Origin of the sequence: Providencia sp. PROV040 (assembly GCF_032706145.1) — a bacterium.
In the GTDB taxonomy this organism is placed as follows: domain Bacteria; phylum Pseudomonadota; class Gammaproteobacteria; order Enterobacterales; family Enterobacteriaceae; genus Providencia; species Providencia hangzhouensis.
Genome location: NZ_CP120530.1, coordinates 4,325,361 through 4,383,031 on the forward strand (window position 1 = coordinate 4,325,361; position 57,671 = coordinate 4,383,031).

The 57,671-nt window shown below is 39.9% G+C and carries 54 protein-coding genes and 1 pseudogene (2 of these 55 cut by a window edge); 38 read left to right on the top strand and 17 right to left on the bottom strand.

From position 1 onward, the window contains the following. From P3L40_RS20130 to P3L40_RS20140, 3 genes are all read right to left on the bottom strand, one after another. A protein-coding gene (locus P3L40_RS20130) for a 3-oxoacyl-[acyl-carrier-protein] synthase III C-terminal domain-containing protein (RefSeq protein ID WP_112307530.1) crosses the window boundary here: on the bottom strand, positions 1-787 show its 5' portion. The gene continues 212 nt to the left of window position 1, outside the view; only the first 787 of its 999 coding nucleotides appear in the window; its start codon is at positions 785-787; its stop codon lies off the left edge, out of view. Between the two features lie 90 nt (positions 788-877). Further along, a complete protein-coding gene (locus tag P3L40_RS20135) occupies positions 878-1,783 on the bottom strand; it encodes a LysR family transcriptional regulator (RefSeq protein ID WP_112307529.1) in 906 nt (301 codons plus the stop codon). Positions 1,784-1,864: 81 nt separating this feature from the next. Beyond that, entirely contained in the window at positions 1,865-2,860 is a 996-nt protein-coding gene (locus tag P3L40_RS20140) for a nitrilase family protein (RefSeq protein WP_136134303.1), read from the bottom strand. A gap of 1,288 nt (positions 2,861-4,148) precedes the next feature. Between P3L40_RS20140 and P3L40_RS20145 the strand changes: the two genes are divergently transcribed. From P3L40_RS20145 to P3L40_RS20170, 6 genes are all read left to right on the top strand, one after another. Next, positions 4,149-4,385 carry a helix-turn-helix domain-containing protein gene (locus tag P3L40_RS20145; protein ID WP_004259130.1) on the top strand — a complete coding sequence of 79 codons (237 nt, stop codon included), beginning with the start codon at positions 4,149-4,151 and terminating at the stop codon, positions 4,383-4,385. 214 nt (positions 4,386-4,599) lie between these two features. Further along, positions 4,600-5,157 (top strand): fimbrial protein, encoded by a 558-nt coding sequence (locus P3L40_RS20150; RefSeq protein WP_004259129.1) that lies wholly within the window; start codon positions 4,600-4,602, stop codon positions 5,155-5,157. 78 nt (positions 5,158-5,235) lie between these two features. Continuing rightward, positions 5,236-7,731, top strand: coding sequence for a fimbria/pilus outer membrane usher protein (locus tag P3L40_RS20155; RefSeq protein WP_094961562.1), 2,496 nt, complete (start codon positions 5,236-5,238; stop codon positions 7,729-7,731). An 11-nt stretch (positions 7,732-7,742) separates the two neighbouring features. Further along, positions 7,743-8,471, top strand: a complete 729-nt coding sequence (locus P3L40_RS20160; RefSeq protein ID WP_004259120.1) for a molecular chaperone — start codon at positions 7,743-7,745, stop codon at positions 8,469-8,471. Between the two features lie 10 nt (positions 8,472-8,481). Further along, complete coding sequence (locus P3L40_RS20165; protein WP_036958054.1) at positions 8,482-9,033, top strand: fimbrial protein; 552 nt, start codon at positions 8,482-8,484, stop codon at positions 9,031-9,033. Positions 9,034-9,045: 12 nt separating this feature from the next. Continuing rightward, entirely contained in the window at positions 9,046-10,011 is a 966-nt protein-coding gene (locus tag P3L40_RS20170) for a fimbrial protein (protein WP_004259112.1), read from the top strand. Positions 10,012-10,223: 212 nt separating this feature from the next. On the opposite strand, the gene P3L40_RS20175 is transcribed toward P3L40_RS20170, so the two are convergent. After that, positions 10,224-11,870, bottom strand: a complete 1,647-nt coding sequence (locus P3L40_RS20175) for a fumarate hydratase (RefSeq protein ID WP_004259110.1) — start codon at positions 11,868-11,870, stop codon at positions 10,224-10,226. Between the two features lie 907 nt (positions 11,871-12,777). Between P3L40_RS20175 and potA the strand changes: the two genes are divergently transcribed. The 4 genes from potA (at position 12,778) to potD (ending at position 16,731) form a co-directional block, all read left to right on the top strand. Then, positions 12,778-13,887, top strand: a complete 1,110-nt coding sequence (gene potA / locus P3L40_RS20180; protein WP_004259102.1) for a spermidine/putrescine ABC transporter ATP-binding protein PotA — start codon at positions 12,778-12,780, stop codon at positions 13,885-13,887. Continuing rightward, complete coding sequence (potB, locus tag P3L40_RS20185; protein ID WP_210853074.1) at positions 13,874-14,737, top strand: spermidine/putrescine ABC transporter permease PotB; 864 nt, start codon at positions 13,874-13,876, stop codon at positions 14,735-14,737. The genes potA and potB overlap by 14 nt, the downstream gene beginning before the upstream one ends. Further along, entirely contained in the window at positions 14,734-15,522 is a 789-nt protein-coding gene (gene potC, locus P3L40_RS20190; RefSeq protein WP_004259098.1) for a spermidine/putrescine ABC transporter permease PotC, read from the top strand. Before potB ends, potC begins: the two co-directional genes overlap by 4 nt. 159 nt (positions 15,523-15,681) lie before the next feature. Next, positions 15,682-16,731, top strand: a complete 1,050-nt coding sequence (gene potD, locus P3L40_RS20195) for a spermidine/putrescine ABC transporter substrate-binding protein PotD (RefSeq protein WP_094961560.1) — start codon at positions 15,682-15,684, stop codon at positions 16,729-16,731. Between the two features lie 240 nt (positions 16,732-16,971). Here the strand turns inward: potD and P3L40_RS20200 are convergent, their stop codons facing one another. Beyond that, entirely contained in the window at positions 16,972-17,529 is a 558-nt protein-coding gene (locus P3L40_RS20200) for an NADPH-dependent FMN reductase (RefSeq protein ID WP_136135365.1), read from the bottom strand. A gap of 303 nt (positions 17,530-17,832) precedes the next feature. Between P3L40_RS20200 and P3L40_RS20205 the strand changes: the two genes are divergently transcribed. The 20 genes from P3L40_RS20205 to P3L40_RS20300 all read left to right on the top strand — a co-directional run bounded on the left by P3L40_RS20205 (position 17,833) and on the right by P3L40_RS20300 (position 33,571). Then, the gene (locus P3L40_RS20205; RefSeq protein WP_036958231.1) at positions 17,833-18,405 is read left to right on the top strand and encodes a TetR/AcrR family transcriptional regulator; all 573 of its coding nucleotides are present in this window, start codon (positions 17,833-17,835) and stop codon (positions 18,403-18,405) included. 79 nt (positions 18,406-18,484) lie between these two features. Then, entirely contained in the window at positions 18,485-19,327 is an 843-nt protein-coding gene (locus tag P3L40_RS20210; protein WP_165880772.1) for a transcriptional regulator, read from the top strand. Next, positions 19,324-19,842, top strand: coding sequence for a FidL-like protein (locus P3L40_RS20215; protein ID WP_004259073.1), 519 nt, complete (start codon positions 19,324-19,326; stop codon positions 19,840-19,842). The genes P3L40_RS20210 and P3L40_RS20215 overlap by 4 nt, the downstream gene beginning before the upstream one ends. Positions 19,843-20,477: 635 nt before the next feature. Further along, entirely contained in the window at positions 20,478-20,756 is a 279-nt protein-coding gene (locus P3L40_RS20220) for a BMC domain-containing protein (protein WP_004249182.1), read from the top strand. 20 nt (positions 20,757-20,776) lie between these two features. Beyond that, the gene (locus P3L40_RS20225) at positions 20,777-21,061 is read left to right on the top strand and encodes a BMC domain-containing protein (protein ID WP_004259066.1); all 285 of its coding nucleotides are present in this window, start codon (positions 20,777-20,779) and stop codon (positions 21,059-21,061) included. Between the two features lie 15 nt (positions 21,062-21,076). Next, positions 21,077-21,355 (top strand): BMC domain-containing protein, encoded by a 279-nt coding sequence (locus tag P3L40_RS20230; protein ID WP_004259063.1) that lies wholly within the window; start codon positions 21,077-21,079, stop codon positions 21,353-21,355. A gap of 70 nt (positions 21,356-21,425) precedes the next feature. Beyond that, the gene (locus tag P3L40_RS20235) at positions 21,426-23,057 is read left to right on the top strand and encodes an acetaldehyde dehydrogenase (acetylating) (protein ID WP_136135367.1); all 1,632 of its coding nucleotides are present in this window, start codon (positions 21,426-21,428) and stop codon (positions 23,055-23,057) included. Between the two features lie 26 nt (positions 23,058-23,083). Further along, the gene (locus P3L40_RS20240) at positions 23,084-23,341 is read left to right on the top strand and encodes a EutN/CcmL family microcompartment protein (RefSeq protein ID WP_004259057.1); all 258 of its coding nucleotides are present in this window, start codon (positions 23,084-23,086) and stop codon (positions 23,339-23,341) included. Between the two features lie 7 nt (positions 23,342-23,348). Further along, on the top strand, positions 23,349-24,479 hold the full coding sequence (locus tag P3L40_RS20245) for a 1-propanol dehydrogenase PduQ (protein WP_004259053.1): 1,131 nt from the start codon (positions 23,349-23,351) through the stop codon (positions 24,477-24,479). A gap of 58 nt (positions 24,480-24,537) precedes the next feature. After that, positions 24,538-27,969: a choline trimethylamine-lyase gene (cutC, locus tag P3L40_RS20250; protein ID WP_094961556.1), complete on the top strand. Its 3,432-nt coding sequence runs from the start codon at positions 24,538-24,540 to the stop codon at positions 27,967-27,969. Between the two features lie 87 nt (positions 27,970-28,056). Continuing rightward, the gene (cutD, locus tag P3L40_RS20255; protein ID WP_004259033.1) at positions 28,057-29,007 is read left to right on the top strand and encodes a choline TMA-lyase-activating enzyme; all 951 of its coding nucleotides are present in this window, start codon (positions 28,057-28,059) and stop codon (positions 29,005-29,007) included. 13 nt (positions 29,008-29,020) lie between these two features. Continuing rightward, the gene (locus P3L40_RS20260) at positions 29,021-29,458 is read left to right on the top strand and encodes a BMC domain-containing protein (protein ID WP_047757251.1); all 438 of its coding nucleotides are present in this window, start codon (positions 29,021-29,023) and stop codon (positions 29,456-29,458) included. Continuing rightward, positions 29,455-30,099, top strand: coding sequence for a phosphate propanoyltransferase (locus P3L40_RS20265; protein WP_004259030.1), 645 nt, complete (start codon positions 29,455-29,457; stop codon positions 30,097-30,099). The genes P3L40_RS20260 and P3L40_RS20265 overlap by 4 nt, the downstream gene beginning before the upstream one ends. Positions 30,100-30,140: 41 nt before the next feature. Continuing rightward, the gene (locus tag P3L40_RS20270) at positions 30,141-30,806 is read left to right on the top strand and encodes a hypothetical protein (protein ID WP_240704998.1); all 666 of its coding nucleotides are present in this window, start codon (positions 30,141-30,143) and stop codon (positions 30,804-30,806) included. A 55-nt stretch (positions 30,807-30,861) separates the two neighbouring features. After that, positions 30,862-31,290: a DMT family transporter gene (locus P3L40_RS20275; RefSeq protein ID WP_004259023.1), complete on the top strand. Its 429-nt coding sequence runs from the start codon at positions 30,862-30,864 to the stop codon at positions 31,288-31,290. A 21-nt stretch (positions 31,291-31,311) separates the two neighbouring features. Continuing rightward, positions 31,312-31,638 (top strand): DMT family transporter, encoded by a 327-nt coding sequence (locus P3L40_RS20280; RefSeq protein ID WP_004259019.1) that lies wholly within the window; start codon positions 31,312-31,314, stop codon positions 31,636-31,638. 196 nt (positions 31,639-31,834) lie between these two features. Then, positions 31,835-32,170 carry a tRNA-binding protein gene (locus P3L40_RS20285; RefSeq protein WP_110591171.1) on the top strand — a complete coding sequence of 112 codons (336 nt, stop codon included), beginning with the start codon at positions 31,835-31,837 and terminating at the stop codon, positions 32,168-32,170. 74 nt (positions 32,171-32,244) lie between these two features. Then, a complete protein-coding gene (locus P3L40_RS20290) occupies positions 32,245-32,487 on the top strand; it encodes a type II toxin-antitoxin system ParD family antitoxin (protein WP_094961552.1) in 243 nt (80 codons plus the stop codon). A 56-nt stretch (positions 32,488-32,543) separates the two neighbouring features. Then, a complete protein-coding gene (locus tag P3L40_RS20295; RefSeq protein WP_316928038.1) occupies positions 32,544-32,789 on the top strand; it encodes a type II toxin-antitoxin system RelE/ParE family toxin in 246 nt (81 codons plus the stop codon). 80 nt (positions 32,790-32,869) lie between these two features. Further along, entirely contained in the window at positions 32,870-33,571 is a 702-nt protein-coding gene (locus P3L40_RS20300) for a helix-turn-helix domain-containing protein (protein ID WP_036958053.1), read from the top strand. 73 nt (positions 33,572-33,644) lie between these two features. Here the strand turns inward: P3L40_RS20300 and P3L40_RS20305 are convergent, their stop codons facing one another. After that, a complete protein-coding gene (locus P3L40_RS20305; RefSeq protein ID WP_036958052.1) occupies positions 33,645-34,052 on the bottom strand; it encodes a DUF2628 domain-containing protein in 408 nt (135 codons plus the stop codon). Positions 34,053-34,252: 200 nt separating this feature from the next. Continuing rightward, positions 34,253-34,633: a DUF1992 domain-containing protein gene (locus P3L40_RS20310; protein ID WP_004259005.1), complete on the bottom strand. Its 381-nt coding sequence runs from the start codon at positions 34,631-34,633 to the stop codon at positions 34,253-34,255. 456 nt (positions 34,634-35,089) lie between these two features. Between P3L40_RS20310 and P3L40_RS20315 the strand changes: the two genes are divergently transcribed. Further along, entirely contained in the window at positions 35,090-36,661 is a 1,572-nt protein-coding gene (locus tag P3L40_RS20315; RefSeq protein WP_110591172.1) for an AbgT family transporter, read from the top strand. A 229-nt stretch (positions 36,662-36,890) separates the two neighbouring features. On the opposite strand, the gene P3L40_RS20320 is transcribed toward P3L40_RS20315, so the two are convergent. The 8 genes from P3L40_RS20320 to metC form a co-directional block, all read right to left on the bottom strand. Beyond that, positions 36,891-37,208: an MGMT family protein gene (locus tag P3L40_RS20320; protein ID WP_004258995.1), complete on the bottom strand. Its 318-nt coding sequence runs from the start codon at positions 37,206-37,208 to the stop codon at positions 36,891-36,893. A gap of 402 nt (positions 37,209-37,610) precedes the next feature. Continuing rightward, positions 37,611-38,585 carry a hypothetical protein gene (locus P3L40_RS20325; RefSeq protein WP_136135370.1) on the bottom strand — a complete coding sequence of 325 codons (975 nt, stop codon included), beginning with the start codon at positions 38,583-38,585 and terminating at the stop codon, positions 37,611-37,613. Beyond that, entirely contained in the window at positions 38,582-39,319 is a 738-nt protein-coding gene (locus tag P3L40_RS20330; protein ID WP_316927995.1) for a molecular chaperone, read from the bottom strand. Before P3L40_RS20330 ends, P3L40_RS20325 begins: the two co-directional genes overlap by 4 nt. A gap of 72 nt (positions 39,320-39,391) precedes the next feature. After that, positions 39,392-40,903, bottom strand: a complete 1,512-nt coding sequence (locus tag P3L40_RS20335) for a fimbria/pilus outer membrane usher protein (protein ID WP_316927996.1) — start codon at positions 40,901-40,903, stop codon at positions 39,392-39,394. Then, positions 40,896-41,825, bottom strand: a complete 930-nt coding sequence (locus P3L40_RS20340) for a fimbria/pilus outer membrane usher protein (protein ID WP_316927997.1) — start codon at positions 41,823-41,825, stop codon at positions 40,896-40,898. Before P3L40_RS20340 ends, P3L40_RS20335 begins: the two co-directional genes overlap by 8 nt. 86 nt (positions 41,826-41,911) lie before the next feature. Next, positions 41,912-42,442 (bottom strand): fimbrial protein, encoded by a 531-nt coding sequence (locus P3L40_RS20345; RefSeq protein ID WP_144396090.1) that lies wholly within the window; start codon positions 42,440-42,442, stop codon positions 41,912-41,914. Between the two features lie 681 nt (positions 42,443-43,123). Then, on the bottom strand, positions 43,124-44,494 hold the full coding sequence (gene dcuC / locus P3L40_RS20350) for a C4-dicarboxylate transporter DcuC (protein ID WP_047756434.1): 1,371 nt from the start codon (positions 44,492-44,494) through the stop codon (positions 43,124-43,126). A 34-nt stretch (positions 44,495-44,528) separates the two neighbouring features. Continuing rightward, positions 44,529-45,704: a cystathionine beta-lyase gene (gene metC / locus P3L40_RS20355; RefSeq protein ID WP_004264200.1), complete on the bottom strand. Its 1,176-nt coding sequence runs from the start codon at positions 45,702-45,704 to the stop codon at positions 44,529-44,531. A gap of 391 nt (positions 45,705-46,095) precedes the next feature. On the opposite strand from metC, the gene purB reads away from it, so the two are divergent. Continuing rightward, a complete protein-coding gene (gene purB / locus P3L40_RS20360) occupies positions 46,096-47,463 on the top strand; it encodes an adenylosuccinate lyase (protein ID WP_210853030.1) in 1,368 nt (455 codons plus the stop codon). Between the two features lie 77 nt (positions 47,464-47,540). Beyond that, complete coding sequence (locus P3L40_RS20365) at positions 47,541-48,920, top strand: MmgE/PrpD family protein (RefSeq protein ID WP_210853029.1); 1,380 nt, start codon at positions 47,541-47,543, stop codon at positions 48,918-48,920. Between the two features lie 60 nt (positions 48,921-48,980). On the opposite strand, the gene P3L40_RS20370 is transcribed toward P3L40_RS20365, so the two are convergent. After that, a complete protein-coding gene (locus P3L40_RS20370; RefSeq protein ID WP_094961543.1) occupies positions 48,981-49,865 on the bottom strand; it encodes a dihydrodipicolinate synthase family protein in 885 nt (294 codons plus the stop codon). A 14-nt stretch (positions 49,866-49,879) separates the two neighbouring features. Continuing rightward, a complete protein-coding gene (locus tag P3L40_RS20375) occupies positions 49,880-50,770 on the bottom strand; it encodes a LysR family transcriptional regulator (protein ID WP_036958742.1) in 891 nt (296 codons plus the stop codon). A 556-nt stretch (positions 50,771-51,326) separates the two neighbouring features. On the opposite strand from P3L40_RS20375, the gene hsdR reads away from it, so the two are divergent. The 5 genes and pseudogenes from hsdR to P3L40_RS20400 form a co-directional block, all read left to right on the top strand. Continuing rightward, on the top strand, positions 51,327-53,768 hold the full coding sequence (gene hsdR, locus P3L40_RS20380) for an EcoAI/FtnUII family type I restriction enzme subunit R (protein WP_210853028.1): 2,442 nt from the start codon (positions 51,327-51,329) through the stop codon (positions 53,766-53,768). 71 nt (positions 53,769-53,839) lie between these two features. Next, the gene (locus P3L40_RS20385; protein ID WP_094961541.1) at positions 53,840-55,312 is read left to right on the top strand and encodes an N-6 DNA methylase; all 1,473 of its coding nucleotides are present in this window, start codon (positions 53,840-53,842) and stop codon (positions 55,310-55,312) included. Then, complete coding sequence (locus tag P3L40_RS20390; protein ID WP_210853027.1) at positions 55,312-57,090, top strand: restriction endonuclease subunit S; 1,779 nt, start codon at positions 55,312-55,314, stop codon at positions 57,088-57,090. The genes P3L40_RS20385 and P3L40_RS20390 overlap by 1 nt, the downstream gene beginning before the upstream one ends. A 10-nt stretch (positions 57,091-57,100) precedes the next feature. Next, positions 57,101-57,235: pseudogene (locus P3L40_RS20395) on the top strand (nuclease); the annotation flags it as partial. 419 nt (positions 57,236-57,654) lie between these two features. Continuing rightward, positions 57,655-57,671, top strand: the beginning of a protein-coding gene (locus tag P3L40_RS20400; RefSeq protein WP_094961539.1) for a hypothetical protein. Its footprint extends 865 nt past the window's final position; 17 of the gene's 882 nt are visible here — the first part of the coding sequence; it begins with the start codon at positions 57,655-57,657; its stop codon lies beyond the right edge, outside the window.

The window sequence follows — 57,671 nt, forward strand, 5'->3', positions numbered from 1 at the left end:
GGCTTGCTTGGTGTGGGATCACGGTACCAATTTGTTTGAGTTGTATACCTGATTCACTGAAAACCTGCTGCATAAAATCTTCAATCAAAGAAGATGCGAGGCGAAACAGTTTTTTCCCCTGCATATGGAACAGAAAATCATCATCAATCATCCCTGCGCGTGGGTTGCGTCTTGTGCCACCTGCGCGAATTTCACAAAAATCAATGCCTGCGGTATAAGTGGTGTGTGTGTAAGAAATAATTCCACTATTCCCATCCCCTTTTTCCACAACAACACAAGCTGCACCATCACCAAAAATCAACGATGATTCTTTATCTTGCCAATCAATACCACGCGAGGCGATATCCGCAGAAACAATTGCAATGCGTTGATAAGCACTGGTGGCTAATAACCCCGCAGCAACCTGTAGCGCAGTGATAAAGCTTATGCAACTTGAATTAACATCAAAGCAGGCAATCCCTTGATTTAAATTTGATTGTTCAAGGATATGCGCTGCGGAGCAAGGCAAAGCTTGCACGGGAATTGCAGACGCATTAATTAGCATATCAATACTGCTTGGTACGATATGGTTCGCATGCAATGCATTTTGAATCGCCAGGGAAGCTAACACTGCTTGTGAATCGGTATGACTTGCATGGAAGCGATATTCGATACCTGAATGTTTTTCAACAAAACCTTTTGGTTTATTGAGCTTTTCATCAAGCATTGAGGAGTAAATTTTGTTTTCAGGTAGTGCCACACCAGAAGCAATGATTTTTAGTGGGGTGATTGACCTATTACCAGACATATAAGTAGTGCCTATCTCATCATAATATTGACAATAAATATCAAAGTTCAAATATTTAATATATAGGAATTACGGAGAGGAATTACGGAATTATTCTGATTCACTCTCTCTTGAAAATGTTCCATAAACTTCATCAATCAATTCATTGATGGTGTTTTGCCATAATTTAGGCAATGAAGCCTGCCATACCACATCAATCCCCCATTGGGCTTGTTCACAATGTTGAATTGGAATAAAGCGGATATCTTTTGAGCTAATATTTCTTGCACTATAGGGTAAAAGACTTATGCCAACCTCAGCGGCTACAAGGGCAATTAATGTTTGAATATCATTTGCTTCCTGAGAGGGTGTAATTGATAAGCTTTCATATTGTAGGTAGCTCTGAATTTGCTTATGAAGCTTTGAACCACGCTCTGCGCGTAATAACAATAAAGGAAAATGGGTTAGATATTCTTTCATTGATAATAAAGAGACCGATTTTTGTGCTACTGCTAAGGCAAGAACTTCAGATTTTAATGTTTTGCTCTCTAAGTTATCGGTTGCTTTAAAAGCAAATTGACGAGTAAAAGCAATATGCAATTCATGGGCTTGTAGCTGTTTCTCCATTTCGTGAGAAGGCATATCATCCAGTTGGATTGGAATATTTGGTAATTTTTCACGTAGCCGTGCCACAAAGAAAGAGGCTTCTTGAAATGTTGATATACCAAACCCGACGGTTAACTTTATAGGGGGCTGTTCTCGAAGCACTGCGGATTGGTGTAAAAATTCAGTGGTTTGAGTGAGTACTTGTTGTGCATAGGGAAAAAGTATTTTCCCATGAGGAGTCAATATTGCACCATGACGTCCCCGCTCAAATAGTACTATATCCAATTGTTTCTCAAGAAGTTGAATTTGTTTTGTTAAAGCTGGCTGACTAATATATAGGCGTGATGAAGCTTCGCGGTAATTTTTTGTCTCTGCGAGAGTGATAAATGCACGGAGTAGTCGAGTATCCATAGTTGTTAGCCAGTTCCTGATAATAGAAGACGCTATAACATTTCTATTATGAATGCTATAGCGAGCCATTGACTTTAACTATTATTGCTTTTCTTGATGATAAGGGGAATTCTTAGAAGCAAAACGGACATGGCGAATATCCGTTTCGTAACCCAGAGTTTCAGTGATGATTCGGTAGAGCTCAGGGCGTCTTCCGGTTAACCAGCGACGGCCATTCGAGGTAGGCAATAAATCTAATTCAAGATCCGCGATGACGATATCATCATCTATTGCGCAGCTTTCTTTAATTACTCGCCCGTAAGGGTCTATGATCATGGCGTTTCCGGTTCGAATTTCATCATCATCTAAGCCAACTCCATTACTAAATAAATAAAACACGCCATTATCGTGGGCTCTGGAGGGTAACCAGCGCATTAGCCATCCGCGCCCATGTTCCCCTTGACATGCATCTAATAATGCTTGAGGATTTTGTTTTCTATTTTCCCAGAGACGAAGGTCGAGCGGTTTCATGCCATGAGGGCTACTCGAATGAGTTCCACCTGTTTGATGGGGGGCAAGAATAATATCTGCACCAAGTAGCGCGTTGACGCGTGGATTTTCAATTAAGTTATTATCCCAGCAAATTAAAATACCAACTTTTACTTCCCATGGCGTATCGAAAACAGTGTAATTGTCTCCGCTATGAATGGCGGGGTGCTCAAAGGCATGTAATTTACGATGAGCGTGGTATTGGCCATCTGGCATACAAGCGACCCAAGTATTGTAGCATTTGCCATCTAACCCTTTTTCAATCAACCCAACCCCGATAATCATGTCTAATTCAATGGCCCGTTGGCGGATTAATGCTAATGACGGGCTATCATGTAAAGTTTCACTTAAAGCATAAACGGCATCATCTGGTAGCTTCGGCACGTGCCAATAACCAGTAATACACATTTCAGGTAAAACCAGTATTTTTACCTTCTGTTGGGCGGCTTGAGTAATAAACTCATGGATACGTTCTAAATTGTAGGTTTTGTCGCTAGGACGGTGTTGGAACTGGACTGTTGCAACCCGAAGCAGTGATTGTGCTGGCATCATTTTTATCTCCTTAGTTAGGGAAATAAAAACATGTTATTTGAGCTAAAAATAATGAGTTATTTTCTCATTCCATAACGATGGGTTATTGAATGAATCTGTTTGGTCATCAATATTAGCATTTTTATACATAAATTAACGTAAAAAGAGATGTTGAAATATATATAATACGGAAAAATAGCCTAGTTAAGTGTAATCTTCCTAGGTTGTCCATTTTGGTTTAAAGCGTATCAGGTCAATTATTCCTCAATGAAATGCTTTCATTTAGTGAATCAAGCATACAAATGCTCTTTATTCTCGGTATTAAAAGCACAAATTTAACCTAAGCTATATGTGAAACATACAATAATAGTAAGCACTTACCTTGTTGTTTTGACTGATTTCTTGTGAAAGTGCGAGGTAAAACTCTTGTTTTACTCGTTTTATAGCTCCCTGTAGTGCAATTATTATGTTTTCTTTTTGTTATATTTCATTTTTACCTTGTTGATCTGCAATAGACTTTTGTGTTTTGTTACAATTGGAAACAAGTATAACATATTGTTATTTATACGTTATTTTTGTTGGTGATTGTTGTTTTTTACTCGAAATGTGAGTTATCGATGGCTATCAATATTGTTATTACTCTTAATATGAATAACTTGATTTATTTATGAGTAGATAGCGACCAATAAAAAAAAATTGCAGTTTTTTATATCCTATAACTCTTATTGTGAGTAATTAAAAATACTATTAAATTAAATTAAATTAAATGATAAGAATAAAAAAACCATTGTTAGTTGTTTTTTTGAAGCAAACATTAAAAATGTAAAAAATAAATTAATTTATAAAAATAAGTATATAAAAATACTTAGGAATCAATGAATACCATATAAAATTAATTATAAATGCCTTCATTCCATTATAAATTAAGGCGTTGTTATATTTTTGGATGTTACCATTGATAGTGGTAATTTATTATTTTTCTTTAATATCAATTAGTTGTATATTATTTGTTTATTTCAAAAAGAATAATAGCTAATATGAATTATGTGTTTTTTATCTTATATGATAATGCAAACTAAAAAAATGAAATATTGATAGGTTTCAGTGGCTTTAATTTATTCTATCGATCGTTACAAACAGTTTTACTTTTATATATTGAAAACTATAATTAACTCAAATTTCGTGTTTTAATTGGTTTGTTCTTTTTTGATTTTTTATATAATCAGTGCAATTTATTATGTGAAATTTTTTGATTTGTAATATAATTTAGCCATTTAATATTTTAGGTTATTTTGGGCTATTGTTGATGATAAATGTAAATCGTATAGTAGGCAGAGAGATTAGAAAAAGAAGAAAGCATTTAGGGCTTTCAGGCATCGAATTAGCTAATCTTGTTGGTGTTAGCCAACAACAGATTTCACGTTATGAAAGGGGTGAGTGCAATATAAATATTGAAAACTTGCACACCCTTGCTAACGCTTTAGATACAGAAATGATTTGCTTTTTTATTGATGATGTTTTTATCAATAAAGAAAGTAATTAATTTAAAAAATTAAGAGTAATCTAATTATAAAAATATTCATATTTAAAGTTAACTAAATATCTAAAAAAATAAAAATGTAGTGTTTTTATTTTTTTAGTAAAAATCTAACTTTCTTATTTTTACCTTTACATTCTCAGCAAATAAATATCAACCTAGTAATTTATTGATTATTAGGTGATTGGTACATCTGTCGTCTTTTTATAGGAAAATATAAATGAAATTAACTAAGATTGCATTAGCTACAATTATCGCTTCTTCATTTGGTATTGCACAGGCAGCACCTGTAGATCAAGGTAGTGGTGTCATCAATTTTACTGGTAAAGTTATTAATGCACCTTGCTCAATCCCAGGTGACGGTACAATTAACGTTGACCTCGGCCAAGTTGCAAATAAAGTATTAGAAACGGGTAACAAATATAGCCAAAGCGTTCAATATAATATCCAGTTAGAAAACTGTGATTTAGGTGAAGTTAAAGATGCTAGCGATGTAGTTGTCTTCCCTGCAGTTAGCAAAGTTAAAGTAACTTTCACGGGTACTCCAGATACTACAGCAAAAGAATTACTGGCTAATACAGGTACTTCTAAAGGTGTTGGTGTTCGTTTAATCAACGCAGATGGCGCAACAATGAAAGTTGGTGATACCAGTGTTGAGCTGCCATTAGCGGATGGTCCAAATAAATTAGTATTCAGTGCACGTGTTGAAGCAAATGGTAGCAAAGTTGAAACTGGTAGCATCATTTCTCAAGCAACTTACGCTTTAAACTACCTGTAATTTTTTATTTAAAATAACAGGCATGTATTTGCCTGTTATTTTTCTTTCTTTATTTTTATTTTTCTTACAGGGAACATCATGTCTCTATTTCCTCAGTTTAAAATAAATAAAATATTATTTTCGATTGCTTTGGCATTTTCCTTTTCTGGAATGTCTAATGCAGTGGAATTTAATATGAATATTATTGATGCTAAGGATAGAGATAATATTGACTTAAGTCAGTTTTCTAACCCAGACTTTATTCCTGCAGGTGAATACCTAACGGATATTACATTAAATGGTCGAAAATTATCAGGGCAATATTTAATTAAATTTATTGAAGAGAGTAAAGATACCTCAACACTCTGTGTTACACCAGAGATGGTAAATATTTTTGCATTAAAAAAGAAAGTTAAGGAAGAACTTCTGCAAAATAATAATGGCCAGTGTATTGAGCTATCTAAAAATTTAGATATTAATTATCGCTTTGACAAAGCCAACCAGAATATCTTATTTTCTATTCCTCAAGCTTGGTTAGAATATGATGACCCGTACTGGGTTCCACCTTCCCAATGGGAAAATGGAATTATGGGTGCATTTCTTGATTATAACCTGTTTGCCAACTATTCCGCTCCTAAAAATAATAGTGAAACATTCAGTGGTAGTAGTAACGGTACCGCTGGCGTTAACTTAGGGGCTTGGCGTTTCCGCGCTGATTATCAATATCAATATAATCGCTCCCAAGGTAAAACGAATGAACGGTTTGATTGGACTCAGTTATATGCCTTTCGTGCTTTGCCTCAAATGGGTGCAAAAGTTTTACTTGGTGAGTCTTATTTGAAGACTGACTTATTTGATAGTTTTCGCTTTATAGGGGCATCTATTTTTAGTGATAATCGAATGCTTCCACCGTCACTACGTGGTTACGCGCCTCAAGTGACGGGTATCGCTAAAACGAATGCAATGGTGATTATTTCACAGAATGGGCGTGTGATTAAACAAGTTAAAGTTGCTCCAGGGCCATTTAATATTCAAGATATTACTGAAGCGGTGCAAGGCACTTTAGATGTCACCATTGAGGAAGAGGACGGTTCAAAAACCACTTATCAAGTGACGGCGGCATCGCTGCCATTTTTAACTCGTCAGGGCCAACTGCTTTATAAATTTACTATGGGTAAATCTGACCCATTTGGCCGCTCGCAGAAAGTTGACCCTAAGTTTATTGTAGGGGAAGCTTCCTATGGTTTATTTGGTGACACATCCATCTTTGGCGGGTTAATTGCTACGGTAGATAATAACAATTACCAAGCGATAAACTTAGGAATAGGGCAAAACATGAATATGTTTGGCGCTATTTCCTTTGATATTACTCGCACTCATGCAAATGTAGATAATTTTGGCTCTTATTCGGGTAACAGCTACCGTTTAAATTATTCTAAACGTTTTGAATCTACCAATTCGCAGGTCACATTTGCAGGTTATAAGTTTTCTGAAAAAGAATTCTTAACTATGCCTCAATACATTGATGCAGCGAATGGTGTGCTTGATTTTAGACGTGACAAAAACGTGTATACCGCATCTTTTAACCAATATATCAGCCCGTTGGACTTAACTGTCTATTTTAATGCTTCTCACCATCAATTTTGGAATAGTGAATCTACAACAAACTTTGGTATGAGTTTTAGTAAGCTATTTAGTATAGGGCAAATTAAAAACATTTCCGGCACCTTATCACTTAATAAAATTAAATATGAAGAGACGGATGATAATCAAATTTATCTTTCTTTCTCCGTGCCACTTGAAAATGGTGCTTCAGTCAGTTACGACGCTCAATATGCAGATAATGACCATAGCTTTGGCCAATCGGTAGGTTATTACAGCCCGAACGAGAATAATAACTACTGGAGTATGCGTGTTGGTGGTGACCAGCACAAACTTGGACGTGCTGAGCCAAATATCAGCGGTAGTTATCAATATTCATCGCCTTATGGCGTATTGAATGTTAATGCGACAGAAAATGTGAACTCATATCGTGCTTTTGGCGGTAGTTGGTATGGCTCCATGACAGCAACGAAATATGGCGCAGCTATGCACCGTAACGGGACTAACAACGAACCTCGAGTGATGATTGATAGCGACAATGTCGCTGGGATTTCTATTAATAATGGCGAATCTGTCACGAACCGATTTGGGATTGGTGTTGCGACAAGCTTAAATAGTTTTTCTAATTCAGATGTTTACATTGATATGAATACACTGCCTGACGATGTGGATGTCAATGACAACATTATTGGTAAAACATTAACTGAGGGTTCAATTGGTTTTCAGAGAATAAAAGCGAACCAAGGAAAACGTATTTTAGCCGTTATCCGTTTGAATAATGGGAATTATCCACCGCTTGGTACCAGTGTGACTGAGTTAAGTACAGGAAGAGAAGTCGGAATTATTGCAGATAGTGGTGTTGCTTATTTAACGGGTGTGGCTCCAGAAGAAAGCTACATAGTGAAATGGGCTGCTGGCGCAAACCAATGTAGTTTGAATTTACCTAATATTGCCGAAAAAAATCAGGGGAAAGTCCTGATCCCTTGCCAATAAAGGAATGATGTATGAGTAAAAAGTATGTAGTAGCTTTAGGATTTTCATTAGTTTTTGTCGGCATGCAAGTTGCGTCTGCTGCGATTAATATTGACCGTACACGGATCATTTTTCCAGGCAAAGATAAATCAATCAGTTTGGTTATTAATAACCAAAGCAAAACAATGCCCTACTTAGCTCAATCTTGGATGGAAGATGAAAAAGGGAATAAGGTTTCTGAACCTTTTACAGTTTTACCTCCAATGCAACGCGTTGAGCCGAATGCTAAAAACCAAATTAAAATTATTAAAACAGAGGGAATAGATGCTCTTCCACAAGATAGAGAATCTCTGTTCTATTTAAATGTGCGTGAAATTCCACCGGTGACAGATAAAGAAAATGTCGTACAGATTGCGATTCAAAGCCGTCTCAAAATGTTTTATCGACCACCTCAAATCGAAAATAACAGCGATAAAGTATGGGCTAAAGAGCTGAAATATACGCACACAGGTGGGCAATTACTTATTGAAAATCCAACTAAATATTATGTGACATTGGGTTATCTCAGTAATAATAACCAGAAAAATTTTCCTGGTTTTGAAAGTGTGATGATTGCCCCGCTTTCCAAGGAAAGTGTTCCCGTACCAGCAAGCAGTTTTAATCAGTTATATACCGGTTATATGGATGATTACGGTGGTATGAAAATGTTGACTTACCAATGCGCTGCGTCGACCTGCCAGCTGTCAAAAGAGAGCCAATAGGATTTTAGATATGAGAAATTGCTACTTTTCAATATGTCTTTTTATGCTATCTCTATGTGGAAGCCAAGCTTATGCAGATAGTAGCATGATGAGAGGTGATCTTAATTTTACGGGAAATGTGGTGGCATTGCCTTGTAAGATTTCATTTTACTCGATAGATCAAAATATTGAATTAGGACCAATATCTCTGAATTACTTTAATGAAATTGGAGACAGAAGCCCTAAGCATGAAATCAAACTAAAGTTTGATGATTGTATTTTTCCAAAACGCAATCGCGATGATAGGGTTCCGGTTGTTCGGATCATGTTTATTTCAGAACCAACTGAAAGTACAGACCGTAATTTATTTGGTGGTAAAACCATTCTAAATGGTTATGGGATTCGATTAATGGATAAAGATGGCAATATTGTCCCCAATGGTGAATACCGTAGTTATCCAATCTATTTTGATGATAACCAGCAAATTACGATTTATTCCATGCTAGAGAGTTATCTACCAAGAAATGAATTAACAGTGGGTAATATTAAAACGCAAATTACCTTAAATATTACTTACATATAAGGTGTATAAATCATGATACACAAGTTTATTCAAAAATATGGTTTTTATATTTTATTTCTATTCGTTTTTATTAGCCCAAAAACCTTTGCATTAGATTGTGTGGAAAAGGGGACTGGAGTCGTCGAAAAACCCGCAGTTCCTGTAGGTCAATTGGCCATTCCTGCTGATACAACGGCAGGTTCTATTATTTGGCAATCCGACCCTTTAACAGTAACCGTTTATTGTGACAATGTACTTGGTAATGCTGTTGACGTTGTTCATATGTATTTTAATCCGAAATCTCAAAAACTTGGGACAGGGTTATTACTAGGCGCGAATTACCAAGGCCAACAATTGGAACAAAATGAGCAGCGTGTCAACTTAGGGACTCCACCTATTCGCCGCGGAGAGAATGTCACGGTAACAGTGACTTTTACACTATATATCAAAGTGACGGGTATTGTTCCTCCTTCAGGTAACTACACAGGGGATAACCAATTTACGGTTTTCCAGTTTGATGGAAGTGGTGGGATAAACCATACCAATGGTGCAAAAAACTTGAAGTATTCTATTACTGGGTTACGAGGTATTCGCTTTCTCAAGTGTGGGGCTGATATTAAAGTTTACCCAGAGTCACAGCAAATTGACTATGGTCAGTTAATGATCACTGAGCTTAATCAAGGAAAAGAGTTTAAAAAAGATTTTCAGATACAAGCGGTGAAGCGGGGCTGCTTAGATAATTTTTCCATGAATATTAACTTCGAAACTACAGACCCGTTAAATGGAGAGTATGCCATTGATCTAAAAAATGGGACTAATTTAATTATTTCGGATGATAAAGCGGAAAAAATAAAATTTAATTACTTCCAGTTTTTCGGAACACTCCCCTTAGGGAGTACATCGATTACACGTGACTACAGTGCGACGGTTAAAAAGGTGGGAGCGGTAAAAACAGGACCATTTAGCGCCTCAACGATTGTCCGTATTAACTATTATTAACATTAATCCGAAGAGATGGCTAAAAATACATGATGAAAATCAATATATTGATTTTCGGCTGATAACGCAAAGCGGGAAAAATCACACTGTTATCCCACGTTGTCAACAACCAAAGAGCAGGCCAAAAGCCTGCTCTTTGTTATGTTACATCGTTATGTAGTGATATAGGCTAACGAAATTTAGCGCATTCCTTTGCGCTAGAGTGGCAAATCTTATTTAACGCATTTACTGCAAGTCTCATTTTGGACTTGTTCAAAGAAGTTATTGCCTTTGTCATCAACGAGAATGAATGCAGGCAGCCCCTCAACTTCCATTTTCCAAATTGCTTCCATTCCTAATTCTGGATACTCAAGGCAATTTAAACTTTTCACATATTCTTGAGCGAGAATCGCAGCTGAGCCACCGATACTACCTAAATAAAACCCTCCGTGTTTTTTACATGCATCAGTTACCGCCTGAGTTCGGTTGCCTTTCGCCAACATTAGCATGCTACCTCCGTGGGATTGGAACAGGTCAACATAAGGGTCCATGCGGTTACCGGTTGTCGGACCTAAAGAGCCGGAAACCATATCTTCTGGTTTTTTGGCTGGCCCTGCGTAATACACCATGTGGTCTTTAAAATATTGAGGCAATTCTTCGCCGTTATCTAAACGTTCTTTAAGCTTAGTATGCGCAATATCTCGAGCAATAATCAGAGGCCCGCTGAGAGAAACACGTGTTGATACCGGGTGTTTACTCAGCTCAGCCAAAATATCTTTCATTGGGCGGTTGAGATCGATATGTACCACTTTTCCTTCAGCTTGGTTACGCATAGATTCAGGAATGTATTGGGCTGGGTTATGCTCCATTTTTTCAAGCCATAAACCGCTTTTGGTAATTTTAGCTTTAATATTACGGTCGGCAGAGCAAGAAATGGCTAAACCGATTGGGCAAGAGGCACCATGACGAGGTAAACGAATAACTCGTACATCGTGAGCAAAATATTTACCACCAAATTGTGCGCCAAAACCAAGATGACGAGAAGCTTCTAATAACTCATTTTCTAGTTCAATATCACGGAAAGCACGGCCGTACTCATTACCTGTGGTTGGCAGGTTGTCGTAGTATTTTGCGGAGGCGAGTTTGGCTGTTTTCAGTGTTGTTTCCGCTGAAGTACCGCCGATAACGAAGGCAATATGGTAAGGCGGGCAAGCTGTTGTTCCTAAGTTACGCATTTTTTCAATTAAGAAATTTTTTAACTTAGCTGGGGTTAATGTTGCTTTTGTTTCTTGGTAAAGTGCTGATTTATTTGCTGAACCGCCGCCTTTGTTAACAAATAGGAAGTGATATTCATCGCCTGTGGTCGCAAAAATGTCAAACTGTGCTGGCAGGTTTGTGCCAGTATTGACTTCATTAAACATATCTAGCGGTGCATTTTGAGAAAAACGCAGGTTTTCGTGTTGGAAGACGTTATAAATCCCTCGAGAAAGGTACTCTTCGTCATTGCAGTCTGTCCAAACTTGCTGGCCTTTTTTCCCAACAACCGCAACTGTTCCTGTATCTTGGCAGTTTGGCAAAATACCTTTTGCAGAAATTTCAGCATTGCGAAGTAATTGTAACGCCACGTATTTGTCGTTTTCGCTGGCTTCTGGGTCTTGTAAGATAGCGGCGACTTGTTTCTGGTGCGCAGCTCTTAAAAAAAACTGGGATTCATAAATTGCGTGTTCTGCAAGGAGAGTTAATGCCTCAGGTTCTATCTTTAAAATTTGCTTACCAGCAAATTGTTCTACAGAAACATATTTATCAGAGACTTGGAAATACTCAGTTTTATCCTCAGATAATGGATAAGGTTCTTGGTAAAAAAACTCTTTATTAGCCATTTTGCTCACTCACATATTAATTTCAGTGGAATTTCCAAAGGTAATCACCCGAAGGCTTATGTTTATTCTTTAATTGATTTAACTCGAAAGATACAAAGTAAAATTTATAGATGTAATAATGAAACAAAAATCACAAAATAAGTCACTAAAAGTTACAGTTTAGATTGAAATTATATCAATTTGATTATTATATTCAAAGAGATGCAAAGAATAATATGATATTGGTTAAATTTATTGAGATAAAAAATAAGGATTAATGAAAATTAGATTTAAATCACATAATAATATTATCAACTACGACTTTAATTATTTGTTATAGATGTTACCAGTTATTGCCTTTGTTCTATATATAATCACGATATATATCTACTGGATATAACTACCATCAAAACTCGACGAGTTAGTTATGGTAAAGGCTTATTGTATTTTTATCTCGCATGAAGTTTTAAAATTTATATCATTAAATATATGAATTAAAAAATTAAAAATAATAAAAACTATTAATTCCATAATTATTATTATTTTTATTGTGAATTGTTTTAACTCTATGAATTTCATTGAATTTGACTTAAGTTTTATCTTCGAATGTATCATGTAAATCTATAGATATGGACAGACTGATTCTATATATCGCTATGTCGCTTATTTTTCTCAAAAATCTGTTTTATTTATTGAGAATTCATAATGAAAGGCAAACGAAGTTGTGAAAATGGCTTTCAATTTGCAAAAACAGTGTTTATCATGCATGCCTTATGAAGTTTAAATGGCGCTACTGGTTTTGGGCTTTGCTGGGGAAATTATTTACTTATGTTACTTAAGTTGACAGAGTAAACCTCCGACAAGCTTATACAGTCTTTAACGGTGGCGGTTCTATCTGCATTATTCCTAGGGATAGAGTGTATAATAAATGACTGAGACAACCTCTCTGACACCACTCATTGAATTAAAATCTTTAAGTAAAGGTTTTGATGGCAAACAAATTATTTCTGAGCTTGACTTAACCATTCAGAACGGTGAGTTTTTGACCATTCTGGGGCCTTCTGGTTGCGGTAAAACGACTGTTTTACGTCTTATTGCAGGGCTAGAAGATGCCGATGGCGGTCAAATTATTCTTGATGGTCAAGATATTACGGATATTCCAGCGGAAAACCGTTTTGTAAATACCGTCTTTCAAAGCTACGCTTTATTTCCTCATATGACAGTCTTCGACAACGTGGCATTTGGCCTGCGCATGCAAAAAACGCCTGCGGCTGAAATTCAAAAGCGTGTCGACCAAGCCTTGCGTATGGTGCAGCTAGAAGATTTTGCTGAGCGTAGACCCAACCAACTATCTGGTGGTCAACAACAACGCGTGGCGATAGCCCGTGCGGTAGTGAATCGCCCGAAAGTCTTACTACTGGATGAATCATTGTCTGCGCTTGATTATAAACTGCGCAAACAAATGCAAAATGAGCTAAAAGCGCTTCAACGAAAACTGGGGATCACGTTTATTTTTGTGACCCACGACCAAGAAGAAGCCTTGGCCATGTCGGATCGTATCATTGTGATGCGTGAAGGGAAAATTGAGCAAGACGGTACTCCTCGCGAAATCTATGAGGAACCGAAAAATCTGTTTGTAGCTCAATTTATTGGTGAAATTAATATTTTTGATGCGAAAGTATTGTATCGCATTGATGATAAACGTATTCGAGCCAATGTTGAAGGGCATGAATGTGATATTTTCACTGAGCTCTCTGTCAAAGAAGGGCAACACGTCAGTGTGTTATTACGTCCTGAAGACTTGCGCGTTGAAGAAGTGAATGATGCAGATAACCATCCGGGGCTGATTGGCTACGTTCGTGAGCGTAACTATAAAGGCATGACGTTAGACTCAGTGGTTGAAATGGAAGATGGCAAAATTGTCATGGTTAGCGAATTCTTTAATGAAGATGACCCCGATGTCGACCACTCCCTTAACCAAAAAGTTGCTGTGACTTGGGTTGAAAGTTGGGAGGTAGTTCTGGATGATCATTCGTAAACATAAAATTTTGCAGAACGTTATTATCACTGGGGTGGTCGCCTGGCTGCTGCTATTCGTCTTCTTGCCTAATATCATGATTATTGGCACTAGCTTTTTGACGCGTAGCGACACCAACTTAGTTGACTTAGTTTTTACGTGGGATAACTACGTTCGCTTGTCTGACCCGATGTATGCAGAGGTCATGCTGCACTCGCTCAATATGGCGGTGATCGCAACCTTTTTCTGTTTAGTTATTGGCTATCCATTTGCCTTTATATTGGCAAAGCTACCTAAACGGGTGCAACCTTTGATGTTGTTTCTGTTAATTGTGCCATTTTGGACCAATTCATTGATTCGTATCTATGGGTTAAAAGTTTTTCTCAGTACCAAAGGGTACTTAAATGACTTTTTACTGTGGGTTGGTGTTATCGATAAACCGTTGAAAATTATGTATACACCTGAAGCCGTCATACTAGGTCTCATTTATATATTGTTGCCGTTTATGGTGATGCCGCTGTATTCAAGTATTGAAAAGCTGGATAAGTCATATATAGAAGCTGCAAAAGATCTCGGTGCGAATAAATTTCAACGGTTTGTGAAAATCATCATTCCTTTAACGATGCCAGGTATTATTGCAGGCTGTTTGCTGGTTTTATTACCGGCAATGGGGCTGTTCTATGTCGCGGATTTAATGGGTGGTGCGAAAAATCTACTGATCGGTAACGTAATTAAGAGCCAGTTCTTAAATATTCGTGATTGGCCATTCGGGGCAGCAACCAGCATTTTCCTCACGGTGATGATGGGGTTATTGCTGTATGTGTATTACCGAGCAGCTAAGCTTCTGAATAAAAAGGCATATGAAGAATGATCGGACGTACTCTGCGTGGTGGCTTCATGGCCATCATCTACGCTTATCTTTATATTCCAATCATCATTTTGATTGTTAATTCCTTTAATGAGTCGCGTTTTGGTATTCAGTGGCAAGGTTTTTCAACCAAATGGTATGAATTACTAGCTAATAACGATAGCTTATTAGAAGCTGCGGGGCATTCATTAACCATGGCGGTTTTGTCAGCGACTTTCGCGACAGCCATTGGCACATTAACCGCTGTTGCATTATTTCGCTATCGCTTTAGAGGAAAACCTTTTGTTGGTGGCATGTTATTTGTGGTCATGATGTCCCCTGATATCGTCATGGCGATTTCGTTATTGGTTCTATTTATGATCCTTGGGGTCTCGCTAGGTTTTTGGTCATTGCTTTTTTCCCATATTACATTCTGTCTACCCTTTGTAGTGGTGACGGTGTATGCAAGGTTAAAGGACTTTGATGTGAAGATGCTAGAAGCTGCACGTGACCTCGGTGCGGGTGAGTTTACCATCTTAAGGAAAATCATTTTGCCATTAGCGCTCCCTGCGGTTGTGGCAGGGTGGCTACTGAGTTTTACATTGTCGATGGACGATGTGGTGGTTTCGTCATTTGTTACGGGGCCAAGTTATGAGATTTTACCATTGAAAATATATTCAATGGTAAAAGTCGGGGTCTCCCCAGAAGTAAACGCATTGGCGACAGTATTGTTGATTATGTCTTTACTGCTCGTTTGTTTAAGCCAATGGGTGATGCGGGATAAATACTCGAAAAAAGCGAAATCATAAATGAGTGATGGTGTTGGTTTTTTCTATAACAGCGCCTTTTTGATGCCATACGGCGAGAGGGTGGGCTTTATTTAGCCTATAAGATATATACCCTAAATAATTCAAGTGGTTACTTGATGCATTAAGGGATAAAAACACTTTGTTGAGGGAAACTCAGTAATGAAAAAATGGTCCTATCTACTGGCAGCAGGGTTAATGGCTGCAAGTATTGGCACGGCAACTGCCGCTGACGATAACAAAGACGTACTGTATTTCTATAACTGGACAGAATATGTTCCCCCTGGTTTATTAGAGCAATTTACCAAAGAAACGGGCATCAAGGTGATTTACTCCACCTATGAATCAAACGAAAGCATGTATACCAAGTTAAAGACCTATAAAGAAGGGGCTTATGACTTGGTGGTGCCTTCTACTTATTTTATTGCCAAAATGAGTAAAGAAGGAATGCTACAAAAGATTGATCAAAGCAAATTAACCAATTTTAAAAACCTTGACCCAAACTTAATCCATAAAGAATTTGACCCGAATAATGATTATTCAGTGCCTTATATTTGGGGTGCGACAGGGATAGGTATTAATGGTGAAGCTGTTGACCCACAGTCTGTCACCTCGTGGGCGGATTTTTGGAAACCTGAGTATAAAAATAGCTTGCTGATGATGGATGATGCACGGGAAGTTTTCCAAGTTGCGCTCACTAAATTAGGTTATTCAGGTAATACGACTGATCCGAAACAAATTGAAGAGGCGTATAAAGAGCTGCAAAAATTACGCCCAAATATTTTAGCCTTTAACTCTGACAACCCAGCAACACCATTTATTGAAGGTGAGGTTGATGTGGGAATGTTGTGGAATGGTTCTGCATTCGTCGCGCGGCAAGCTGGCTTACCGATTGAAGTGGTGTGGCCAAAAGAAGGTGGGATTTTCTGGATGGATAGCTTAGCTATCCCTGCTAATGCCAAAAATGTGGAAGGGGCCCATAAGTTAATTAATTTCTTATTGCGTCCAGAAATTGCGGCTCAAGTGGCTGAATCTATTGGTTACCCAACACCAAATTTAGAAGCTAAAAAATTATTACCTGCTGAAATTGCTAATGACCCATCACTTTACCCAAGTGAAGAAGTTCTGCAAAAAGGCGAATGGCAAAGTGATGTGGGGAATACCAATATTATTTATGAAGAGTATTTCCAAAAGCTAAAAGCAGGACGTTAATTATTGTTTTAGTCGCAAGCTAAATAGGGTTTGAAGATAATAAAAAGGCATCACGATTGTGATGCCTCAGACTGCTGACAAACATATTATGTTTGGCGGCAAGTCGAATAGGTTTTGAAAATAAATTAGGAAAATCAATTTATTGATTTTCGGCTGATAACACAAAGTGGGAAAAACCACGCTTTTATCCCGCTTTGTCAACAACCTCAGGCATCACGATTGTGATGCCTTTTTTAATGGCTAACGTTTGGCATTATGACCAACAAACTTCACAAAGGTATCTGCCCACGGTTGTAGGAAATCTTTACTTTTGGGTGAAATATTACCTTGTTCATCAACCATTCCTTCATACCACTTCAAATAGCACTCTGGTTGGTTCATTGTCGGCATATTCAAAAATGCCAAGCTATTACGCAAATGTTGTTGTGCAATAGCCGTACTAATATTGCCAATAGATACCCCTAGCACTCCTGCAGGGATGCCATCCCATGAATTATCTCCCCATGGGCGAGAGCCTTGGTCAATCGCATTTTTCAATACGCCAGGCATTGAACGGTTATATTCTGGGGTGGCGAAAATAATGCCATCACAGGCTTTAATTTGAGATTTGAAATTAGCCACAACAGGAGGCACATTTTGGTCTGCATCTTGGTTATAGAGAGGGAGTTCACCAATATTGATAAATTTAAACGTGAAATTTGTGGGGAATAATTTAGTCATGGCTTTAGCGACAACTAAATTATATGAATCAGCGCGCAAACTACCCACAATGACACCAATATTGTATTGATTTGACATGATAAAACCTCTTTCACGGGGAGTTAATTAGGAATACTGCAAACCGCTATTTATTGAATAGAGCATTGTTTCACTCTCACTATTAAACATCATAATCTGAGGATGTGCAAAACTAAGTGAAATTAAAATAGATAACTAAACATCAAAAATATTTGATATTTTTAAATTAATTATGGAGTTACAACTTATCATAATTCGATATTGTGAGTCCTCTTCCACTATTTAGATTTACCCATGAACAAATCAGGGTTACTTGATTTTAGTCAAAATGAAACATACCGACTGGTCGGTATCATTCATTGCATGAATAAATCTGCTCAGCATAGAAAAAAAGATCCTATTAAGCTTCAAGTGGAGTTACTGAAAGCTGCTCGTATTATTGCTGGCAGAGAAGGGATCTCTTCACTCTCACTTAATGCAGTGGCAAGGGAAGCGGGTGTTAGCAAAGGCGGGTTAATGCACCACTTCCCAACGAAGCAAGAGCTTATTCATGCACTGTTTGTGCAATTGCTGGGGATTATGGATGAGAGAATACATACCATTATGGATAATGACCCAAATCCCTATGGGCGGTTTTCTCGTGCTTATTTGCACTATATTGGTGAGTTAAAAGAATCTGATGAAAGTTTTCAGCTCGCGTTATTGTCTTTGGCTATGCCAACTGAGCCAGTGTTACGTCAGTGCTGGCGAGATTGGGTAACCAACCATTTGGAAAAGGGGGATGAGTTCGATAACAGTTATTTAGGCGCGTTAGTGCGTTATGCGGCTGATGGGTTGTGGCTTTCGTCATTGACTGAGGGAGAAACGTTATCACAGCAAGAACGTGATGCGATTGTTAGCCGGTTAACGACAATATCATTTGAACAAATTCCATAAGTAAAAATAGCACGTAAGTAAAAATAATAGTGGTAATGATAGTGCAATTTTATTCATAAAATAAGCACATGAGGCGACAGTGAAATATAAAATCAATGCTTTCATTCTATATGATGCAGTTGATGGCACTTTATCTTTAAAAGAAGATGAGGTGGATGCACAACTGTCGATAACGGCTAATGCGTTGTTGTTTTATTTTATTCAACACAGAGGTGTTGTTTCCCGAGATGAGGTGTTAAAAGCGGTATGGGATGATAATGGATTAGTTTCATCGAACAGTAATTTAAACCAATATCTAAGTATATTAAGAAAAGCATTTCGTCCATATGGTATTGAAAATATTATTGTGACGGTGGCGAGGGGGCGATTAGAGTTTAATTCAGATGTTTCACTTGAATTAATTGATGATATTAAAATTCCTCCCTCTGAGTTAATCCCTAGCTTAAGTGAAATAGAAGAGGCTAAGGTTGTTTTATCTCCAATTCCCAAACCTATCTCTGAGCCTGTAGACCTCAAAAAAATAGAATCAACATTGACGCCAGAAAAAAAAGAAATCTGTTGGTATCTCGCTAGCGGTGTCTTTTTGCTGTGTTCCGTTTTACTCGCGGTCATGGCTTATTTATCAAACCAGCCGTCAGTACCGATTAAGATGACAGTACTTGAGCACACTAATTGTGATGTGCTATCGAATGAAAAAATGATCAATAACTCTGTCGCACTAAACTATGTACAAAATTTTGATAAGGTTAGAAATAACTTAAATTTAGCCTGTGCCGAGAAAGAACGGTTTGTTTTTTTCTATGGAGATAAATTGCAGACTAATGGATTGGGTCGAGTATTTCTTGCGCATTGTGCAGTAAATGAAGATAACCCATTTAGCTATTGCGATAATTACTTTTACTATTCTTGGAAACCATCATGAAGATATCAGGAAAAGTATTATGCTTACTGAGCTTTTTGCTATTTATTATTGTTGTGATTTACACTCAATCGGTCTTACTTTCCAATAAACAAGATGGTTTATTAATGTGCTCGACAAAAGGCATTATGCGTTTTGAAAATATGCAGGATGAAAACGTTAATGGCAATATTCATTTCAATTTTGGTGCCAATGGCAAAGGAGCCATCGTTGTTGAAGGATATACCGATTCTAAAGCGGGCTGGTTGTACTTACAGCGCTATGTGAAATTTAGTTATACAACAAAACGAGTTTCTCCCACAGAGCGCCATTATAATATCAGTCAATGGGAAGCAAGTGCTTCTTCTATTGATGAATCACCAGATGTGATATTTGATTACTTTATGCGAGAAATGTCAGATAGCCATGACGGGCTATTTCTTAATGCCCAAAAGCTCAATGACAAAGCTTTATTACTCAGTTCAATTAACTCTCCACTTTATATCTGCACGTTAAAGCCTGGCAGCAAATTTGATTAATTCAGTTCTCATTAAATAAATAAGCTTAGCGGTGAAGCCGTTCACTTCATCGTTAACTGACAATCCCACTTCCTTTTATTTCCTATTTTGTCGTATTCCCTGCTGTGGTATTCACAAACTGCAATATCCTCAATTTAGCTATAAATTGACATCATGACAGGTAGACTATCTCTTGGTTAGAACCTAACTCGCGGATATCTGATGTAGGCAAAGCTTATAACCGAGTGAGCAGACCCACAGTTATCATTTCACAAATTACCCCCCTTTATCAGCTCAATAATATTTTATTAACAATCTACCTAGCTAACGCTAAATCTTTATTTAGCCCATTTTTATCTGCAACACAGATACGTGAATTTTTAATTTTTTCAGTATGAATATGTAAATAGCTTAATTAACAACTCTAATTTTTAGATTAAAAAACTAAATATTATCGTTTTGTGGATTTATATTTTGTTTTTATTTTTCGGTTCTATAGTGAGTTTGAAGCCAAAGGCTGCGTTCAATAGATCACCGCGCAGACACCATTGGCGTAAATGATTACCCAGATATTTCAAGGGACATGTACTCGGACACATTAGCTTGGAATATCGAAGGTAAAGAAAAATAAAGAAGGCTTCTCGGAGGAAACAACAATGGGTGATGCATTAGGTCTTATTGAAACAAAAGGTCTGGTGGCTTGTATCGAAGCGGCTGATGCGATGTGCAAAGCGGCGAATGTAGAGCTAATTGGTTACGAAAATGTCGGTTCAGGCCTCGTTACTGCAATGGTTAAAGGCGATGTCGGAGCAGTCAAGGCAGCCGTCGATTCAGGTGTTGAATCAGCACAGCGTGTTGGTGAAGTTGTGACTTCACTAGTCATTGCTCGTCCACACAACGATATCAATAAAATCGTTATTAAGCATAAGGCATAACTTTTTCCGGAGGAAAAAACATGGGTGACGCATTAGGTCTTATTGAAACTCAAGGGTTAGTGGCTTGTATTGAAGCTGCAGATTCGATGTGTAAAGCCGCAAATGTTGTGCTGATTGGTTATGAAAATGTTGGGTCAGGTTTAGTTACCGCCATGGTCAAAGGCGATGTAGGTGCGGTGAAAGCTGCCGTGGATTCAGGTGTTGAATCCGCCTCTCGTATTGGCACCGTCGTGACATCACTGGTTATCGCTCGTCCTCATAGTGATATTCAGAAAATCGTCGCCCAGTATAAAGTCACGGAATAAAACAGGAAATTACTTATGAAAGAAGCACTTGGTCTAATTGAAACCAAAGGTTTAGTGGCTTGTATTGAAGCTGCTGATGCCATGTGTAAAGCCGCAAATGTTGAGTTAATCGGTTATGAAAATGTTGGCTCAGGTCTGGTAACAGCGATGGTTAAAGGCGATGTCGGTGCCGTTAACGCAGCGGTTGAGTCAGGTGTTGAGGCTGCAAAACGTATCGGAACCGTGGTGACTTCACGCGTGATTGCGAGACCACACAACGATATTGGCAAAATTGCACAGCAACACAAAGCCTAAGTAATTGGCTGATAAAGCCAATCACACGACAAGTTAATGAATTAATTTTGGCTCCGATACGGGGGAAGACATGGTTGCATTAGACAAAGATCTGCAATCCAGACAACTGGCAAGAGAGCTAGTTAGAAACGCGAAACAAGCGCAGAAAGAGTTTGCGACATTTTCGCAGGAAAAAATCGATAATATCGTTAAACACATTGCAATTGAGTCCGCACTTCATGCAGAAGAGCTGGCAAAAATGGCCAATGAAGAGACTGGGTTCGGTAAGTGGCAAGATAAAGTCCTGAAAAACACTTTTGCTTCAATGCGTGTTTATGAACACATTAAAGATCTCAAAACCGTTGGCATCATTAATGATGACAAAGTCAACAAAGTCATGGATGTGGGGGTTCCTCTTGGTGTGATCACGGCGTTAGTTCCTTCTACTAATCCAACATCTACCATCATCTACAAAACGTTGATTGCCTTGAAGGCGGGTAATGCCATTGTCTTTTCCCCTCATCCAAATGCCAAAGCTTGCAGTTTCCGCACATTAGAAATTGTCAAAAAAGCCGCATTAGAAGCGGGGGCGCCAGTAGGAATTGTCGATGGCGTCACGATGCTAACTCTTGAAGCAACGAAAGAGCTGATGCACAGCAAAGACGTTTCTTTAATTTTGGCAACGGGAGGTGAAGGCATGGTACGCGCTGCTTACGCATCCGGTACACCAACCATCAGCGGTGGTCCAGGTAATGGCCCTGCATTTATTGAACGTAGTGCCAATATCAAGCAAGCGGTGAGTGACATCATCACCAGTAAAACTTTTGATAACGGTGTCATTTGCGCTTCAGAACAATCGATCATTGTAGAACGCTGCATTTACAACGAAGTTCATCGTGAACTGCTCGCTCAAGGCGCTTACTTCATGAATGAAGATGAAGCGAAACGCATGGCATCCATGTTGCTTAGAGCGAACGGTACTATCAACCCTGAAGTCGTTGGTAAAGATGCTATCACACTGAGTCAACGTGCAGGCTTCACTGTTCCGGCTAACACACGTGTGTTGATTGCTTTACAAGACACCGTATCACCGAAAAACCCATACTCCCGCGAAAAATTATGCCCAATTTTAGGGATGTATATCGAGGAAGATTGGCAGTCAGCTTGCCATCGTGTGGTTGACTTACTGACCAACGAAGGCCTCGGTCATACCTTGGTGATCCATACGCAGAACGAAGATGTTATTCGTCAATTCTCTCTGGAAAAACCCGTCAATCGTATTTTGATCAATACACCAGCGGCACTGGGCGGAATTGGTGCAACGACCAATATCACACCGGCTTTAACGCTCGGTTGTGGGGCAGTTGGTGGCGGTTCTAGTTCAGATAACGTCGGCCCGATGAACTTGCTGAACATCCGTAAAGTCGGTTATGGCGTACGTTCCATTGATGATTTAAGACAGCCAGCTCAGCCTTGTGCACCTGCACAGCCAACAGCATCAACTTCGGTAAATCAACCGCAAGTGAGTATTTTTGATGACAACCGTTTCCGTAACCCTGTTACGGCAGCATCACCAGCCGCGGCTAACCCAACTGGCGATAACCGATTTGGCAGCACTGTAACAACGGCTGCGACTGCTGAGGCGGTGGTTTCTCAAGGTGATATCACTGAAGAAAATGTTGAGCAAATCATCAAGGCTGTTCTCGGACGCCTAAATAAGTAACTCATTGGAATAAGGCGGTATAAACCATGATCCTCGCAAAGGTAGTCGGACATGTTGTTGCAACGCAGAAATGCCAAGAACTTAGCGGCAGTAACTTATTAATGGTTACCAAGCTAGGGGATGACCTTGAACCGTTGAAAAACAAAACGTATGTGGCAGTCGACAGTGTTGGCGCAGGTATTAACGACATTGTGTTAGCTGAAGCTTACTTCGCTTTGAATAAAGACAATTACAAAGCCATGTCAGTGGTTGCCATTGTTGAGAAGGTTTATACCAAGGAGTAAAAACAGCATGAACCAGTTTTTGATTAAACCTAAAGTCCAATTCGGTGCTAACGCATTGGATTTTATCTCACAAATGAGTGCTCACCATGCCTTTATCGTCACTGACAAAGCGATGGTGAAGTTTGGCTTAGCTGATGAAGTCACTCGCAGGCTAACCCAAAGTGGCATCACATTTTCGATTTACGACGATGTTGTGCCGGACCCAGACATTTCAGCCATTGTTAACGGCATGAAAATCATGGATATGCAATATCCAGATGTGGTGATTGCACTCGGTGGTGGGTCGGTGATTGATGCTGCGAAAGCTGTTATTTACTCCCTCTGGCACACCAGAAAAAACGTCAATCGAGTCAAACCGCAGTTTATCGCGATCCCAACCACCAGTGGGACGGGTTCAGAGGTGACTTCATTTTCAGTCATCAAGTCACAGTCTGAAAAGTTGGTTTTAGTTGACGAATTCATGCTGCCAGATGTCGCCATTTTAGACCCTGTACTGGTGAAATCCGTACCAGCTTCGATTACTGCAGATACAGGTATGGACGTGCTGTGTCATGCACTGGAAGCGTATGTTTCTCGCACCGCATCTGATTTTTCGGATGCCTTAGCAGAAAAAGCAGTGCAATTGGTTTTTGGTCACTTAATTGATTGTTATCGCGACGGTAGCAACTTAGTGGCACGCGAAAAAATGCACAACGCTTCATGTATTGCCGGTATGGCCTTTACTAACGCATCACTTGGGATAACTCACAGCTTAGCCCATGCATTAGGCGGCGTATTTCATATTCCACATGGTCGTGCCAATGCCTTATTGATGGCTCAAGTCGTGGCTTTCAATGCGGATTTTGAAGGCCGCTGTGATAGCGAAGCCGCGAAACGTTACGCGAGTCTTGCAAGAAACTTGAATTTACCTGCTTCAACAATACGTGAAGGCGTTGAGAGCTTAATTATGGCAATCAACGTATTGAAAGATGAAATGAATATGCCAAAAGGCATTCAAGCAACCGGTATTAATGAATTCGATTTTAACGCCCGTTTAGGGGAAATGGTTGGGCAAGCACTGCGCGATAGTTGCACTCCGACCAATCCACGGGATGTGAGCAAGGTGCAACTGGAAGTGCTGTATAGACAGTCTTTTTAACAGTTAACGCTTTTATGTGATGAACAACAAACTAGAAAGAACATCAGGATAGGCTAACATGAATAAATATGCTTTGACCCCACGCGTAAAAATGCTGGCTGAACGCTTAAGTGCCCGCAATAGCTCAATTATTACTGAACGTGCCAATATTTTAGAAGCGCTTGGAAACCAACTGTCTGGCGCACCGCAGGCGATTAAACCTGCACAACGTTTTTATGAATTTATCCGTCATTTTCCTGCATTTATTGCCCAAGATGAGTTGATTATTGGTAGCCAATCATCAACGCCTCGTGGGGCGATTTTCCATACTGAAAATGAAATCAATAGCCACAGCATTTATACGTTTTTAGCTGGCGATAGCGCCATTGATGCACCCGATTACTTAGCGGTATTAAACATCGGTTTTTTAGCTATCAAAGCGCAATTAGAAAATAAAGTTAGAAATATCGGCAGTGCAGTTAGCCGTAATAGTATTGATGAGGCGAATAACTGCCGCTCGGCAATTTACGCATGTGATGCCGCTATCCATTTTGCGCAAGCTTTAGCGTCTAAAGCAGAGAGCATGGCAGCAGCAGAGTCTAATCAATACCGTCGCGCAGAGTTACAAGAAAGCGCAGCAATTTTACGTAATGTGCCAGCAAAACCAGCACAAACATTCAAAGAAGCTTGCCAAGCGTTCTATTTACTGCAACTTATCCTGCATTTAGAAAATGGTAGCTATGCCGTTAACCCAATGGGGTTCGATAAAGCAGTTTACCCATTCTACCAACGCGATATTGAACAAGGCCGCTTAACCCAAGCACAAGCTTATGAGATTGTAGAAAGTTTATGGTTGAAACTGGCTGAGCTCTCTGAAGTTCGCTCAACCAAGCAAGTCGATGGCTACCCAATGTTCGATGCATTAAAAGACGGCATTTATCTGAATGACCCTCGTGTATGCATTAACGAATTATCAGCTATGATGTTATCTGCTCATGAAAACATCAGTGCCATCAATAACGGCTTAAAAGTTCGTTTATATTGCGGAAAAAACAGCATTCAGCCGCAATACGCCGCGCCAAATGCCAGCTATGTTGCTCCAACGGCACAAGCGGAAACTGAATTCAAAGTGATGGAAGGGTTAACGCCTCGCTTACAACGCTTGCGTAACCGCTACTTAGAAGCACGCCCAAGTGTGTCTATCTATCGTGCACTCGCCTTCACTGAAGTTGTCAAAAATAACCCTGGTTTACCGCCAATTCTATTGCGTGCGAAAGCATTCCGCCGCGCTTGTGAAACTGCGCCAATCTTAATTCAGCCGGAAGAACTGATTGTAGGCCATCCATGTGGTAAAGCCCGTGCGGGTGCTTTCTCTCCAGATATCGCATGGCGCTGGGTGGTCGAAGAACTCGATACCATGAGTACGCGCCCACAAGATCCATTTGTTATCTCAGAAGAAGACAAAAAAGTGATCCGCGAGGAAATCGCGCCATTCTGGGAAGGGCGCTCATTGGATGAAATTTGTGAGGCTCAATACCGCGAAGCGGGGGTATGGGAATTCAGCGGTGAAACGTTTGTCAGTGATTTGTCTTATCACCAAATCAACGGTGGTGGAGATACTTGTCCGGGTTATGACGTGCTGTTATTCACCAAAGGAATGAATGGCATTAAAGCAGATGCTCAGGCGAAACTGGCTGAGTTAAGCATGGAAAACCCAGAAGATATTGACCGTATTTATTTCTATAAAGCGTCAATTGAAACCTGTGAAGGGGTAGTGGCGTATTCACACCGTATTGCTGCGCATGCTCGTGAATTAGCCGTGCTGGAGTCAGACCAAAAACGTCGCGAAGAATTGCTGACTATCGCACAAGTCAACGAAAACGTGCCAGCGAACCCACCGACAACGTTGCAAGAAGCATTACAAAGCATTTGGACTGTTGAGTCATTGTTTGAAATCGAAGAAAACCAAACAGGTCTTTCTTTGGGACGTCTCGACCAGTACTGCTTCCCAATGTATGAAAACGACATCAAAACAGGCCGTTTAACCCAAGAACAAGCATTAGAAATGATGCAGGCATTTATTATCAAGTGTGCTGAGTTAATGTGGATGTCGAGTGAGCTGGGTGCGAAATATTTTGCAGGTTATCAGCCATTTATCAACCTCACCGTCGGTGGACAAAAACGTTCTGGTGGTGATGCTTGTAACGATTTGACTTACTTAATTATGGACGCGGTTCGTTTCGTTAAAGTGTATCAGCCATCGTTGGCTTGTCGTATTCATAACCAATCACCACAGAAATACATGGAAAAAATCGTTGATGTCGTGAAAGCCGGAATGGGCTTCCCTGCCTGTCACTTCGACGATTCCCACATCAAAATGATGTTGCGTAAAGGCTTCGATTTTGAAGATGCGCGTGATTACTGTTTGATGGGCTGTGTTGAGCCACAGAAATCAGGCCGTATTTATCAATGGACATCAACTGGTTACACCCAATGGCCAATCGCGATTGAGTTTGTATTAAACCGTGGTCGCATGGTGCTATTCGATAGCTACCAAGGCTTAGATACCGGTGATTTACGTGACCTGAAAACATTCGAAGACTTTGATAATGCAGTGAAAGCGCAGATTGCTCATATTATTCGCTTATCCGCTATCGGTACCGTTATCAGCCAGCGAGTTCACCGTGATGTGGCACCAAAACCCTTAATGTCTTTGCTAGTGGAAGGCTGTATGGAAAAAGGGAAAGACGTTGCAGCGGGTGGGGCGATGATCAACCACGGCCCAGGGCTGATTTTCTCTGGTCTTGCAACCTATGTTGACTCCATTGTCGCGATTCGCAAATTGGTTTATGAAGATGGCCGCTACACCCTTGAGCAAATTCGTGATGGATTATTAGCTAACTTTGAAGGCTATGACGAATTACGCCGTGACTGCTTAAATGCGCCTAAATTTGGTAACGATGATGACTATGTTGACCAATACGCACTCGATATTACGGAGTGGACAGAGCGTGAGTGTCGTAAGTACGACATGTTGTATTCAACACTGAGTCACGGAACTTTATCCATCTCCAACAACACGCCGATTGGTGAGTTAACCGCAGCAAGTGCCAACGGTCGCTTGGCGTGGATGCCGTTATCCGATGGTATCAGCCCAACACAAGGTGCGGATAAACAAGGCCCAACCGCCATCATTAAATCAATCAGTAAAATGAATGTTGAAACGATGAACATTGGCATGGTGCATAACTTTAAGTTCTTAAAAGGCTTATTGGACACACCAGAAGGCCGCCACGGCTTAATCACCTTGCTAAGAACCGCGTCTATCTTAGGAAACGGTCAAATGCAGTTCAGCTATGTCGATAACGAAATGCTGAAAAAAGCCCAGCAAGAGCCTGAAAAATACCGTGATTTAATCGTTCGTGTCGCGGGGTACAGCGCCTACTTCGTTGAACTCTGTAAAGAAGTTCAAGATGAAATTATTAGCCGTACTGTAATTGAGAAGTTCTAAACCCATGTAGGCAGGTATGAATTTATACCTGCCATTTTATAACAACAATAATAAATTCTGATTTATAAACATAGTGTTAGAGGTGCAATGATGAGCGCGGCAGAGATTAAAGGTCGGATATTTAATATCCAAAAATACTCGATTTATGATGGCGACGGTATCCGAACACTGATTTTCTTAAAAGGGTGCAATATTCGTTGCCCATGGTGCGCTAACCCAGAAGGGTTAAGTAGCCAGTTTCAAGTGATGTTTTCCCACGATAAATGCGTCAATTGTGGGAAATGCGTTGATGTCTGCCCGACAGGGATCCACTACAAAACTATTAATGAGCAAGGTGAGCAAATTCACCGCGTGAATCGCAGCATTGATTGTATCGGTTGCCGTAAATGTGAAGAAGTATGCATTGGCGGTGCATTAGACATCATGGGTAAAGATGTCACTGTGGCCGAAATGATGGATATCATCATGCAAGATTATGATTTTTATATTTCTTCCGGTGGTGGTGTGACAATCGGTGGAGGCGAAATGAGCCTACAAACCGATTTTGCAGTCGCTCTACTGCGTGAGTGTAAAAAAATGATGATCAACACCGCAATAGAAACCCAAGGTACAACATCGTTAGAAAACTATGAAAAGTTAGCTGAAGTTGTCGACCTATTCCTCTATGACATTAAACATATTGATACTGCGCAGCATAAAAATCTATTCGGTATTGGCAATGAAAATGTTCGCCGCAACCTCGAAAGATTGATTGATCTCGGCGCGAACGTGGTTGTCAGAATGCCATTAGTTCGTGGCTATAACGACTCGTTTGATGCCATTACAGGGGCGATTAACTATGCGATGGAATTATCCAAACGCGGCAATGTAAAACGCATCGATATTCTGCCTTATCACCAGTTGGGCCGCGGTAAGTACGACAAACTGGATATGATTTATCCTGTTAAGCAAGACCCAACCTATAGTGCAGAAGAATTAGACCAACTTGAAGCATTCTTCAAACAATTTGATTTCGATATTCGACTGGTTCGTCACTAAGTAGGAGAGACAGATGAAAAGTTTAGGCGTAATTGAAACTCGGGGACTGACATCCGCAATACAGGCTGCTGATGCGGCGTGTAAAGCCGCCAGTGTAGAAATTGTAGGTTATCGAAAAATCGGCTCTGGACTGGTATCCGTTTGTTTCCAAGGCGAAATCAGTGCTGTTCGCACCGCAGTTGACCATGGTATTGAAGTGATCGCCAATAGTCAGCTACTCGTCGGCTCATTAGTGATTGCGCGGCCTGAAGAAAGCGTAATCAGTAAATTGCTAACAGTGAAAAGTAAAAAAGGTGAGTTAGAGAAAAGTCTTCAGCCAGAAGTAAAAGCAGAAAAGTTAGTGGAAAAAGCGGTTGTTGAGGCTAAAACAGAAGCGCCTGTGGTTGAAGTTAAAACCGACATCAATGTGAAAGACATCAAGAATGACCCGCGTAAAGGGAAAAAATCATGATGAATGAGCAATTAATGGGGAAAATATTGGAGCGGCTTTCAGCCTATACACCAGCACAAGGCAGCGTTTCCAACATTGCTATCCCTGTCGGAATATCTAACCGCCATGTTCATCTTTCACAACAGGACGTTGAAGCCTTGTTTGGCCAAGGATATCAGCTGACGCCATTTAAAGATTTAAAACAGCCCGGGCAATTTGCGGCGAAAGAATGCGTCATGGTGGTGGGACCAAAAGGGTCGATTAGCAAAGTCAGAGTACTAGGGCCTGTTCGCCCAAAAACGCAATTAGAAGTGTCTAAGGCCGACTGCTTTGCGCTTGGTATAAAAGCGCCGGTAAGAGAGTCAGGTGACATGGCAGGTTCAGGCAATGCTTTACTGATTGGCCCAGCGGGGCATGTCAATCTTGAGTCGCAGGTTATTTGTGCTCAGCGTCATATTCATATGAGTGTGATGGACTCAAGAGCATTAAATGTGGTGAATGGGCAAAAGGTGAATATCCGTACTGAAGGTGAACGCAGCTTAGTGTTTGATGAAGTTGTCGTGAGAGTGGATGAACGCTTTTCTCTTGAGTTTCATATTGATACCGATGAAGCAAATGCCGCGGGCTTACGCAATAACGATAGCGTATTTATCGCGGGCTAAGGAGTGGTGGCAGAATGAACGAAAAACTGATCGAGCGAATTGTGCAGCAAGTTTTACGTCAGTTAAAGCGACAAGTTCTGGTGGTGCTATCGCCTGTTGAGGGGTATCAGCAAGCTATTTACCAAAGACTGGCACAGTTAGATTCTGTTTCTTTTTCCTTTTATGCCACCGCATCAATGCACCAGTCTTTTGATGTTGAAAAATGGGCTGAATTGGGAAGTGTTATAAATAAAAGCACCTTATCAATAAATAGTTTAAATCATTATGACAGCCTGTTTTTACCGTTTATTGATGCAAAAGTCGTTGGTGAGATAGCCAATGGTTTGTTTATGAGTGAGGAAAGTGAGTTAGTCTTTCATGCATTATCACAAAACATGCCGATATTGGCACTGAAATACCATTGTTGCCCTGAAAGTGAATTAAGTCAGGTTTTAGGTTTAAATAAAAATGAAAATTATAATCAGTTGATTAAAGAAAATATCACCAAAGCAATCAAGTTAGGTGTTTATTTTGATTCATTTAATGAAATAGAAAATAAATTTTTAATTCGTGATATTACTGAAAATTTAAAACCTGAAATAAATAATGAACATCCAAATCGCTATATTACTTTAAAGGAAGTAATGAATAACCCTAGGGGGTATTGCGCGAATGAAAATAAATTAACAGATTCAGCAATCGATTATTTAAAGTCTCTTAAAAAATAAAGTTATTTAATCAAATTAAAAATTAATCTTTCTATTTATTGTAGGAGTATTATCTATGTCCCCTAAAGCAAAGTCATGGCTTTGGATGCTGGCGGTTATTGTTTCTGAAACCTCAGCAACATCGACCTTAAAAATGTTTGATAATAGTGAAGGTATGACTAAATCATTATTATTGGCATTAATCGTTGTGCTATATGTTATTTGTTACTATTCACTTTCTCGGGCAGTAAAATATATTCCTGTTGGTTTGGCTTATGCAACATGGTCAGGTACAGGGATCTTAATGGTTTCTACCCTCGGCATGCTATTTTATGGGCAACACCCAGACACTGCGGCGATGATTGGTATGGCCGTGATCGCGAGTGGCATTGTGATCATGAATCTATTCTCCAAAATGGGCTCCGATGACCCGGAAGAAACTGAACCATCTAAAGATGAAACTGAGTCTTCATTATTATCAACAAAAAATAACACTGCTCATTAATTCAAAGTTAAGGGGAATATTATGTTTACTGGATTTTTATGGTTAGCGCTTTCTATTGGCTCTGAAATAACGGGCACTTCAATGATTAAAAAGACCAATAGCTTTAGTAAATTAGGTCCATCTGTATTAGTCATTGTTGCTTATTGCTTGTGTTATTTCGCACTAACCCGTGCAATGGGTTATATCCCAGTCGGTGTGGCTTATTCATTATGGTGTGGGTTTGGTATTGTCGGTGTGACACTCGTTTCTATGATTTTATATAAACAAAAACCCGATTTCCCAGCAGTATTTGCGATGGGCCTCATTATCACTGGTGGGATCATTATGAATACATTTTCAACGATGTAGTAAAAAAGAAAACGCCGTACTTCAACATACTTTCTGTTATTTATCTTTAGCCCTCATTTTTATGAGGGTTATTTTTTGCTTATCATCTGAGCCCTGTGGTGGTTTGGCTACATAAAATGACGTTCTGGCGATAAACCGCAAAGTCTGTTGTATGTTAATTTATTACACATAAGTAATTTAATTTAGGAATGGATTTATGCAAATTATTGAATGGGATGATTTTACCCGTGTTGAAATGCGTGTTGGGACTATTGTTAGTGCACAAGTCAACAGTAAAGCCAAAAAGCCAGCTTATGTTATGGAAGTTGATTTAGGCGAATTGGGTATTAAGCGCTCTAGCGCACAGATCACTGTCAATTATACGCCAGATGATTTGATTGGTAAGCAGGTACTATGTGTGTGTAACTTTGAAGTCAAGCGTATAGCAGGCATTAAATCGGAAGTGTTGATCACGGGGGCACCTGATGAAAAGGGGGCGATTGTTCTTGCGGAGTTTAACTTACCTTTGCCGAATGGGGCGCTTTTAGCCTAATGCCTACATTGATTGATTTTATGGTGATAACCCACTAAAATAATTGTGTTAATAATTAACACAAAGGTGATCTTATGGCTCGTACCACAAGTGTGACAATCGGAACGCAATTAGATGAATTTGTAAATCAACTGATTTCATCTGGAAGGTATGGTTCAACAAGTGAAGTTGTTCGCTCCGCACTGCGTTTACTTGAAATTCAAGAAAAACAAACGGCTGCATTGAAGATGCTAATTGAAGAAGGTGAAAAAAGCGGTGAATCATCATTCACACTCCATGATATAGCCAAAAAAATGAAGACCGCACATAATGTATAAACTTTCTAACTAACTTAGCCGCTAAAGATTTTGAAGGAATATTTGAATATACTTTGGTGAATTTTGGTGTCAGTAAAGCGGATGAGTATACTAAAAGTTTACATTGTGCGTTAGAAATGTTGAGCTCCAATCCTTTGATAGGACTGAAGTGTGCGGAAATTTCAGAGGGGATTAGGCGTTATAATCATTCTAAGCATGTCATTTTTTATCGGCAGAGAACCAAAGATATCTTTGTTATACGAGTTCTTCACCAGCAAATGGAACCGCTGAAACATTTTTATTTTGATGAATTTGATAGATAGGCCAGTCACTTCCTCTATAGCAATATTACCACCTATAGTCCTATACTCTTGCTATTCATTGACCGTGGGAGTGCAACCCTTTGCGATTACCTGAGCTTCATTTTCGCCAATATTCGAACGACGTCATTTCTCATCAACATGATGGGCAGTGGCAAGTCGTTTTGTCGTTATCTGGGCAGATGGAAATTAATATGTACCGGCAACATTTTCTGTTAAATGCAGGAAAGGGGGTCGTGATCCCGCCTAGTGTGAGCCATGCTTTTAGCGGGCAGCTAGGAAATCAAAATTACGTATTAGAAATGCCAGCCACAGCACAATGGGCATTAAATGAAAAAATGACGCAATTTACTCTGACACCTGCCGCAATTGGTCTTTTGAATTGGTTGCAAAACTTCCCACAAGCTCCGGAACATAATTTTACGGTTGCTCGTCTATTGTTGGCACAGTTAAAACCTGAAAATAAATGGATTGATGAGCTTTCTCAATGGGTGGAACTGCGTCTACACCATCCTATTAGTTGTGAAGATATGGCAACGGCTTTTTGTATGTCAGTGAGTACGCTTCAACGAAAAATAAAGGCTGAAACACAGTTAACGGCGATGCAGTTTCTATTACAAAAACGCATGGAAGCGGCAGGGCGCTTATTATTATCCAATAAATCAATAGAACAAATTGCATTAGCGGTGGGCTATGACTCACATTCGGCATTTAGTCATGCATTTCGCCAATTTTATAGCAAAACACCGAATGAATATCGTTTGCAGGGAAGTCACTTACGGTAGGTTATTTGGGGAGCTTTGTTGCCAGATAAAAATTAGCCACCTCGCCCGCAGCCAATTTTTATCTTTTTACTGCTTAGACCATGCGGATCCCTTCAAATGGGTTCCAGTTGTCCAATCCTTTGGTTTCTTTAATATAGTAAGCATAATTGGCAACCATGGCCCACAGCGCTGACATACCGACAGATACCCCTGTAAAGACGGCATTAGGGATCGTTCCACCAATCATAAAATCAATAATATTCAAAACTAGACCAACCCCAAGAGTGATACCAAGCATCACCAACCCTTTCTTCCACAGCCCTAAAATCAAGAAGTAAATAATACCGAAGAAGAAGGCAAAAATGTTCATATTAATGAGAATACGCTTACCGAAAGAGGCGGCTTTCAACGCTGCTTTGAATTCAGGCGTATCAGGAGCACCATGCTTATCAAAAAAGTCGAAACGTTCTTGCCATTTATTAGAATATTGTTTCTGTTCCATTTTCCATCTCTTGCTTATTAATAAGTATAAAATAGGGATTGATAATACTTGGATAACCATATAAAAAAGAGGTAAATAGTCTTAATATGACTATTAAGGGGCATTTTTAATAACGAATCAAGCAAAGAAAAATAAAGGAAGAATGATTAAGATAAATAGTAAACGGATAATGGATTAATTTATTGTAAGACTTACCTACATTATTTGGTATTTGACTTGTTGGCTATTTGTTCAGAAATTGAATTTGCATAGTTGCCATGTAAAAAATCAGTATTTACATTGGCTTGTTTGAGTTTTAGTTCGAGTAAAGCTAATTGCTTACTCACCGACGTATAATTGGGGTCGTCCACAGAGAGACCTTGTAGCATATGGCTTAGCGTTAGTGCATCTTTCCTTTGTTGTAATTCAGTGGGTAAATAGCCCGAGTTCTTTAATATTCGATACCCAGCCCTAAGTTCAGGTGGAACTAAACTATCATCTTCAAGCTGTAACATTTTTCCCTCCCCATTTAAATTTGAAAGCTCCCCTTTACTCAGAGCTTCTTGAATATGGCGTTCTGCCCAAAGATCAATGACTGACATGATGTGACTCCATGAATTGATTTTTTACTATTATAGCCTTCCATATCAATATAAAGAAAGTTGGTAGATTATTCTTTGTTGGGGTTGTTATTCCGAATTATAAGTAAGGTTTTATCGAGTGTTTATAAATAAGGTTTTTACTATTAATATGAAATAAAACTGCTAAAAAATAATATTTAATTAGTGATAAATGACGAATAAACGTCATAGATAATATGAAAATTGTTATATTGACCACACTTATAGAAATTAATTTATCTGATTTACTGTGGTTTTAATTGGTGCCTTTATTTAAATTAATAATATTAATGACTAATAAAAATGAATTACCCCTAATTATGTTGAATTTTATGTCTAAATTGTGTGAATTTTGTTGATCTGAAATGATCTATTTGTAAATGGTAAAAAACAAAAACATTGTGTAATGTCCGTTTTTCTTGTTTATAAGGAGAAAATATGGAACAAAAGAAGCAAGAGGGAAGCCGTTTTTTGCGAACGGTTGAGTGGCTAGGTAATGCACTACCACATCCCGTCATTTTATTTATTATTTTAATTGCAATTTTATTAGTTTCCTCAGCAATTGGTCAGTACTTTGGTGTAAGCGTGCCAGATCCGCGCCCAGAAGGCGCAAAAGGGCGGGCAGAAGATGGTATTATTCATATTGTAAGTTTATTGGATGCCGAAGGGATCCGAAAAATTATTGCGAATGTCGTCACCAACTTTACAGGTTTCGCACCATTAGGGACGGTATTAGTGGCATTATTAGGGGTTGGAATTGCAGAGCGGGCCGGCTTACTTTCCGCGGCTATGCGCTTAATTGTCACCAAAGCTCCGCGAAAATTAACCACAATGGCTATCGTGTTTGCGGGGATCATGTCAAACACTGCCGCAGAATTGGGCTATGTGGTACTTATTCCACTGGCTGCCATTATTTTCCACTCATTAGGTCGTCATCCTTTAGCGGGTCTTGCCGCCGCATTTGCTGGTGTTTCAGGTGGTTATTCAGCAAACTTACTATTAGGTACGGTTGACCCGTTACTTTCGGGTATCACTCAGCAAGCTGCGCAAATCATTGATCCAACTTATATCGTGGGTGCAGAAGCAAACTGGTACTTTATGTTTGCCAGTACGTTTTTAATCACTATTTTAGGTTATTTGATCACCGAAAAAATTGTGGAACCCCAGTTGGGTCCATATACAGGTGGTGCCGTTGATGAAGATGAAAATAGCCTTTATGCTTCTGCAAACGTTACTCCACTCGAGAAAAAAGCGTTATTCTGGGCATCAGTTACCTTCTGGGGATTAGCGGCAATTTTGGCGTTGATGGTGGTACCAGAGAACGGAATATTACGGAATCAGGAAACGGGATTAGTCAGCAACTCGCCGTTCTTAAAAGGTATTGTGGTCTTTATTTTTGTCTTCTTTGCCGTTCCAGGCATCGTGTATGGTTATATTGCTAAAACTATGCGCTCGGATAAAGACATTGTTGATGCAATGGCTGGAGCAATGAGTACGCTCGGTTTATACCTTGTCATTATTTTCTTCGCGGCACAATTTGTTGCTTTCTTTGGTTGGACAAACATCGGGCAAGTTATCGCAGTTAAAGGTGCCAACTTCTTAAATAGTATCGACCTTCACGGTGGTGTGCTGTTTATTGGCTTTATTCTAATCTGTGCATTTATTAATTTAATGATTGGCTCAGCATCAGCCCAATGGGCGGTAACGGCACCTATTTTTGTTCCTATGCTAATGTTAGCGGGCTATGCGCCAGAAACTATTCAAGCGGCATACCGAATTGGTGATTCGGTCACGAATATTATCACACCGATGATGAGCTACTTTGGCTTAATTATGGCGATTGTTGTGAAATATAAGAAAGATGCAGGGATTGGTACACTTGTCTCAATGATGTTGCCTTATTCCATCATTTTCTTCATTGGTTGGTCATTATTCTTTATCGTATGGGTATTTGTATTAGGGATTCCTGTAGGGCCTGGTTCCCCGATTTATTTCACACCGGGAAGTTAGCGTTTTGATATTTAATTGAAAAACCATTGGTTGCCCTACTTTTAATTCATTGGATGAAGGGCAACCAATGAGGATGTAAGTTATGATTTTGTTATTTTAAACATAGGAACTAGATTAGATAGTAATTATAAAAATAAACTGCTGTGAGTGAGACAGTTTATTTTACTAAGTACCAACAATTACAATATTACGGTAAAAAATTATTTTTATACTTAATAGAATGAAAGAGCTAATCAAGTCCCTCCCAGAAATAGTCCTTTAGTTTTATTTTATCGTTCAAGTCAAAAATAATACCTTCATTTATAAGGGCTTGTTTGTGACGTAGATAGCACTCGCCTTTGACTGATAACTTACCCTGACTATTAATAATACGGTGGCAAGGTAAAGAACTTCCCGCAGGGATGGTTCTAATAACTTGGCAAACTTGGCGTACATGAGCTGGGTAACCTGCCATTTTTGCCAACGTTCCGTAAGTGACAACTCTACCTCTTGGGATACTCCCTATAAGGCTATAAATGATGTCTCGGAAAGATGGCGCGTTGTTCATGGTTATAGCCTCAATTACGATGGGTGTTTATCAACCTAAATATGTAGGTGTTGGTGGGCAGTGCATGATTAAATTGTATAGCAAGTTTGTCAATGTGATAGTTTTCTTTGGCGGAAATCACCACAATGGGATGAGAGGGAGAAGTATCTGTTTTATGACTTGAGTTTTAAGCTGTAAATGGTGTTGAATTAAGTAATTATATTTTTCATGAGCGTAGAGGATCTTTGATTTGAATTATCTCTTTCTTAATATCACACGCCTTCTTTATATTTCTACTATTTTTACTAATAGTAAGTGACATTGTAGAGATTAAGGCAAAAATCTCATATCTCTCCTCCATTTTAGGCTAAGCCAATACCACCGCATAGAAGTGATATTGACTTAATACAAACCTAAAACTTACTAACGGTAAGTAAATAAAACATTCACGGTATTACTGAACTGCCCTGATTTAATGGCTTCAGCATCTTTCTTGGATAACTCGACACTGTAAGGGAAATAGCCGGGCTGTTGCTTACTGATACTTCCTTTATAGTAATACTGATCAAACGCAACTTGTTGGTTATTGCTTCTGTCTGTAATTGCAGCTTGTAGGCCATTGTCAAAGACGATGTACTTTTTATTTACCACGCCGCTGTTGCTTTGGAATGCAACACTAACTTCTAATGCTGCTTCACATGTTGAATCGGGCACTAAATCTAATGAAAAGTTTTCTCTAACGATTTGACCACCTTCAAAATTTTCCGCCGTGAGTTCTTTAAAATCAACCACTTTATCGCTCATGCGGACAATCGGTGTTGGGCAATAGTTCACCAGTTTTCCCACAATTTGGGCACGGTATATATCGCCAAAATTTCGGCCTGTTCCATCAACATGATAGCCCACAGTAAATAAACCCGTATCAAACGATTTTAACGGCCCTACACCTCTTTTGAGCTCATAGATATATATGAAAGCAATATTATACTGACCTGGATTCCAATACCCTACTTCTATTCTAGGTGTGTTTGTCGCGGTAATTTCTACGGGTTTATTTCGGTCCGTATATTGATAGAGCCGAACACCGTTTGACAATAAATACGCTTTTGTTGTTGCTGGTGTTTGATTAACAAAATAAATCATTCTATCTTGTGTATTTCCACTAAAATTACATCTCCATGAAAAAAAACCTGTCGATGCCGTTCCTAGTAGCGTACCCGCAGGGACTGAACCAGGCGTCGTGTTCATATCTATATTTATCAGCGGTGAAGGGTTCCAGTTGTGTCCGCCGTTAGGGACACAATCCGCGCCTGCATAGACATCATGACCAAAGGCTAGAAGCATTATCCCTAATATACCTTGCTGTGCTTTTATTGATTGTTTTTTGTTATTTTTCATTTGTTTTTCGCCTGTGGCAATAATTGGCAAGGCTGTGCTGCGGCACACTGGTATTTATTAAATTTCAGACCACCGAAGTCATCAATATAAGCGACTTCAAAACTGTTCCATGCCGGGTTTTTCAATGTCACGGTCGAATCACTGAACGGGGCGACAAGCACTTCAGGGAAATTTTTATCTTTACTTTGGTCAACATTGATATTGGTGATCACAATATTAAACGGGGTTGGATTCGACAACGTAATCTGTCCACCTTGTTTTGTGACTTTTAAATCGCGCTGAAAATCTTTCTCGGCAGAGACTGTGTAGTCAATACCTTTTGGGCGATAAAACAGTTTTAAGCGTGATTGGATAGTAAACTGAACCGCATTCGCTTCTTTACCTTGCGGTGGAATACCTAATACATTGAAATACAACAGACTCTCCCTGTCCGTGGGTAAGGTATTTTGCCCATCCATATACGCAATTTTGATTTGTTTTTTCTGTTTAGGGCTAATTTTTTGTAAAAAAGGTAACGCCACTAGTGAGTTAGTCAGCTTTTCACCTTTTTGGTTTTCTATCCATGTCTGCGCTAAAAACGAAGAGGCGGTATCTTGGTTTTCAACAACGATACTGGTTCCGCCATCGGCTTCATTAAAAATAACACGGGTTCTATCTAACCCAAGAACGGCATACGCTTGGCTCATGACGCTTGAGAGTAAAACAACGGAAAGTACTTTTTTAAATAATGTCATTTTTTCACCCATTGAAATCACATTAGTGACGACAAGCAATTGAATCGCTACTTTTAGCCAGGAGACTGTCCGCTAAGAACGTACACGCTTGTGCATCTCCCAGTTAACGCTAAGTTGGTCGCCCATGTTCAACCCGGTTAAGTAGACGATACCGGATTCAGCAATAATGCCTGAAACTTTACCCGTTACGTTATTTTTCACCACTGAGCCTAATGGTGGGTATTGACCATTAGCCAGCTTAATTCGTGTTATCAGTGACTTACCAATATCTGCATCCATTTTAGCATAACCGATTGCCCCATCAGTGAGTGTAGACGCTAAAACATTATCATCAATGTTTACCGTGTCTGGCAGGTTGTTCACATCCACCTTGTATTCCATATTATAGTAGGTCGGAACGTTACTGATGGTGGCTAACCCGCGGCTATTCGTCGTCGCATGGCCATTTTCAATCATCACGCCTTGCGCATTTGGCACATCAACCACTAAGCGAGATTGGTCACGATAGGTTAAACGGTGCGCGGAAATACCGTGCTGTGTCGCAGTCACCGAGCCACTCATGGTCATACTTAGTGACGTCATGGAATCCGATAATGACCCCGTCACTTGGACTTGGCCGGCATCCGCGCTGTGTGACACATAGGTGCTCACCATCCCTTCCGATAACCCATCTTGGGTCGATGCGGTTAAATTATAGTTCGTGTTGCTATCAACATGACGACTGTAATTCACGTTATTTGCATAGCGCTTGTTGCTGTCACTGTAAGAGGCGAAATACGATATTGATGCATTTTGGTTTTCAGTACTTAATGGTTTGCTGACGGATAAATACACTTGGTTATCCGTTTTATTATTCGCCCCACGAACTTGGTTTAAAGACAGGGAGATATTCCCACCTTTCATGACGCCTTCATCGAAGAATTTATTGAGCCCCACACTGAAATAGTTATTTTGCTTACCATTCCAATAGGTTTTACGTGATGCGGTGATATTCGCACTCGCATTCATTCCACGTAATTGCTGAGCGTAAGACAATGAAAAAACATGTTTGTCTTTATTGGTATCGATATCTTGTCTGTCGACAAAGTTTTGCTCAACAAAATTGGATAAAGAGTTAAAGGTTCTGTCGGCAAAACGGTACCCGGTTAATGTCAACTGCCCATCAATACTCGGTAAATCTTTGGCATAGTTAATACGGTAGCTTTTGCCTTTCTCACGCCCCAATAAGGTGTCGGCGTAAGATTGGGTGATATCCACCGAAAAAGCCCCTAAAAAGCCGATATTTTGGCCAATGCCGAGGTTAATGGCTTTATATTTATTCCCTGATGTCGCCACGATTCCGCCAAAAACAGAGGTATGGTTAAACACCCCAACAGAGCTTTCGACAGTCATAAAATTGTCGTTAGTATGGGTGCCATTTTTCGGGGATAGCTGACCTAAATTCAAGGTGTAGCGCGCTTGCCCCTTACGGGTTAAAAACGGAATATTGGTTGTCGTAAACTGGAATTTCGTTTCTTTACCGTTATCCTCTGCCACGGTCACATCAATGGTGCCCATGATGGATTGACTTAAATCCTTAATCACAAAAAGGGCCCGCCGGCACTTTCACTTGGCTGATGATACGGCCATTTTGTGATAAGGTGACCGTTGCGTTTGAGGCGGCAACCCCAGTAATTTGAGGGGCATACCCTCTGAGGTTCGGTGGCATCATGCTTTCATCGGTAAACATGCTCACGCCTTTGAAACGCACGCTATCAAACAAGTCTGATTTAATGAAAATTTCCCCGGCAAACAACTTCGCCGATAAGCTGGCAATGTCCCTAAAAGCGTAGACTTGGTCCCAATCTAAGTTGCGTTTCTTGCTACCCCGTCCATCTTCGCCCGCCAATTTATTCTCATATTGGTAATTTGCCCGTAAACGCCATTGCGCGAAGTTAGCGCCCACATTCCCGAAGGCATAGAGTTGGTTACGTGTTTCTTCGTTTTTACGGATTAAGTGATTATCGCTAATCGTATAATCTAAAATTAACCCCGCAATCCCATAATCGCGCATTTCAGGGCTCACCCACGAAGAATAAGTCGATGCCATATATTTCTGAGGTATCGAAATACTCAGGACTTGTTCGCTATCATTAAAATCGATAGCCACGTTTTTATCGAGAGAGAATAAATTAATACATTCGTTTTCTTGAGACGAAAGTAATATTTCTTTCGCTTCTTCATTTAAGGGAAAACGTTTTATTAATTGTGCCGTAATACACGGCTCAATCGTTCCGTCATGATTAATAAACTTAATTTTTTCGCCGCGGATAATTTTTTTATCATTTAAAATAATATCCGATTCATATAAACCTTCACTTAAACTATTTTTTTCAAAATAGCTTAGGTCAATATTGTCGTCTGCAGACAAATTAAGGGCATTGATATTAAAAGTTTCCGCATTTGTATACCCACCACACATAATGAGTGAGATAATATAACCTATATTTTTTTTCTTAAAATACATGTTGGCACTCTTATGATAATCGATAGTGGGAATACAAAGCTTTACGCTAATTAGCGTAAAGCTTTTGCTTAGGCATGATGGCTATCTTATTCGTAGCTTAATACGTAGTTTGCGATAGAGTTGATGCTACCTGAAGTGGCGGCACCGGTTGCTTCTGCTTGAGCAGACAAAATAATTGTGGTGTCAGACGCTTTCAGTGTTTGCTCTAAAGTATCACCGGGTTTAATGGCTTTACCTGCATTGTCTAAGAATGAAACTGCAACGTTATTTGCGCTACCCGTGCTTGACCATAAAGATGCGTTTGTGGCATCAGGTTGGCCATTAAACGTAATTTTTACTTTAGAATAAGGAGTACCTGAAGCACTTGGGTCTAATTGGCAATCTTGTAATTTTAATTCAAATGAATTGAGTGGGCCTTTTTTACCAGCAGCATCTAAATTAACCGCGGCAATATTACCTAATTGAACTTCTTTATTCACATCAGTCGGTGCAATTGTACATGCACCGCTATTAATTGTGCCTTTAAACGTAATTTTACCAGAACCGGCATCCGCAGCCATTGCAGAAATAGAAGTTGTCGTTAACGCTAAGCATAATGCAATTAAAGTTTTATTCATGTTATCTACCTTATATTAAGTCATTTAATTAAAAATTTTTATCTGTTGTGAAGAACGAAACAAATAATATCCATAAAATGAGTAATCAGATATCGCTAAAGTATGTATTTCGCCGGTAGAATGTAACGAAATATATTAAATTAACGCATTGAAATTAAAAGAAAATAAAAAACGAAATATTTATTAACATTATCACTAGCATCGCGTTAAGGCGTTGAATGCAGATCTTTAAGCCAAAAAACAACTCACCATAAGCATTAAACGCCAACATAACCCATAAAAACAAATAAACGCATTACAAGAGTATTTGGGCAGTGAAATATATCTTAAATAATCAAAAACCGAGTTATTGAGATATTTATTTACATCCGTTTATGAGTTTGAAATGACTTTATCGCGTTAAATTAATTCATTCGCATAAAAAATAAGTCTAATCGTTTGTTTTATAATGTTATTTTTGATGGGGTAAAATGAAGGCGATATTCGGTTATTTTTCACTTATTTTTATCCGGTAAAGTAGATAAAACAAAATTCATTACAAAACAATTAGTTACCATCAAGCACCATACTATCATTGAGATAGCTTTTGATAAAAGGATGAATAATAGCCCGCTTATCAATAAAAAAATCCCTTAAACCGAAGAGTAACGAAAAGTTTAAGGGATAAATGCGCGAGTCTAATTAGAAGTATAAAAAGTAGAAAGTTACGACAAGGTTAACGATTGCAGCAACTGCCATTGGGATTGCCGTTCGTTTTACTATTTGGAACGGCGAAACCCCTGCAATTCCTGCAATTGCAACAATTGCTGCAGTGATAGGTGACACAGTACGCCCAAAGCTTGTCATAATTTGCATCGGTAAAATGAGTGTCACCACATCCACTTTAAGGAAAGCAGCAATTTTCGGTGTCAATGCAGCAAAAGAGAAGAATGCTGCATTCCCTGAGCCCATCAGGAAAGCCGCGAGTGCAAGGATGGCACTCATAACAATAATCATCGCACCAATACCAAAGCCGGCATCTTGAGCTGCGCTAATTAACGTATCCACCGCCCCACTTTTGAGTAATCCATTTGCGAAAAACTCCCCTGAAACAATCAAAGAAACGACTAAAACAAACTGTTTCCCCATTCCTTCAAAGAACAACATAAAGCTGTCCATGACGGCTTTCGCATCACGTAAACGGACGTATTCAAAAATCAGTGCAATGACGGTACTGATAATCATCGCGGTGGTAACTTCCAACTTAATATATGGGTGTAATAATGGGCTAAACCCGATAATTAGGATCAATGGAATAACTGGTAACAACGCATAAGACAATGGGACTTTATTACCGCCATCTTCTTTAATAGTATCAATTTTGCTCAAGTCAAAAACAAACCCTTCACGCTTATCCCACCAACGCTGAACAAAGAAATGGGTGATTGCCACTGCAATAATAATAGGGATAGTTACGGGTAATTGGTGTTGAACAAAGTAAACAGCGGGTTCAATATCCGCGGTTTTCGCTGCCATAATGACATTACCAGAACCGGGTCCATGGTCGATAAACTGGCAACAACCGATAACCGCTAAAGCAGAGAGTGGACTGATTCCCGAACGAATTAATATAGGGTACATTGTCACCATTAATAACATCCCCAACCCTGCATGGCTTGGAATGAAAATCACCAGAACTTGCGTCACTAGAAATGAAATCACTAATAGCAAATAAGGTGATTTAATGGTCTTTAGCGGCTTTTCAAAAATAGCAAATAATGCGCGACTAGCTCCCACATGCTCCATATAACGGGAGAATCCAGCAATCGCCATTAATGTTAACCCTAAGCCAGCTAATCGAGAGCTCATGATATCAGTAAAAATTTGGAAGATATCAAAGTACTTAAAATGCGTGGTTTTATTTTCTGGTAACAATGAATTAAGATCTAAAGATGCGGTTAGGAGCAACAAAAGTAAGCCCCCTAGCAACAAGACTGGCTGAGGTTTATAACCCCGAGCCAGCAGGTAAACAACCAGCGCTGTAACTAGCGCGGCAATGATTAAACCTGTCATAGAAGAATTCCCCAGTATTGGTGCAGCTTTATTGTTATTGATTTAATGTTGAAAATGCTTGTGTAATATCCGCTATCAAATCATCCACAGACTCCAAGCCAATATGTAAACGAACAAAAGGCCCATGACCTTCGCTCCAATCTGATGCTGTTCTTGCGCCGACTACGTTAGCGGGTAGTGCGAGGCTTTCGAACCCACCCCACGATGCGCCGATACCAAACAGGGCTAGAGCATCAATAAAGTTTTCTGTTTGCTTCGCGGTATATTGTTTTTTGAATTCAATGGTTAATAAGCCATTACTACCTTTGCAGTCACGCTTCCATAAATCATGGCGTGGATGAGATGGCAATTCAGGGAACCAGACTTTTTCCACTTCAGAACGCGTTTCCAGCCATTGCGAAATCGCTAGTGCAGCTTTGCCATGCGCAGCTAATCGCTGCCCTAAAGTACGCATCCCTCGTAAAACTAAGGCAGCATCATCGGGGCTACTGGCTTGACCTAAAGCTTCTGGCAAAGCGCCAATTTGTTTCCACGCTTTTTCTGTCGCAACCATAATTCCCATCATCACATCAGAGTGCCCACAAAGGTATTTTGTCGCTGCAATCACAGAGACATCTGCGCCTAATTCCAACGGGTTATATAGCCATGCTGAACCCCAAGTGTTGTCAACACCCACTGGGATATTTCTTTCATGTGCAATACGGCATATTTCGGGTAAATCCAACATTTCATAAAGTAATGAACCTGGGGATTCAACAAAAATAAGTTGTGTATTACTTTGAATTTTTTGCTCAAAATCTGAAGCATCTGTTTTAAAGAAGCTGTAGGCGATGTTATTTGGTTTTAAAAAAGCATCGGCTATTTTACGTACAGGTTCATAAACAGAATCTGCAAACAATACGTGCCCACCACTGTGTGCATAGCCCATAATAGTGACTGCAATCGCGGCTAGACCCGTAGGAAATAATTGCGCTCTATAGCCCCCTTCTAATTCAGTCACCAGGCTTTCGAGTGCAAATGCGGTTTCTGTACCTCGCGCACCGTAACTTAAAACACGTTCCGTTGCGCGGCGATCGCGAACATCACGCCAGCTTTTAATTGAATCAAAAACAATAGTACTCGCTCTCATTACTGGCGGATTAATTGGTCCTGATGTTGTAATTGGTTGTCGTCCACTATGTATTAATTTTGTATATTTATTTAATGTCATTGTTTATTTCTCCAAATATAGAAATAGATTCCCTAGTAATTAAAAGGAAGGTTATTTATTTTTAAAAGTTCGATTTCATATTATGTATATCAAATTAATTTCCTTTTAAAACATGACTTATTTAAAAAGATGATCTTCATCATATAAATGAGCATTAATTAAATTAATGAAAACTTAAGAGAAAATTAAGAATTAAAATCGATATGTAATAAACAATAAATTAAAATATAACAAATTGATTTAAATGGAAAAATAAATACATAAGAAAGTCTTTTATTAACATTAATCTTATTAAGGTGTTTATTTTTATTTTTTATTGCATAAATAAAGCAACTCTCTAACAAATAACCACCTTTTAATTTTCAATATTATTCTTATACAGGGGAATATTATGGGTACCAGTGTTTTTGATTCTGTATTATTAAAAAACTTATGGTCTACAGAAGAAATGCGCGCTATTTTTTCTGATAAGGTCAGAATGCAAAATTGGCTTGATTACGAAGCTGCATTAGCGATTGAACAAGCTGAATTAGGTTTAATTCCAAAGCAAGCCGCAGAGGTCATTGCTGATACGGCAAAACTTGAAAAGTTAGATATGGATTTCATCTTAGAGCAAGTGCGTTTAACTCGTCATCCACTTGTTCCAACCATTCGTGGTTTAGAGCATGCTTGCCCTGAACATTTTGGTGAATATGTCCATTTTGGGCCCACGACACAAGATGTTATGGACACAGGCTTAGTGCTTCAACTAAAAGAGGCTCATAACATTTTTTTACGTGATATCAAAATATTAGGGCGTTCTCTATTATCGTTAAGCGAAAAACATCGCAATACACCAATGCCTGGACGAACCTTAGCCTTACAAGCCCTACCGATTACTTTTGGCCACAAAACTGCTATTTGGTTAACGGAATTAGCACGCCATTATCAACGGTTAAAAGAAATCGAACCTCGCTTATTCGTTGGTAGCGTTGTTGGCGCTGTTGGAACTAAGGCCTCATTGAGCGACAAAGCAGATGAGCTTGAAGTTCGTGTATTAAATCGACTCGGTTTAGGCACCCCTGAGATTTCTTGGCAGCCGGCTCGTGACCGATTTAGTGAATATGGCATGCTGATCGGTTTAATTAGTGGCACATTAGGGAAAATTGCCAATGAAATTTTATTATTAGCCCACAATGAAATTGATGAACTTTCAGAGCCTTTTAGTAAAGGTCAAGTTGGCTCCTCAACGATGCCACACAAGCGTAACCCTGCCATTGTCGAAAATGCGGCCTGTGTCAGTAATACATTGAAAGCTAACCTTTCTGTGCTTACCGACATGATGAAACACCAACACGAAAGAGATGGTGCGATTTGGAAGATGGAATGGAAAGTGATGCCAGAAATGTGCCTGATGCTTTCGGTGATCTTCGATAACATGAAAACTGTATTAGGGGGATTAAACGTACATACCGATAAGATGCGCCAAAATTTAGATATTTTAGGTGGATTTATGCTTGCTGAGCGCGTCATGTTTGCGTTGTCAGACAAAGCGGGTAAACAAACTGCCCATGAAATTGTTTATGAAGCTTCTATGTCTGGTCAAGAAGAAGGCATCACCTTTATTGAGGCCATTAACCGTGACACACGCATTCGTGACCATATAACGCAAAAAGAACTTGATGCCCTATTAGACCCAACGACCTATGTAGGGAATGCACCTGAACAAGTCACTCGAGTAATAGAACAAACCAAAGCATCCGGTTGGCTTAATGACTAATGCATTTTAGCAAAGTTTAAATCTCTACTTTCTTAAAGCCAGTCAAGCGCTGGCTTTTTCATTCACCAGAGGTATCTATGACATTAAGCCAACAGCTAAGCCAATTTATCACATCCCTATCATTTTCTGATATTCCACCGCAAGTTATTGAACGCGCCAAATATCATTTACTCGATACATTAGGCGTTGCACTTGCCGGAAGCCTCCAACAAAGCGCAACACAATGCCGTAAGGGAGTTGCTTATTTACCTGATCATAAAGGAAAAATTCCAATTTGGGGAAGTAACCAAACCGTTTCAACTACCACCGCCGCTTTAGCAAATGGTATTTCTGCGCATGTATTAGATTTTGATGATACACACACCGACTCAATCACTCACGGTAGTGCCGTACTTACTCCTATAGCCTTTGCACTCGGTGAACATTTACAGGCGACAACAAAAGAGATCCTTACTGCATGGATTATTGGCTGGGAAGTCGCAGCCAGAGTGGGATTAGCAAGTCATAGCGGGTTTCACCTACGCGGCTTCCACTCTACAGCTATAGCGGGTATTTTTGGTGCGACGGCTTGTGCAGCTTCATTACTCAAATTAACTCGGGAACAAACAGTTAACGCTCTAGGCCTAACAGGAAGCCAAGCCAGTGGTGTTGCTGAATACCTAACCAATAGCTCGTCAGCAAAATGTTTTCATGCGGGATGGGCTGCGCAATCAGGCATTATTGCAGCATGTTTAGCTAAAGGCGGAATGACAGGGCCAGAAACTATTTTTGAAGGACGCTATAGTCTGTACCAAACACATGGTCTCCGTGAAAAGGCACATCCCGAGCAAGTCGCCCAAGACTTAGGTAATGTTTGGCAATTCATGAATGTTTCCATTAAGCCCTACCCTGTTTGCCATTTTGCTCATGCCACCGTCGATTGTGGGAGACGATTATTACAACGAGGAATAACCCTCGATCAAATTGCAAAAGTAGAATGCGTTGTCGATCCCGTTGCAGCGGCCTTAATTTGTGAGCCACCAGAACAAAAATGGGCACCTCAGAGTGCCTATGCAGCGAAATTTAGCCTCCCGTGGTTGTTTGCCGCTGGTTTTATCGAAGACAAATTAACATTAAGTTTGCTCTCTACCGAAAATTTACAGCGAGCAGATATCCAAAACCTCGCGAAAAAAGTCAGCTATCGTTATCCCACTGAAAATGAAATTCCTTTCCCAACCTATTTTCCCGGCCTAATTTTTGTCACATTAACCCATGGTGAGACAATAACGGAACGATTAGATATCCAATACGGTAACCCACAAAATCCAATGTCTTTGGAGGATATTGTGAGCAAATTCTATGACAATGCAGGGCTGGTAATGAAAAATGAACAAGCTGCGCAGCTTGCTAAAAGTGTATTATCTTTTGAAGCGAAAACTATATCGGCTATCACACAGCTATTGCGTGTTGGTCTTTAATAAGACCGACTAACGAATAGAAGCCCACACTGAATGGGCTTCTATTTTTCCTTCCTCTTATTATTCATTTAACTGAGCAATAATTTGCTGTAAATGAGCAATAGCAACATCATTGAGAGGTTCTTGTGGAAGGATCGGGTCACCAACATTAAACCCTTGAATGTTTAAAGATGCTTTAATACATGACGCTAATGCATATTGCGTAAAAGCTTCGTTGATTTGCCACATTTCTTTCTGTTTTGCTAACGCTGTATCCCAATCCCCTCTAGTGGCCAACTCATACAGTTCAACACACTGTTTTGGCAACACACAGGCAGGACCCGCCATCCAGCCTACACCACCTAATTTAATAACTAATAGAGGAATATGTGCTGAAGCACTAAAAATTTTAACCCGCTCACCGAAGGTGTTGAGCATCGTTAATAACCTTCCAGTATTACTCGATGCATCTTTAACATATTCGATATTAGGGATATAGCTTAATTCATTCAAAAGAGAAATAGACAGTACATCCCCCAGCAAACCAGGGTTGGTATAGACCGTCATGGATTTTTCAGGAAAAGACTCCGCTATTGTTTGGAAATAACCCAATTGGGCTTTATCACTCAGAGGGTACATTTTTTGCGATATCAGCACCATGCCATCCACACCTAAATTGGCATACTGTTCCGCTTGAAAACATGCATCTGACGTTGAGAAACTGGCAACCCCCGCTAATACAGGTACTCGCCCCGCAGCTTGATCAACTGTAATGCGAACCACCTCATTTCGTAATTCCTGTGACAAATATGCGTATTCACCAGTGCTCCCTAATGGGCTCAATCCGTGAACTCCGCTCGAAATGAGGTGCTCAATTAGGTGACGAAGAGATGATTCAAGAACAGTACCTTTAGTTTGATCGACTGGTGAAACAAGATAAGGAAAAATACCGTGAAAATGGGTCATAATTATTCCTAATTTTAGTTGTTATGGGAGATAACGGCTGTTTGTTCATTTTTTAATGAGTTAAAAAGAATTTGTGCGGCTTTGGTTGGGCTTTTTGAGTTGAGATACAGGTTATATCGAATTGCCGGAAGTACTGGTAGCCCTTCATCCTCACCGAGTATGCGTAAATCCTCCCCTGAAAGCTCAATTGAGCGAGCCATAATACCCAATCCCGCCCTAACCGCAGCGCGTGCTCCAGATAGTGTTGTCGCCATATAAGCAATGCGCCAAGGTATTTGCTGTTGTTCAAGGTGATTGATCATCATCTCGCGATAAGTACTCGGCTCATCTAACACAACTAATGGCAGCGGCTGCTCTAAGTTAAAACTAAAATGTTTCCCGCAATACCATAGTGAAGGGGAAACACGTAAGACAATTTTAGGGTAGCCAACATGCTCCTCGGTTGAGATCGCCAAATCGAGTTCATTATCCTCTAACATTGACATAAGAAATGGGCTGCGTTTGACAATAATATCCATGATTAAATTTGGATAAGCTCCTGAAAATCTGGCTAATAAATCAGGCAATATAGTATTCGCGGTGTCATCTGGCGAACCAATTTTTAATACTCCGTCAATTTCTTCATAAACTAGTGATAAACATGCCTCATCATTAAGACGTAAAATACGGCGGGCATAGCTCAATAGTTGTGTACCAGAGTCCGTCAATGCTTTATTTCTGCCCTGCCGGACAAATAACTCCTTGCCAATGAGTGACTCCAGCCGTTGCATTTGTTGACTCACCGCTGATTGCGTTCGGCAAACAGATTCTGCGGCGGCGGCAAAAGTTGCACCATCAACAACCGCAATAAAAGTGCGAAGTAAATCAAGCTCTAAATTAAAAATAGGACGTTTAGCAGCTGGCATTTTAGTTATCTCTTTTCTTAAGGTGTGTGGTGTCATCCAACAAAAGTGTTTAATTTACATACTAAGAAGAAAGCCTTAAATAATCTATGTTAGAGCTCAATAGTTTGGCTCTAAATTGTAGCGACTTAATAATAAATTTGACTACCTGAATATCCGCCATAATACGATTGATAAAGTAGCTACAGATGGAAAGACATAACAAATGGTTATTTATAGGCGATTCTCCTCAAAAGAGTTTGCCATCAGATAAACTTAGTCAGTAATTTCATTCGGTATCCCCAATTTCAAAAGTCACTGATTGATTTTGTGTGTAGTGACGTGACTACTTCACACTCAATCAAAAATGTTGCCCGAACTGCCAAAAGGGGATTTTGTGTATTGCTGCGAAGAATGTTACAGAGGAACATCGGCTTAAAATAGAAGAGTGATTTGCATATAAACAATTTAAATATTAATGGATTTTAATAATTATAATGCTATTCATTTTATAACCTAACTCACCCCTATATTCTGTGTATAATTAAGCACTAATCCCAATTTTGTTGAGAGAGCTGCTATGGCTGGTATGAATAAAACTCATCTGACTGAAACAGACATCATCACTAAATTTATCCTCCCTGCAATTAAAGATGCGGGTTGGAAGTTGATGTCGCAGATCCGCCAAGAAGTCAAACTTCGCGATGGTAAAGTCGTTGTGCGTGGTAAGCTAGCAGCACGGTTGACAGTGAAATCAGCCGACATAGTGCTCTACCATAAGCCGGGGTTACCACTTGCAGTCATAGAAGCTAAAGCGAATAAACACGAGATGGGAAAAGGGATGCAGCAAGGGCTAGATTACGCGCGCCTACTCGATGTCCCTTTTATTTTTGCTTCTAATGGTGATGGTTTTATCTTCCACGACAAAACAAATCCTGCGCAGCTTGAATCCGAAATTACACTCGACGATTTTCCAACACCTGAACAGCTTTGGGCTAAATACTGTATTTGGAAAGGTTTTACCGCTGAACAATTGCCTGTCATCAGCCAAGACTATTACGATGACAGTAGCGGCAAATCCCCTCGTTATTACCAGCTACAAGCCATTAATAAAACTGTAGAAGCCGTTTCTGCTGGGCAAAAACGTGTATTACTCGTAATGGCGACAGGTACTGGCAAAACCTATACCGCATTTCAAATTATTTGGCGCTTATGGAAAGCTAAAAATAAAAAACGCATTCTGTTTCTTGCCGACCGCAATATCCTTGTCGACCAAACTAAAAATAACGACTTCCAACCCTTTGGTAGCGCAATGGCAAAGGTGACTGGTAGAACAATTGACCCAGCTTATGAAATTCAATTGGCACTCTACCAAGCAATTACAGGCCCAGAAGAACACCAAAAAGCCTTTAAGCAAGTTGCTCCCGATTTCTTTGATTTGATTGTTATCGACGAGTGCCACCGCGGTAGTGCATCGGAAAACAGCGCATGGCGAGAAATTCTTGAGTACTTCAGCAGTGCAACTCAAATTGGCTTGACCGCAACACCAAAAGAAACCGATGACGTTTCCAGCACCGATTACTTTGGCGACCCCGTTTATACTTATTCACTTAAAGAAGGTATTGAAGACGGTTTCCTTGCACCATACAAAGTCGTTCGAGTCGATATCGATGTCGACTTACAAGGTTGGCGCCCCACTAAAGGCCAAGTTGATAAACAAGGCCAACTGATTGATGACCGAATTTATAACCAAAAAGACTTTGACCGCACTATGGTGATTGATGAGCGTACCAAGCTGGTGGCACAAACAATCACTGATTACCTAAAACGCACCAATCCAATGGATAAAACCATCGTTTTTTGTAACGATGTTGACCACGCTGAACGTATGCGCCGTGCATTGGTAAACCTAAATCCAGAGCAAGTACGAAAAAATGAAAAATACGTGATGAAAATCACTGGCGATGACGACATCGGTAAGGCGCAACTCGATAATTTCATCAACCCGAAAAAGCCTTACCCAGTGATTGCAACCACCTCAGAACTGATGAGTACGGGTGTGGATGCGCAGACCTGCAAACTGGTCGTGCTAGATCAAAACATTCAATCCATGACCAAATTTAAGCAGATCATCGGGCGTGGAACACGTATTAACGAGAAGTTCGATAAACTCTGGTTCACCATTCTCGATTTCAAAAAAGCCACCGAACTGTTTGCAGATGAGCGCTTTGATGGCGTGCCTGAAAAAGTGATCCGCACAACACCTAAAGATATTTCCGATCCTGAATCGGATTTCAATGAAATACTCGAAGGTGAAACGTCAGAAAGCGAAACGTTAGATAACGACGTATTTATGGGCGCAGAAGAATCATCCGCTCACTATGGCGCCACATCAGAAAGTGCCAATGGTGCTTTCGAAGAGTGCGAAGAAAACAGAATTCGCAAATATCATGTCAACGGCGTCACCGTAAAAGTGCTAGCAAAACGCGTCCAATATTACGATGCCGATGGCAAATTAGTCACCGAATCCTTTCAGGACTACACCCGTAAAACGCTACTCAAAGATAAAGACTTTGCCTCTCTTGATAACTTCATTCGAAAATGGCACTCTGCCGAGCGCAAACAGGTTATCATTGATGAACTTCAGCAGCTTGGTGTGCTTTGGGAAGTGTTAGCAGAAGAAGTGGGTAAAGACCTTGACCCATTCGATCTCCTTTGCCATGTAGTTTATGGTCAACCGCCCCTGACGCGTAAAGAACGGGCTGACAACGTGCGTAAACGTAACTACTTCACCAAATATTCAGAACCTGCACAGCATGTACTCAATACCTTGCTGGATAAATACGCGGATGAAGGCGTGCAGGAAATCGAAGATATTCAGGTGCTAAAACTAAAACCGTTCGACAGCCTAGGCCGTCCGCTAGAAATCATCAAAAGTAGTTTTGGAAATAAACAAGCATACGAGCAAGCCGTCAATGAACTGGAAGACCAAATTTATCAGTTACCACCTCGCCAGGCCTAATACCCCATATTATTTTACCACCGTGAGTTATCAGCTCTCGGTGGCTTCATTTTTACCAATGGAATACAAACATGTCGATTAGCTCAGTCATTAAATCCTTACAAGACATCATGCGCAAAGATGCAGGTGTAGACGGTGATGCTCAACGCCTTGGGCAACTGTCTTGGCTATTATTTCTGAAAATATTTGATACTCAGGAAGAAGAGCTTGAACTCGAGCAAGACGACTACCAACTCCCTATTAACTCGCGTTACTTGTGGCGTACTTGGGCGGCAAACAGCGAGGGAATCACAGGGGATGAACTGCTCGAATTCGTTAATGACGATTTATTCCCTGCTTTAAAAAACCTGACCGCGCCTATCGATAAAAACCCTCGGGGCTTTGTGGTGAAACAAGCGTTTAGCGATGCCTATAACTACATGAAAAATGGTACGCTCTTACGCCAAGTCATCAATAAGCTGAATGAAATCGACTTCAGCAACAGCACCGAACGCCACTTATTCGGTGATATCTATGAACAAATTCTACGCGACTTACAAAGCGCAGGTAACGCAGGTGAGTTCTATACTCCACGTGCGGTCACTCGCTTTATGGTCAACCGTATTGACCCGAGATTGGGTGAATCGATTATGGACCCAGCGTGTGGTACTGGCGGCTTCCTTGCCTGTGCGTTCGACCATGTGAAAGAGCATTATGTTAAGACAACTGAAGATCATAAAACGCTACAACAGCAGATCTTTGGTGTTGAAAAAAAACAGCTCCCACATTTGCTGTGCACCACGAATATGCTACTGCATGGTATTGAAATTCCGGTACAAATTCGTCATGACAATACATTAAACAAGCCTCTATCCGCTTGGGATGAGCAATTCGACGTCATTATTACCAACCCGCCATTTGGCGGCACTGAAGAAGATGGGATCGAGAAAAACTTCCCAGCAGAAATGCAGACCCGCGAAACCGCCGACCTATTCCTGCAATTGATCATTGAAGTGCTGTCCGATAAAGGCCGTGCAGCCGTAGTTCTGCCAGATGGCACACTGTTTGGTGAAGGCGTCAAAACCAAAATCAAAAAACTGCTGACCGAAGAGTGCAACTTACACACCATTGTTCGTTTGCCAAATGGTGTATTTAACCCATATACCGGAATCAAAACCAATATTCTCTTCTTCACCAAAGGCCAGCCAACCAAAGAAATCTGGTTCTACGAACACCCCTACCCTGAGGGAGTTAAAAACTATAGCAAAACCAAACCGATGAAGTTTGAAGAATTCCAAACAGAAATCGACTGGTGGGGCAATGAAGCCGATGGCTTTGCAAGCCGTGAAGAAAACAATCAAGCGTGGAAAGTCAGCATTGATGAAATCATTGCCCGTAATTTTAACCTCGATATCAAAAATCCGTATCAAGGTGAAACGATCAGCCACGATCCCAACGAATTACTGGCGCAGTACCAAGCACAACAAGCTGAAATCAGTAAACTGCGTCATCAGTTACGCGATATTCTCGGTGCTGCATTGACTGGCAATAAGGAAACAAACTGATGACCGTTGAGAAACTGATTACCGACCATATCGATATTTGGTCTTCTGCGCTGCAAACTCGCTCCACCGCAGGACGTGGCAGCAGCGGTAAAATTGATCTTTATGGTATTAAGAAACTGCGTGAGCTGATCCTAGAGCTGGCAGTACGTGGTAAATTAGTACCGCAAGACCCAAATGATGAACCCGCCTCAGAGCTGCTAAAGCGCATTGCAGCTGAGAAAGCGGAACTGGTGAAGCAAGGTAAAATTAAAAAACAGAAGCCGCTGCCAGAAATTAGTGAAGATGAAAAACCGTTTGAGTTGCCGGAGGGGTGGGAGTGGACTTCATTAAATGAGATTGCATTAATTAACCCCAAAATAGAAGTAACAAATGATGAGCAAGAAATCTCTTTTGTCCCAATGCCTTGTATTTCTACACGATTTGATGGTACACATGACCAAGAAATAAAGAAATGGGGAGAAGTAAAGAAAGGCTATACGCATTTTGCGGACGGAGATATCGCTTTGGCTAAAATAACACCTTGCTTTGAAAATAGTAAGGCTGTCATTTTTGAGGGCTTAAAAAATGGAGTGGGTGTGGGTACAACAGAATTACATGTTGCTCGCCCATTAAGTTCTGAACTAAATCTTCAATATATTCTACTTAATATAAAAGCACCTCATTATTTAACTATTGGTGAATTACAAATGACTGGTTCAGCGGGTCAAAAACGTGTACCACGAAGTTTCTTTGAGAACTACCCTATACCGTTTCCACCAAAGACTGAACAAGCAAGAATAGTAGAAACATTCTCGGAACTAATGTCCCTCTGCGATCAACTGGAACAACAATCACTAACGAGTCTAGAAGCGCATCAGCAACTAGTTGAAACCCTGTTAGCGACGCTTACTGATAGCCAAAACGAAAAAGAACTCGCTGAAAACTGGTCACGAATCAATCAGCATTTCGACACGCTATTTACCACTGAAGCTAGCATAGATGCGCTAAAGCAAACCATTCTGCAACTGGCTGTTATGGGTAAGCTGGTACCTCAGGATCCTAATGACGAACCTGCATCTGAACTGCTAAAACGTATTGAACAAGAAAAAGCGCGACTGGTGAAACAAGGAAAAATTAAAAAACAGAAGCCATTGCCGCCGATTAGTGATGAAGAAAAACCTTTTGAGCTACCGCAGGGGTGGGAGTGGTGTCGTTTCGATGATATCGTTGATATACAAAGTGGCATTACTAAAGGCCGTAAACTGCATGGTCGAACATTAACCTCAGTTCCATATCTGAGTGTTGTAAACGTCCAACGTGGATATATTGATCTTGGGATTATAAAAAAAACTGAAATTCCAATTGAAGAATTGGAAAAATACAAAGTATGCAACAATGATTTATTGATTACTGAGGGTGGAGATTGGGATAAAGTTGGTCGTACAGCAATTTGGATTGGAAATAACATTCCCTACATGGCACATCAAAATCATGTATTTAAAGCTCGTACTTTATTGCAGGAACAAAGTGTTACTTGGCTTTCAAATTTTTTAAACGGGCCATTTGCTAGAGAATATTTTTCAGGCTCTAGTAAACAAACGACTAATCTTGCCTCAATCAATAAAACTCAATTAAGAGGTTGTTTAATTGCAATTCCTCCTAAAACAGAAAAAGAAAAAATTGTAGCTAAACTCAATGATCTTTCAATTATTTGTGACACTTTGAAATCACATCTACAATCCGCGCAACAAACCCAGCTCCATCTAGCGGATGCACTCACCGACGCAGCATTAAACTAAGGAACAAACGATGTCGATTAATCATGCTATCTGGCGTGTGGGTGATAATCCCCAACCGCTAACGACTAGCAAACTTGCCAGCGAACAACTACTGGAAAAAATGATTTTAAACGACCCAGCCATTCTCTCTGACCAATGGATAATTTAGAACACGTCAAAATTAGAAGTTGATTTAAGACAGCCTCTTGTAGAGCTTTCTATTCAACTCAAACAAAGTGGCTTAATTACAAGAGGGTGAAGAAGAGTAAATCTTAGGTGAAAAGGATTTAGACAATTTAGCTTTTGTTAGTTTATGGGGAAACTAGGGGAATTCACATTTCCCTAATATCGTCCCTGATTTGGCGATCAAATTAACTATCCCTCTGCAATAAGCCAATGAAAAATGAAGGCAACCTATTGAATATCATAGATTATAGCCCTATCACCTCAGTAGTGTAATCAGGGCTTTTCATGTGTCAGACTGGGTTATCTATTAGGATCCATAATCTCATTTATATTTTCATTGAATACTATCAACACTTCTCATAAACTTAACCTAAGCTAAATTTTAGAAAGGGAATTAACATGGCGTATAAATATGA

What these genes read in the sequence shown, in the direction of transcription:
- P3L40_RS20215 (WP_004259073.1), top strand. Translation starts at nt 19,324, where the DNA reads ATGAAGATATCAGGAAAAGTATTATGCTTACTGAGCTTTTTGCTATTT.
- P3L40_RS20230 (WP_004259063.1), top strand. Translation starts at nt 21,077, where the DNA reads ATGAAAGAAGCACTTGGTCTAATTGAAACCAAAGGTTTAGTGGCTTGT.
- P3L40_RS20175 (WP_004259110.1), bottom strand. Translation starts at nt 11,870, where the DNA reads ATGGCTAATAAAGAGTTTTTTTACCAAGAACCTTATCCATTATCTGAG.
- potA (WP_004259102.1), top strand. Translation starts at nt 12,778, where the DNA reads ATGACTGAGACAACCTCTCTGACACCACTCATTGAATTAAAATCTTTA.
- P3L40_RS20290 (WP_094961552.1), top strand. Translation starts at nt 32,245, where the DNA reads ATGGCTCGTACCACAAGTGTGACAATCGGAACGCAATTAGATGAATTT.
- metC (WP_004264200.1), bottom strand. Translation starts at nt 45,704, where the DNA reads ATGACATTAAATAAATATACAAAATTAATACATAGTGGACGACAACCA.
- P3L40_RS20325 (WP_136135370.1), bottom strand. Translation starts at nt 38,585, where the DNA reads ATGAAAAATAACAAAAAACAATCAATAAAAGCACAGCAAGGTATATTA.
- potD (WP_094961560.1), top strand. Translation starts at nt 15,682, where the DNA reads ATGAAAAAATGGTCCTATCTACTGGCAGCAGGGTTAATGGCTGCAAGT.
- potB (WP_210853074.1), top strand. Translation starts at nt 13,874, where the DNA reads ATGATCATTCGTAAACATAAAATTTTGCAGAACGTTATTATCACTGGG.
- P3L40_RS20165 (WP_036958054.1), top strand. Translation starts at nt 8,482, where the DNA reads ATGAGAAATTGCTACTTTTCAATATGTCTTTTTATGCTATCTCTATGT.
- P3L40_RS20260 (WP_047757251.1), top strand. Translation starts at nt 29,021, where the DNA reads ATGAAAAGTTTAGGCGTAATTGAAACTCGGGGACTGACATCCGCAATA.
- P3L40_RS20285 (WP_110591171.1), top strand. Translation starts at nt 31,835, where the DNA reads ATGCAAATTATTGAATGGGATGATTTTACCCGTGTTGAAATGCGTGTT.
- P3L40_RS20345 (WP_144396090.1), bottom strand. Translation starts at nt 42,442, where the DNA reads ATGAATAAAACTTTAATTGCATTATGCTTAGCGTTAACGACAACTTCT.
- P3L40_RS20370 (WP_094961543.1), bottom strand. Translation starts at nt 49,865, where the DNA reads ATGACCCATTTTCACGGTATTTTTCCTTATCTTGTTTCACCAGTCGAT.
- P3L40_RS20245 (WP_004259053.1), top strand. Translation starts at nt 23,349, where the DNA reads ATGAACCAGTTTTTGATTAAACCTAAAGTCCAATTCGGTGCTAACGCA.
- P3L40_RS20240 (WP_004259057.1), top strand. Translation starts at nt 23,084, where the DNA reads ATGATCCTCGCAAAGGTAGTCGGACATGTTGTTGCAACGCAGAAATGC.
- P3L40_RS20235 (WP_136135367.1), top strand. Translation starts at nt 21,426, where the DNA reads ATGGTTGCATTAGACAAAGATCTGCAATCCAGACAACTGGCAAGAGAG.
- cutD (WP_004259033.1), top strand. Translation starts at nt 28,057, where the DNA reads ATGATGAGCGCGGCAGAGATTAAAGGTCGGATATTTAATATCCAAAAA.
- purB (WP_210853030.1), top strand. Translation starts at nt 46,096, where the DNA reads ATGGGTACCAGTGTTTTTGATTCTGTATTATTAAAAAACTTATGGTCT.
- P3L40_RS20305 (WP_036958052.1), bottom strand. Translation starts at nt 34,052, where the DNA reads ATGGAACAGAAACAATATTCTAATAAATGGCAAGAACGTTTCGACTTT.
- P3L40_RS20340 (WP_316927997.1), bottom strand. Translation starts at nt 41,825, where the DNA reads ATGTATTTTAAGAAAAAAAATATAGGTTATATTATCTCACTCATTATG.
- P3L40_RS20145 (WP_004259130.1), top strand. Translation starts at nt 4,149, where the DNA reads ATGATAAATGTAAATCGTATAGTAGGCAGAGAGATTAGAAAAAGAAGA.
- cutC (WP_094961556.1), top strand. Translation starts at nt 24,538, where the DNA reads ATGAATAAATATGCTTTGACCCCACGCGTAAAAATGCTGGCTGAACGC.
- P3L40_RS20135 (WP_112307529.1), bottom strand. Translation starts at nt 1,783, where the DNA reads ATGGATACTCGACTACTCCGTGCATTTATCACTCTCGCAGAGACAAAA.
- P3L40_RS20390 (WP_210853027.1), top strand. Translation starts at nt 55,312, where the DNA reads ATGACCGTTGAGAAACTGATTACCGACCATATCGATATTTGGTCTTCT.
- P3L40_RS20140 (WP_136134303.1), bottom strand. Translation starts at nt 2,860, where the DNA reads ATGCCAGCACAATCACTGCTTCGGGTTGCAACAGTCCAGTTCCAACAC.
- P3L40_RS20330 (WP_316927995.1), bottom strand. Translation starts at nt 39,319, where the DNA reads ATGACATTATTTAAAAAAGTACTTTCCGTTGTTTTACTCTCAAGCGTC.
- P3L40_RS20315 (WP_110591172.1), top strand. Translation starts at nt 35,090, where the DNA reads ATGGAACAAAAGAAGCAAGAGGGAAGCCGTTTTTTGCGAACGGTTGAG.
- P3L40_RS20385 (WP_094961541.1), top strand. Translation starts at nt 53,840, where the DNA reads ATGTCGATTAGCTCAGTCATTAAATCCTTACAAGACATCATGCGCAAA.
- P3L40_RS20220 (WP_004249182.1), top strand. Translation starts at nt 20,478, where the DNA reads ATGGGTGATGCATTAGGTCTTATTGAAACAAAAGGTCTGGTGGCTTGT.
- P3L40_RS20150 (WP_004259129.1), top strand. Translation starts at nt 4,600, where the DNA reads ATGAAATTAACTAAGATTGCATTAGCTACAATTATCGCTTCTTCATTT.
- P3L40_RS20280 (WP_004259019.1), top strand. Translation starts at nt 31,312, where the DNA reads ATGTTTACTGGATTTTTATGGTTAGCGCTTTCTATTGGCTCTGAAATA.
- P3L40_RS20320 (WP_004258995.1), bottom strand. Translation starts at nt 37,208, where the DNA reads ATGAACAACGCGCCATCTTTCCGAGACATCATTTATAGCCTTATAGGG.
- P3L40_RS20170 (WP_004259112.1), top strand. Translation starts at nt 9,046, where the DNA reads ATGATACACAAGTTTATTCAAAAATATGGTTTTTATATTTTATTTCTA.
- P3L40_RS20205 (WP_036958231.1), top strand. Translation starts at nt 17,833, where the DNA reads ATGAATAAATCTGCTCAGCATAGAAAAAAAGATCCTATTAAGCTTCAA.
- P3L40_RS20225 (WP_004259066.1), top strand. Translation starts at nt 20,777, where the DNA reads ATGGGTGACGCATTAGGTCTTATTGAAACTCAAGGGTTAGTGGCTTGT.
- potC (WP_004259098.1), top strand. Translation starts at nt 14,734, where the DNA reads ATGATCGGACGTACTCTGCGTGGTGGCTTCATGGCCATCATCTACGCT.
- P3L40_RS20375 (WP_036958742.1), bottom strand. Translation starts at nt 50,770, where the DNA reads ATGCCAGCTGCTAAACGTCCTATTTTTAATTTAGAGCTTGATTTACTT.
- P3L40_RS20365 (WP_210853029.1), top strand. Translation starts at nt 47,541, where the DNA reads ATGACATTAAGCCAACAGCTAAGCCAATTTATCACATCCCTATCATTT.
- dcuC (WP_047756434.1), bottom strand. Translation starts at nt 44,494, where the DNA reads ATGACAGGTTTAATCATTGCCGCGCTAGTTACAGCGCTGGTTGTTTAC.
- P3L40_RS20155 (WP_094961562.1), top strand. Translation starts at nt 5,236, where the DNA reads ATGTCTCTATTTCCTCAGTTTAAAATAAATAAAATATTATTTTCGATT.
- P3L40_RS20265 (WP_004259030.1), top strand. Translation starts at nt 29,455, where the DNA reads ATGATGAATGAGCAATTAATGGGGAAAATATTGGAGCGGCTTTCAGCC.
- P3L40_RS20160 (WP_004259120.1), top strand. Translation starts at nt 7,743, where the DNA reads ATGAGTAAAAAGTATGTAGTAGCTTTAGGATTTTCATTAGTTTTTGTC.
- P3L40_RS20200 (WP_136135365.1), bottom strand. Translation starts at nt 17,529, where the DNA reads ATGTCAAATCAATACAATATTGGTGTCATTGTGGGTAGTTTGCGCGCT.
- P3L40_RS20310 (WP_004259005.1), bottom strand. Translation starts at nt 34,633, where the DNA reads ATGTCAGTCATTGATCTTTGGGCAGAACGCCATATTCAAGAAGCTCTG.
- P3L40_RS20275 (WP_004259023.1), top strand. Translation starts at nt 30,862, where the DNA reads ATGTCCCCTAAAGCAAAGTCATGGCTTTGGATGCTGGCGGTTATTGTT.
- hsdR (WP_210853028.1), top strand. Translation starts at nt 51,327, where the DNA reads ATGGCTGGTATGAATAAAACTCATCTGACTGAAACAGACATCATCACT.